Genomic DNA, 42751 nt, shown 5'->3' with positions numbered 1-42751 from the left:
AAGCTTTTACTTGTGAGAAAAGCAATGGTATAATATGACTACTTCGTAGTCACTTAGAAGTTTCTTCGAAACTTCGGATGTGCTGAAAGGCTGCACGAAAATTATGGTATAATATGACTACTTCGTAGTCACTTAGAAGTTTCTTCGAAACTTCGGATGTGCTGAAAGGCTGCATGAAAATAAGGTATAATATGACTACTTTGTAGTCACTTAGAAGTTTCTTCGAAACTTCGGATGTGCTGAAAGGCTGCACGAAAATATGGTATAATATGACTACTTCGTAGTCACTTAGAAGTTTCTTCGAAACTTCGGATGCGTGGAAAAGCAACGCAGGACATATGGTATAATGAGCACAAAAGTGCTCATCTTAAAAGTTCCTTGCGGAACTTTGTATGTATTCATAAGGATTGCGTGAATTAGAAATGGAGATTAATATGAAGAATAAAGTACCAATGATTAACATTATCATTATTGCATTATTTAATTATGTATTCCTTGGTACAGAATATATGTATGATAATATGATGTTATATGTTATAAATTCAAATGGAGTAGTAAATGCACAGAATTATATTCTGGGTGTAAGTGTTGCCGGATTTCTTATGTATCCGTTGTTAAAGCGTGTATACAGAAAGAATAATAATATGCTGTTACTGCACATATTTAAAGTATGTGTAGTAATAACTGGCATAATATGTATAGCAGTTATGGGTACACACAGCTCTTATGTCTCAATATTCATAAGCGGTTGTGTATTCTTTGCGATAATGGGAATTGTAGGAAGTGCTGTGCACTATTCACTTGCAGTTAATATAAGCAACTATTCTATGCCGGTATCCTATGCGATAGGAATTGCATATGCACTTGGAGTGCTTATACAGTTTATTGCTAATAATATCGTTAATAATAACTTAGCTGAAAGTATAATGCTGTGCGTGGGGCTTATAGTGCTTGTGTATTACGGCTTTGGAACTGACAGCATGGCTGCTAATAGTGCCAGAGCGGCTGATGGAAGAGCTTCGTATATTGTCTATAAGAATGAGAAAACAGCAGGGATAACGCTTATTATTATAGTTGCACTTATGACTTGTATATTTTCAACACTTGATAATGCCGTAACACTTGTACACGCGGAAGGAAGTGTCGATATTGGACAAACACCAAGAGTTATCCTTGCTGTAAGCGGTCTTGTTGCAGGATATGTGTTTGGAATTAATAAAGGAGCGTTTATTAATATTATTATGTACTGTGTCACACTTCTTTCAGTTATGTGTGTGGCAGTAATAGAACTTGGTGGTCCGTTTATGATAGGACTTGTTGCATTTTATATGTCGGCTGGATTTTTCGTTGTATACTTTACAACAATGTTTATTCAGTTCTCATACAATACAGATATTCCAGAATTATGGGCTGGAATGGGCAGGGCAGTCAATAATGCAGGAGCAGTTATAACAAGCTTTACATCAGTACTGCTTTTATCAAGTGCAAACACAATGATAATAAGCGTTGTCGCACTTGTTTTATTTGCATTAATAAGCGTTGCTATTTATGCTTATTCTACACAGCTTGTAATTAGTGTTAAAGAGCCGGTTAGTACTGAACCTGCTGTAAATTATAAATTAGAAAGATTTGTTCAGGCATATTCACTTACAGAGCGGGAAAAAGAGGTTCTTCAGGTATTAACAGAGTCGGACGGAAATGTATCCGAACTTGCCAGCACGCTGTGTATGTCAAGGTCTGCATTGTACAGGCACATTTCAGCTATCAATGAAAAGACCGATACAAGTTCAAGAATAGGACTTATACAGTTCTACTATTCGTGGAGTGAGAATTAGATTATCAATTAAAGAAAATAAAAAGGCAGGAATATGAGAAACTTTAAGTTATTGCTTAAGAGGTTCTTACTTTCCTGCCTTTGTTATTATAATATTATTCTGTGTTGGTTATGATTTATTCTGTGTCAGTGGATGTCTTCTTGGAAGCAAAATAATCATCGAACTTGTCCATAACAGCACTGTATGTATTCTTGCTTATGTCTGGAAGTTCTTTGCCCCATGATTTGGTTGCAAGCTTAAAGCCTTTTTCTACAGCGGCTTTCATCTTTTGCATCTTTTCTTCATCATCACCAGCAAGAGCCATTGCAAAATCAAAGATTCTTGATGATGTCTGTTTAACTCCCCAATATCCGTCCTCTGAAATATCTTCTTTAGCCTTGGCAATTGTATCAGCATCTGCTGTGAAGTTGCCGCTGGCAAGTACTTTCCACATATCATCAGCAGTTCCGATTGTAATTCCCTGCTTTTCAAACATCTTGCTTACGAGTGACTGTAACTGCTGCATACGATTGTCAGAGTCAGCTTTTAACTGTGCTACTAAAGAAGGATTGGTTGATTTTGATGTAGCAGATGAAACAGTCTGGCCTTTAGAAGATTCATAAGTGGCAGCAGTATCTGAATAATTATTAGTAGAAGCTGTTCCTGATGTCTTGTTGTCTTTATTAGTCTGGCTGGCTGTTGAAGCATAGCCTGTGTAATAAGAATTAACTCCGTTTAATTCCATATTATTCCTCCGTTTCTGTGCATACGCACAATTTGTAATAATTAATAGTTAAATGCTTATAAAAGCAATCTGATAAAACCATCCGTGGCTTTATATATATAATCGGCTGTTTGTAAGGCTTTATTTACATATGTTCTTTATTTTTTCTGTATTTATTAGGTGAAATACCCTTGGTACGCCTGAAAGCATCGCCGAAATAATTACTGTCATTAAAACCACACTCAAATGCAATATCAGTTATTGATTTGTTAGTGTTAAGAAGAAGTTCGCAGGCGTGTTGTATGCGGACATTTATTATATATTCTTTAAAACCAAAGCCGGTAACGCTCTTGAATTTCTTTGAAAGATACGAACGGCTGAGATTGAATTTTTTCGCCACATCTTCAAGTATAAGCCTTTCGCTGTAATGGTTGTAAATGTAAGTTGCAACCTCCTGCATAATTCTGTTATTAACGTCAATCTCTTTTATTACATTTTCTTCATAATTCTTACAACGGGTTATAAAAAGCATAAGCTCGGCGAGTGCAACGCTTACAAAGCCGGGAGATAAAGGATCCTGTCCTTCATTTTCAAAGAGGAGCTTTTCAAGAAGGCTTTCTATATAATCTCTTCGTTTTTCTGGTATTGAGATAACACCTGCCTGCATAACATCAGACACGATATCCGTGCCGACAACATTGTTGAGCCATTCTGTGACGGTTGGCTTAAAGCTTATTACAATTCGCTCGTGCATACCTTTTCCTGTATAATCAGTCTTGTGGATTGTTCCGGCAGGGACGATTACAATATCTCCGTGGTGGAATTTGTATATATTGTGGCTGATAAATGCCGTACATTCACCGCGGGCAAGATAAAAAAGTTCGTGAAAAGGGTGTGAGTGAACCTTTTTAGCTTTAAATGCCGAGCGTTTAATTTTTTTGATTTCAAAATTCTTCTGCATATCCTGTATCATATTAAGCCTCCAGTGTAAAAAAAGTATTTATAAAAATACTTATGTAAGAAATTAGGATACATTTTCTGTAAAGTTAATTAAATAATAGTATTTATAAGTGGAAATCACTGTTTTTTATGCTAATATATTATATAAAAAAGAGAAAAAATGCAATAGATTATTGGGAAAGAAGGGATTAAATATGGCACGACCAATAAGTGCTGGCAAGAGAGATATGATTCTTAACGGGAATCTTATCAGGGCAATTCTTACATTGGCAATACCAGTTATGATTAACAGCTTTATACAGTCAATGTATAATCTTACAGATACGTTCTGGCTTGGAAAGATAGGAACAGCTAATCAGGCAGCTATAACGCTTGTGTCACCATTCCAGAATATTCTTATTAACTTTGGAGCAGGCATAACGACAGCGGGTGCTATTCTTATATCGCAGTACCTTGGTGCGAAAGAAGACAAACAGGCGAACTCTATGGCTAATCATATATGTATAACATCGCTTGGATTTTCGGTTGTATGTGCATTTATATGCTGGCTTGTGTCACCAGGACTTGTAAAATGGCTTGGTGCTGAGGGTGAAATATATAGATATGGACTTACATATATAAGAATTGTAGTGTTAGACCTTCCATTTCTTTTTATGATTAATCTGTTTACTTCGGTCAAGCAGGCACAGGGCGACACAGTAAGACCTCTGCTTCTTAATATACTTGGGGTATCTATCAATCTGATACTTGACCCATTATTCCTTGTTATATTCAACTGGGGAATAGGTGGTGCGGCACTTGCTACACTGCTTGCTAAGATACCGAGTGCGATTATTGGAGTTCTTGTACTTAGGGGAAATAACCAGCTTGTCAGAATTAACTTTAAGAACTTCAAATTTGATAAAAATAAAGTGCTTGCTATATTAAAAATTGGTCTGCCAACTGCAATAGGTGGAAGTACAATGCAGTTCGGATTTCTTCTTATGACTAAAAATGTTAATGCCTATGGTCCGACAGCTACAACAGCTTATGGTATCGGTAATAAGATTAACAGTATTATTACAATGCCGGCAAGTGGAATAGGCTCTGCAATATCTACAATAGTCGGTCAGAATATGGGTGCAGGCAATATTAAAAGAACTGATAAGTCATACCATATTGCACTGAGAATAGGAGCTGTATTCTTATTCATATGTGGAATGATACTTTCAAGAAGATTCATAGCAGAACCAATGGTAAGATTTTTCACATCAGATGAACAGGTAGTGCCTCTTGCGACACAGTTCCTGTCAATTATGGCAATATGCTGCTGGACGAATGCATTTTATAATGTAACGCAGGGGTTATTTCAGGGCTGTGGACATACCATGATAACAATGGCAGTTGATGCGACAAGAATATGGATATTCAGGTTCCTGACATTGTGGGTATGTGCTAATGTGCTTGGAATGGGCGTTGAGAGTGTGTGGTATGCGGTAGTTGTAAGTAATGCCACATCAGCATTGATACTCTACATACTCTATTGGACAGGAATATGGAAGAAATCAACTATTAAAATAGAAAAGACACAGGATGAAGGCAATAATTCAGACGAAAAGGTAAAGTCTCTTAATGAGGCTGATTCAGATATAAAAGTTTCTTCAAATATACAGACAGTTAATTAATCAGATTACAAGTAAATATTGTGCTCCCTATAAATGTTCCCGAAGCCAGCCGGATTGTTCTGGTTTCGGGAATTTTTTGTTAATAAAAATGGCATCATAGTTATATATAATTCATTCTGCAGGATATATTTTCTGGTGATTAGTAATAATCATATGAAATTGAAAGTATGTACTTGATTTTGTACAATCTGTTTTATATAATAGATGTATGTATACAATATTGGAGATATGAATATGGACTCAATTAGATTAAAGGCACGTGCCAAGATTAATCTTGGACTTGATGTGTTAGGAAAGAGAGATAATGGATATCACGATGTAAGAATGGTTATGCAGACAGTAGGTATATATGACCGTCTTATAATTAATAAGATACCAGAAGACGATATAAGGATTGATATTAATCTTAAGTTTCTTCCGGTTAATGAGAATAATCTCATATATAAAGCATACAAGCTTATGAAAGATGAGTATGGCTTTTCGGGGGGAATAGAGGTAGACCTTAATAAGTTCATACCGATAGCAGCAGGTATGGCTGGAGGAAGTACAGATGCAGCTTCTGCTATGTTTGCTATCAATAAGCTGTTCAATCTTGGACTTTCTAACAGGGAGCTTATGGAGCAGGGAGTTAAGATTGGAGCTGATGTTCCATACTGTATTATGAGAGGAACTGCACTTGCAGAAGGGATAGGAGAGAAGCTTACAAGACTTGCACCTATGCCATTTTGTCATATGGTTGTAGCAAAGCCACCTATTAATGTATCGACTAAGATGGTGTATGACAGTCTGGATTCAGGTGCAATCACAAAGCATCCTGATATAGATGGAATTATAGAGGCAATTAATGAGGGCAGTGTAATAAAGATTGCCGAGCGTATGGGCAATGTGTTAGAAGATGTGACTATTCCGTTGTATCCGGTTATAGATAAGATAAAGAAGGATATGATAAGTCAGGGTGCATACAATGCTATGATGAGTGGAAGTGGTCCTACAGTATTTGGAATATTTCCTGATGAGCAGACAGCACTTAATTGTAAAGAATATTTAAAGCGTCAGGGAGATGCAAGACAGGTATATATAACAGAGACATTTAATTAAATTACTACACGGAGGATTAGACAATGAAAGGCGAATTAAAAATGGATGTGAACGAATACCTTCCATTAAGAGATGTTGTATTCAATACATTAAGACAGGCTATTCTTACAGGAGAGATGGAACCTGGCGAAAGACTTATGGAGATACAGCTTGCTAACAAGCTTGGAGTAAGCCGTACACCTATACGAGAAGCAATCAGAAAGTTAGAGCTTGAAGGCCTTGTTATTATGATTCCAAGAAAAGGTGCTGAGGTTGCACATATAACTGTAAAGGATATGAGAGATGTCCTTGAGGTGCGTTCGGCGTTAGAAGAACTTGCTGCAACACTTGCCTGCAAGAATGTAACACCTGAACATATAGAGGAGTTAAAGACGGCTAACAGGGTATTTGAAGCCGCTATTGTATCTAAAGATGTAGTTGCTATAGTTAATGCAGATGTGGCATTCCACAATATTATATATTCAATGACAGACAACCAGAGACTTATCCAGCTTGTCAACAGTCTTAGTGAGCAGATGTACAGATATCGTCTTGAATATGTTAAAGATGCAAGAACACATTCTATACTTATAAGTGAGCATAACGATATAATCAGGCAGCTTGCCGATAAGGATGTCGAAAAAGCCAAGGTTATAGTAAGACAGCATATTACTAATCAGGAAAGGGGAATTATAAGACTTCTTAACATATAATTAAATAAAATTGTGATTTATTGAAAACTGAAAGCTGTATTCACCATACTATGAAAATGATAGGGGGTGGGTATAGCTTTTTATTTTTGGGGGATAATTTCCATATAAATTATCTGGTGCAGCTTAAAGGTTGTGGCGGGGATGTTAGAAAGCAGCAAAAGCAACGGCGACCCGCTTTCGTTTAAGTGTCGCACGCAGCGGTGAAAGCCTTTAGGTGAGTGGATAATTTAATGGAAAGTTATTTCTGGTGGTGGCAGGTTGTCGGAAGTGTGGCTTGAAAGATAGCCGTTAGGTGGAGGTGAGAGGCGGCGGTTGAAGGACAGTCGCCACACGACTGAGGAAAGTTGGCAATTCAGTCGCTGCCCAGTTGTGAGAACTTACTATATTGCAAGCTGGGTACTGTTGAAACCGTCGGCACTTAGCGGCTGTTCCTTAGCCGCTTACGTGTCCGCTACGGTTTCAAGTAGCGGGGGCGTGCCCAGCGGTAATATAGTAAGTCCTCACAACGTCCGTATGTAACAACGTCCGTCCGTCACACTAACACTATCCGTCCGTCACACCTTCCGTGCATAACCATTTCCGTTTCCCAGAACCATCCAGAAACTACCAGCAAACAAGGGGGTATATATGTTAAAATTAAATGAAAAAAGTGCAAAATCAACTTATATTATACTGGCATTAAGCATTATTATGCTTGTAATTGTAGGAATACGATTGTATAGTGATACTTATGCAGCATTTATGCAAAAAGATATAGCTTCGCAGATTATAAGATTTCACATAAGGGCGAATGACGACTCTGAGGAGGCACAGAATAATAAAATGCTTGTTAAGGCAGCGGTGCTTGATTATATAAGTCCGAAGCTTTCACAATCCGTATCATTAGAGGAGTCAAGACAGATTTTAAGTGATGAGAGTGATAATATAAAGAATGTTGCTGTTGATAAGCTTAGGAGCCTTGGAAGTAAGGAAGATGTAAGCGTTTATTTTGAAAATTGCTATTTTCCGATGAAAAGCTACGGGGATATGACATTTCCGCCAGGGGAATATGAGGCATTTAGAATAGATATAGGAGAGGCTTCAGGCAGGAACTGGTGGTGCGTATTATATCCACCATTATGTTTTGTGGATGCAGTATATGGTGTTGTGCCGGATGAGTCAAAGGATGAGCTTAAAAATGTACTGACAGAAGATGAGTACAGGGTAGTGTCTGGAGAAAAGGTACAGTACAGATTCAAGTATCTTAAATTTTTAAATAAGAAATAAGCTGTAAATGTAAAATAACCTGTAAAATAATGTAAAATTAATTATAAACATAAAATAATTGTAAGTATCAGAAGATTATGGATATAAGGCGATTGTTGACATTCAGTAATTATAAGCATAAAAAGATTGTAAGTATCAGGAAATTACTGATATAGGGTGATTATATTTATCAATAATCAGAGAATAAGAAAGGGAGTACACACGAGAATATGAATGATAAGGTATATGTTAAGATAAGAGGACTGTCGGCACAAGAGGCGGGCGATGCTTATAAAGAGGCAGAAGATATTGAGATAATAAGCGTTGGAAGATACACTAGGAGGGCAGGCAAGGAATATATACGCTATGAAGAAGTGTATGATGGAGAAAGTGCAAAATCTGACACGCTTATTAAAATATCAGAGGACAGAGTTGAGATAAGTAAAAAAGGTGCAATAACAACAATTATGGAGTTCATACAGGATAAAAAGACTGTAAGCTGTTATAACACACCTTATGGAGGCCTTGCGATGTCTATATATACAAGCATGCTGGATATAGAAAGGGATGAAGATAAGATTAATATAGCACTCGAATACACCATGGATGTTAATGGGCAGCAGATGAGTGAATGTAAGGTAAGAATTGAAATATGTAATCAGGGAAAGCTTGAATTGTAGAGATACATTTATAAAATTATATTTAAAGAGCTGTATTTTATAAATTATATTTTGTAAATTGTATTTTAATTCAGGTATTGCCTTAAATAAAGTGTCGTGGTACAATGACAGACAGATTGAATAAATAAAAGCAATGACGGAAAAAGTAGTATATGCGGAGCATACAGAGAGAGCTGTAGTGGTGAAATCAGCTTATGTGACTATTATATGAAGACCATTCCTGAGCTGTGCGTAGAAGAGATTATAATATATAATCTTGAAGCGTTACCGTGTGGCATACGTTACAGGCTGTAAGAGTGAAATAATAAGGTGGAACCGTGCAAATGCACCCTTAGGTATATGGCAGAGTGTACCTTGTGGGTGCTTTTTATATGTCAGGTAAAAAGCACATTTAACAGGTAACTAAGTCCGGACTAATACGCAAAGGAGATTAATAATAATGGTTAATTTTAAAGAAGATGAACAGTTAAGCACATTAAACCATTCTTGTGCACATTTAATGGCACAGGCAATTAAGCATCTTTATCCACAGGCTAAATTCTGGGTAGGACCAGTTGTAGCAGAAGGTTTTTATTATGATGTGGATCTTGGAGATGATGTTATCAGAGATGAAGATATTCCTAAGATTGAAAAGGAAATGAAGAAGGTAGCTAAGTCAGGAAAGAAGATTATCCGCAAGGAAATCTCTAAAGAAGAAGCTATGGAAATGTTCAAGGATGATGAATATAAGTTAGACCTTATCTCTAACCTTGAAGATGGAACAATAACTTGCTACGAGCAGGGAGATTTTACAGATCTCTGTCGTGGACCACACGTTGATAATGTTAAGTTATGCCGTAATTTTAAGTTGCTCAGACATTCAGGCGCTTACTGGAAGGGCGACAGCAATAATAAGGTTCTCCAGAGAATATATGGTGTATGTTTCCCAACACCAGAAGAACTTGAAGCACACCTTCAGGAACTTGAGGAAGCTAAGGAAAGAGATCACAGAAAGATAGGTAAGGATATGGAACTCTTTATGGTTGATGACCTTATCGGACGTGGTCTTCCAATGTTCTTACCAAAGGGTTATATAATATGGCAGGAACTTGAGAACTATATTAAGGACAAGGAAAGAAAGCTTGGATATCAGCACGTTATGACACCTTGTGTTGGTACAGTTAATCTTTATAAGACATCAGGCCATTGGGATCATTATAAGGAAAATATGTTCCCGGCAATGGAAGTTGATGATGAAGCATTTGTATTAAGACCAATGAACTGCCCTCATCATATGATGATATATGCTAACAGACTTCACTCATATAAGGATCTTCCTATAAGAATTGGTGAGATAGCACACGATTTCAGATATGAGTCAAGTGGAACATTAAAGGGTATTGAAAGAGGAAGACATTTCTGCCAGAATGATGCCCACCTTTTTGTAACACCGGAGCAGATTAAAGATGAAATATCTAAGGTAGTTGACCTTATATTCTCAACATACAAGGATTTTGGAATTACAGATTACCGTTGCGTTCTTTCACTTAGGGATCCAGAAAATAAGACTAAGTACCACGATGATGATGAAATGTGGAATAAGGCTGAAAATGCTTTAAGAGATGTTATGAACAGTCTTGGTATTGAATATACAGAAGAAATCGGTGAAGCTGCATTCTACGGTCCTAAGCTTGATGTTAATGTTAAGCCGGCTGTTGGTAATGAAATCACATTATCTACATGCCAGTTAGACTTCTGTCTTCCAGCTAAGTTCAACCTTTCATATGTTGACAAGGATGGCGAGAAGAAGACGCCGGTTGTACTTCACAGAGCTATACTTGGTTCTCTTGACAGATTTATGGCATATATACTTGAAGAAACAAAGGGTAACCTTCCAACATGGTTAGCACCAGTTCAGGTAAGAGTAATGCCAGTTAAGACAGATAATGATGAGATTATGAATTATGCACACGAAATCGTTGATGCTCTTGAAGCTAAAAATGTAAGAGTAGAACTTGATGACAGAGCAGAAAAGCTTGGTTACCGTATGCGTGAGGGACAGATCCAGAAAGTTCCATATCTTCTTGTTATTGGATTTAACGAGCAGGAGAACAAGACAGTATCATACAGACTTCACGGACAGCAGGATACAACAACACTTGGACTTGATGAGTTCGTAGAAAAGATTGATACAGAGATAAAGAATAAGGCAAGATAATGACAGAAATGCATGATGTGCATGCTAAGAGATTTACTAATGTGTAGATAGTGGCTGTATCTATAATACTTGGATCTTAGAAACATATAATAAATAATAGGTGAAAACCAGCAGTGGCTTTCGCTGGCATTGAAGGTTGGCTTATGAAGGGCTTGTTTTGGTGCTGGGGAGGTGCTGCTGGTTTTCTTATTTAATAGATATATAATATGTTGGTTATAGACTTTTGGGATTGTGCTTTATATAATTGTATTAAAATATTGATGTAACTTATATATTTGTACATAGGGATGAAGGAGAAACAAAACTATGATAAAAGTATTATTTATCTGCCACGGCAACATCTGGTGATTTTTCCAGGAACCTAGGTAAATCAATGGCTGTGGGACTTTGGGATTTGAAAATACACCTTTTGTACACCTTTCGATTTTTGTTAGTATGTTATGGATGATGAAAAAAGGGTGTGGCATGGCGATAATTAAACTGAATAAAAGTGAATGAAACACGCTTATCCTTAAGCGGTTGATTACTACACAACAAACCCAGGCGGGACTGTCAAGATGACCATGATGATGTGGGAGACTTGATAGGAACGGCTGGGTTTGTTATTACAAAAAATGTTCGCGACAAAGAATAAAAAACATTGAAACTATTCGCGATAAGGAATATACTAAAAGTAGTGTATTGTTGTTTTATATATGGAGGAAATGTATGAACTTTGTACCATCATCAGTCAAAGCGGAAGAATGGGGAATCTCGCAAAGAAGAGTGGCAATCTTTTGTAAAGAAGGACGTGTACCAGGAGCAGAGTTAATTGGTAACAGATGGTTTTTGCCAATTGATGCAGAAAAACCAGGAGATCCAAGAAAAGCAAGGAAAAGGGATTAAAGTATGTTTAAAATCATAGAAGGAAATTTTAAAGATAGTCAATATAGTAATGAAGAATATTTGGATAATTGGCCACTGCTTTACATTTTGGAAAATGGAAAACAGGCATACATTGGAGAATCGACTCATGCAAAAACTAGAATGACACAGCATGCAACGGTTGAAGAAAAACGGATTTTTGACAGAGTGCATTTCATATATTCTAAGTTATTTAATCAGTCGGTAACATTTGATTATGAATCGAAGCTGATTCAGTATATTGTTGCGGATGAACTATTTCAAGTTACAAATAAGAATTCTGGAATAGCTGACAAACAGTACTATCAAAAGAAGGAGTATGATGAAAAATTCGAAGTACTTTGGAAAAAACTGCAGAAAGAAAAATTAGTGAAACATTCTCTTGAAGAAATCGAGAATTCAGATTTGTTTAAGTACTCACCATATAAGGAATTAAATGATAGCCAACAAAAAGCTGTAGAAGAAATCCTTCTAAAAATAAAAGATGGTTCGGTTAATCGAGTGGTAGTAAATGGAATGCCAGGAAGTGGAAAAACTATTGTTGCTGTATACCTTATGAAATATCTTGCCGATAGTGAAGAATATGCGGGAAAGGAAATAGGATTTGTTGTTCCACAGACGTCACTTCGAAAAACTATGAAAATGATTTTCAAGAGTATTTATGGTCTTACACCATCACAAGTTATTTCACCATCGGATGTTACAAAAAAGAAATATGACATTTTGATTGTTGATGAAGCACATAGGCTGCATCAGTATAAGAATATTTCTTATATGGGAACGTTCAAACAAAATTGTGAAAAACTTGGCCTTACAACAGAAGCAGATGAGCTTGATTGGGTTCTAAAACAATCGAATTGTGCTGTTCTATTTTATGATAACATGCAAGTGGTGGGACCATCAGGAATTGATTTTGAGAGATTTGATAAGAAAATGGAAGAGTCTTTTCAAAAGAGAACGATAGCATATTTTACTTTATTGACGCAAATGAGAGTGCAAGGTGGAAATGATTATATAGACTTTGTCAAAAGTATACTTTCGGGAAAATGTTCTCACAAATATGTTTCAGATAAATATAGTTTTAGAATGTATTCTGATTTCGGTAAGTTTGAAAAGGATATGTATGAAAAGGAAGCTGAAACCGGGTTATCGCGAATGCTTGCAGGTTATGCATGGCCTTGGATAAGTAAGAAAGATCAGACGCTAAAGGATATAGAAATTCAAGGCGTAAAGCGGATGTGGAACCATTGTACGGAAGGCTGGGTCCACACGCCAGAAGCAATCAATGAAGTGGGGTGCATTCATTCAATTCAGGGATACGATTTAAACTATGCATTTGTAATTATAGGTAAAGATATCGGATATGACAAAGCAACAGGAAAAATTGTAGTACATCCAGAGAGTTATTTTGACAAAAACGGTAAGAGAACAGCTGGATATGAAGAGCTTTTGGAGTACATAACAAATGTCTATTATGTCTTAATGACACGTGGAATTAAAGGAACATATCTTTATGTGTGTGATTATGACTTAAGAGAATATTTGAGTCAGTATATAGAAATGGAGTAAACATGAAACAAGAAACAATAGATAGAATTAGGAAATTCACAGAGGATCGTGATTGGGATCAATTCCATTCACCAGCAAATTTGGCAAAATCAATTGTCATTGAAGCTGCAGAATTATTGGAGTGTTTTCAATGGTCGGATGAAGAGTATGACTTGCAGCATATTAAAGAAGAGTTAGCGGATGTCATGGTATATAGTCAAAATCTGTTGGATAAGCTAGGCCTTGATGCAGACGATATTGTGAACATGAAGATGGCACAGAATGAGGCAAAGTATCCTGTTGAAAAGGCAAAGGGGAAATCGGATAAATACGATCAGTTATAGGGGAAATGAAAATGGGAATTCAATTACCTGAATCAGAAAAACTTAATATAGAAGATCTACAGCGCATCTTTGATGACAAATCAGAGTGCTATAAACTCTTTTGGTTTAAAGCAATTCTGAAGAAGGTGAAGGACGGTAAGCAGAATATTACCTATAATGAGCTTATTTGTCATATGATGGCAGATGCCTATTTCATGGTTAATGAATATCATCTAAATTTAGGACCCAATGACAGTTTGGAACGGATTGTAAGGATTATTGCTGAACAGACTAAAATGAAACCTTCAGAGAAGATAGATAAGATATATGAAATGCTCTTGGATTATCGCCATAAGGACATTACTAAATTGCGAAGCAATCTGATTAATGATGTGCCATATTGCATTCAATCTTGTTTCTTGCATGATACGACTTTATCAAAGATTTCTTCAAGAAAAGAAGAACGGATTCATGAACTGAATCAACAACGTAGACTGTTATATTATTATAGTGCCTATATGCAATATGACACTGAGATTATGCTGGAAGATGATTGGTTCAAGTATCTTTCCGAAAACAGGGAGATTCTTGAAGGATGGGTACAGTATAATCTTATTGAATATTTACAACGTCGTAATCCGACTATACCAGGTATTCCTAACAAGATCATGCCTCCCCAAAAGCGTAATCTCAAGCAAGCAAAAGTTTTCTGGAAGGCGGTTACTTCTAGAACTGAAATAAAGGATTGCTATACCGGAAAAATTCTGAATCAAGAAGGCTTTGAGTCTTTTGGTAAATTGGAAATTGATCATTTTATTCTGTGGGCCTTTATTGCAAGTGATGAGATATGGAATCTTACTCCGACTTTTAAAAAAGTAAATTTGGATAAGAGCAATAATTTGCCAGACTTGAATGTGGATTTGAAATTGATGGCGCATCAGCATCATGTTGCGATTGGACTAGCAGAAGAGAATAAGCAGATTAAGAAATTATTAGATTCATTTTTAAACTATAATCTTAATGACACAACTACAAGGGTTGAATTGTATACAATGAATATTGGAGAAGATGAGTACAAAGAAGGTATTTTTAGAATATTAGAGCCTCTTTATATGTCTGCACAGAATGCAGGATATAAGAAATGGGTTAATAGATGGGGAGCGTAAAGATGGGAAAACTTGTTAGAGATAAGATTCCTGAAATTATAAAAGAGGATGGAAAGACACCTATTACAAGAATTTTGGATGACGAAGAATACTTAGACGAACTTGATATTAAACTAAGTGAGGAAGTTCAGGAGTATCAGGCAGATAAGTCAATTGAAGAAATGGCAGATGTATTAGAGGTGTTATTGGCAATTTGCGAAGCAAGGGGACATTCAATAGATGAATTAATACAAGTTCGAAATAGAAAGAGAGATAAACGGGGTGCTTTTAAGGAAAAGATTTACTGGGAAGGTAATCGTTAGATATGAGGAGGGGATGTCTTGAAAAATGAAACAATGAAAGAATTAAGACAAGGTTTTGAAACAGCCTATATTAATGGAGCACTTGCTTCAAATCTTGAGTATAAACCAAGTTTCGTGTCAAATAATCCAGAAGAGGGAAAAAAGGTTATATCTTCCATTGAAGAAGAATTACTAAGATGTGAGAAATTTCAGATCAGTGTGGCTTTCATAACAATGGGAGGAATCACACCTCTTTTGCAGACATTGAAGGAACTGGAACGAAAAGGAATTCCGGGTGAAATCCTAACAACCAATTATTTGGATTTCAGTGAACCCAGAGCATTAGCGAAGCTGAATGAGCTTAGTAATATCACTTTGAAAATGTATGATGTGGAAGCTGCAGATAATGGATTCCATACAAAAGGATACATTTTCAAGAAAGAAGAGGTCTATCGGATTATCCTTGGTAGTTCCAATATGACAAGTGCTGCGCTTACAAGCAATATTGAGTGGAATACGAAAATTGTATCTACTGAACAGGGAGAAGTCGCAAGTGAAATTGTAAAAGAATTCAATGACCTTTGGTGCTCAAGGTATGCCTTAGATTTCGAAATGTTCTTTGAAATTTACAAAGCACGATATGAAATAATCAAGCATCAGCGTGAAGAAGCAAAAAAGGATGCGATTCCTTCTTTTGAAAAATATACTTTAAAACCTAATTCAATGCAGGAAGAGTTTATAGTTAATCTTCGAAGCATAATTGAAAGAGGTGAAGAAAGAGCTTTATTGATTTCGGCTACAGGAACAGGAAAAACATATGCATCTGCATTTGCAATGCGGGAATTAGGATTTAAAAGAGTTTTATTTATTGTTCATAGAGCTCAATTGGCGAAGCAGGCGAAGAAATCATTCGAGAGAGTATTTAACAATTCTGTTTCAATGGGAATTGTAGGAGACGGAAAACACGAATATGATTGTGACTTTGTATTTGCAATGGTTGAGACACTAAATAGGGATGAGCATTTGTTCCAATATGAGAAGGATGCTTTTGACTGTATTATCTTGGATGAGGCACATCATAGTCCAGCGAATACATATCAGAAAGTCATGGAGTATTTCAAACCAAAGTTATTTTTGGGCATGACAGCGACTCCAGATAAGCGAGATGATCATATTGCAGGTCGAAATGTTTATGAACTTTTTCATCATCAAATAGCACATGAAATTCGTTTACAGAAAGCGATGGAAGATAACTTGTTATGTCCATTCCATTATTTTGGAATCAGCGACATTGCACTGGTGGATGATAAAGTTTTCAGAAGCAGGACTCTTACAGAGAAGGATTTTAATCAACTTACAAGTGAAGAACGCGTGGATCATGTGATTGAACAAGCACAGTATTATGGATACAGCGGAGATCGAGTTAAATGACTGATTTTCTGTAGTAGAAATAAAGAATGTGAGACATTATCCCAGATGTTTAATGAGCGAGGCTATAGAACACTTGCGCTTAGAAATGAGACACCGCAGCGGCTTAGAGAAACTGCGTTTGAACGCTTAGCAATGAAGAAAGAAGATGCAACTGATGAGTTACAACCTTTAGATTATATTTTTTCGGTAGACATTTTAAACGAAGGCATTGATATTGTTGAGGTTAATCAGGTTATTATGTTGCGTCCTACACAATCTCCGATTGTTTTTATACAACAATTAGGAAGAGGATTGCGTAAAGCTGATGGTAAGGAGTATGTTGTTATTCTGGATTTCATTGGTAATTACGACAATAACTTTATGATTCCTGTGGCACTGTCAGGAGATCGTACTTACAATGCTGATGTAATTAGAAAATACGTTATTAGTGGAAATATCAAAAGACAAGATTTTCCATGCAATTGATTGTATCAAGCCAAGCACATTTAAGGAACTGATAAAGGAAGGATATATTAATCTTAAAAACAGACTTGGAAGACGTCCAATGCTCATCGACTTTTATGAAAACGATGAAATAGATCCACTTGTAATAATTAGAGAGTACAAAACTTACTATTCATTTGTAGAGCAGATGGAAAAAACAGATAAATTGTTTCATCTAACAGACCAAGAAAAATTGACTCTCGAGTATTTATCAAAAACAATATTGAGTGGTGTAAGACCAGATGAATTAGAAATTTTGAGATTGTTTTTGGAGAAGAATCGTATTACTTATTCAGAAGTAATTAATAATTGCAAAGAACGTTATGGTTATGAGATAACAAATCAGAAGATTGATGCTGCTTGTGATGTCCTTAAAGGAGAATTTGTTACTAATAGTGCGGAACGAGAGAGGTTCTGTCATATCGATATATTAGAAGCAGATGGGGCTGGTTATCTAAAAAGAATTTTGAGCTATGCAGAACGCTTGGCGCATAAGGATTTTTATGATCAGGTTAGAGACATTGTTGCTGTTGGTTTGGCAAGATATAAGGATAAGTATTCAAAGCCATATAGACAGGAGTGCCCATTTGTTCTTTATGAGAAGTACTCAAGAAGAGATGTTAGTTTACTTATGGATGCAGGTAAGGATTTATCTTCAACCATATATGGAATGTCTCGATTAGGTGATGATGTATTTATTTTTGTTACATATCATAAAGAAGAAAATACAGATGAGAAAAAACAATATGTCGATGGTAAGCCAGATTATGCAGATGAGTTTGTAGACAACGTTATTTTTCGATGGGATTCTCAGATTGACAAGAAGCTTGATGGCGCGTATATGGATAAGGTTTTGAATACGTCTAGAAAGCATCTTTTAGTTCAGAAAACAGATGCAGAAAACAATTTCTTCTATATGGGAGAGTTTGATATTGTGGATGCTTATGAGGATCAAAAGAAAAATAACAGAGGTATACTAAAACCAATTTGTAAGCTGAAATTTAGAATGCACACCGCTGTACGAGAAGATATCCTGCGTTATCTTCAGAGTGGAAACACAATGGAGGAAAAAGTAATATGAAAATGATAAGAGTAGTTGCAGCGGTAATTAAGGCTGTTAACGAAAAAGGAGAACAAATTATTTTTGCAACTCAACGTGGCTATGGTGATTTCAAAGGTGGTTGGGAGTTCCCAGGTGGAAAAATAGAAGATGGTGAAACGACACAGAAAACATTGAAGCGTGAAATCATGGAAGAACTTGATACGGAAATATCAGTTGGAGAATTAATTGATACGATAGAGTATGATTATCCGGATTTTCATCTTTCGATGGATTGTTTTTGGTGTGAAATTGTGAAAGGTGATCTTGTGTTAAAGGCATGAGGATGCAAGATGGTTAACTAAGGAACAGTTGGGGGATGTGAAATGGTTGCCGGCTGATATTACGCTTATTGAGAGGATTAGAAAGGCAATGGAGTAACAGTTTGCCGATAGAAGGATTGAAGAGATGCAGTTACCATATTCAGAAGAAATAAATATTAGTTACTTAAGTAGATTAAATGTTTGATTCCTATGATAAGTCAGCGAGAATAATGCTTTCTTTAGATGTGTATTTAACCGGACAACGCATATTGTAAAAGACAATAAAACCAGAAAGGCATGATTGCTAACAGTAGAAGAAATAGAGCGTATTCATAGATTAAAATAAGTCATACAAAGTGTTGTTTAGTTGGGGGGGACAAGTAATAGAAATACCAACTAATAAAGAGGGTAATGTTTGTAGTATATTTGTTACACCAAGCTATATAAAAGTGAATCCAAAACACTGGAATTAAGTGTTTTATTAAAATGCGATAAAAAACCAGTGGAATTTATAATGTTCTATTGTTTTTTCCATGGGAGGAGATTTTAATATGCCGTTAGAAAATGGTGGAAGAGCGGATAAAATGGGTAATAGATATGAAATAAGATGTATTATCTATGAGATGCTTAAAGTTCTTAGAGAAGTTAATTATAGTATTGTTATAGAAGCACTTGGAGATGATGAGGTCGGAACTGATATTCTGATTACTGATTTTGAAGGGAGGAAAGAACATCAACAATGTAAAGTTCGAAATGCAAGTAAAGAATATTGGTCGATTGCTGATTTGAAATCACGTAATATATTGAAAAACTGGAAGAAGCAATTAGAACGAGGCGATGATAGAAACGTGGCGTTGGTAAGTGCAGTAGGATGCACTCATATCGTTGATTTGCATAATCGTGCAATAAATTCAACTAACAATCCGAATGATTTTTATGAGTATCAAATAAAATCAGGGGAGTTTCCCATAGTTAAAGATACCACACCAAATATGATGAACCCACGCTTATACACTACCAGCTATAATAAACCGCAAGGACAGCAATTTGATGATACTGCTGTCCTTTCTTTTATAAAATTGCAGTACACATAAAAAAGCTGTAAAATGATAAATATATTTGTCCTTGTAACAATTCTCGGACATTTGCCTGTTATACTATCTGCAAAAAGCAAAGGAAGTGAGAATATGGAGCAGATTTTAATTGTCGAGGACGACAGTTTTTTGAATAAGATGTTAGACTATAACCTGACCGCAGACGGCTACGGCGTGACTTCTGCCCTAAATGCCAGAACCGCAGCCGAAGCCATCCGCCAGCGGGAATTTGATTTAGTGCTGCTGGACATCAACCTGCCGGACGGGAACGGTTTTGAACTGTGCAAGCTGATAAAGCCCCAGCACCCGGACACCATCGTAATATTCCTGACCGCCAACGATCAGGAGAGCGACCAGATACGGGGCTATGAGGTGGGCGCGGTGGACTACATCACAAAGCCCTTTGTGATCGGGGCCTTGCAGCGAAAAATCAAAGCCATGTTCGCCATGCTGGAACACCACAAACCGGCCAAGGACATTTACGACGACGGGCGGTTGTTTCTGGACTTCTCGGAGCAGACGGCTTCCTTAAACGGCAAGCCCCTGACTCTATCCCCGATGGAGTACAAAATGCTGAACCTGTTTCGTAAAAATCCCCGGCAAGTGCTGACCCGTGGGCAGCTTTTGGAAAAGCTGTGGGATATAGACGAGCGGTTTGTGGACGAACACACCCTGACAACCTCCATCAGCCGTATTCGCAGCAAGATTGAAGCCGACGGCGGCGCACCCTACATCAAGACCGTTTACGGCATGGGGTATCAATGGACGGGAGGCGAGGTAAAATGAAGTTTCAAAACCTCTCGGTAAAGCGGCTGTTTGGCCGGGTGGCAATGGAGCTTGTCCTCTCCATGTCCGGGATCACCATAGCTCTTTTTCTTGTGACAAAACAGATTGCGGTGCTGCTGACAGGCGGGGCGCTGCTGCTGTGCGCCATTGTAGGGATTTTTGTACTGACGCAGGCGTTTGGAAAGCGACTGTCGCAGTTTACCACTGACCTGTGCCAGACCTTAGACCACATGATCGCCGGAAATGAAGCACCCCAGCGGCCAGAGGACAGCGAAACCCAGCTTGCCAGAATCGGACACCGGCTGGCAAGGCTTTACCAGATCATGCAGGAGAACCGCCGCCGGGTGGACGAGGAACGGCAGGAGTTACAGACCCTTGTATCGGATATTTCCCATCAAGTGAAAACGCCGGTAAGCAATCTGAAAATGGCGACGGACACCCTGCTGGAAAAGCCTATGACCGAGGCGGAGCGCACCGACTTTATCCGGGGAATCCGCAGCCAGACGGATAAACTGGACTTTCTCTTTCAGGCCCTTGTGAAAACCTCCCGGCTGGAAACAGGCGTGATCCAGTTGGATAAGAAATCGGGCCGCCTCTTTGATACTGTGGCGCAGGCCATGAGTGGGATCGTGTATGCAGCGGAGAAAAAGGAAATCGCCGTGTCTGTGGACTGCCCGGAGGATTTGACCGTTTCCCATGACAGCAAGTGGACATCCGAAGCCCTCTTTAACCTGCTGGACAATGCGGTGAAGTACACCCCGGCAGGCGGGAAAATCGCTGTGTCGGTGGTGCTGTGGGAAATGTATGTGGAGATCAAAGTGACCGACACTGGCAAAGGAATTTCTGAAAGCAATCAGGCCGCTATCTTCCGGCGCTTCTATCGTGAGGAAGAAGTACACGAACAGCAGGGCGTGGGCATTGGCCTGTATCTGGCCCGCGAGATCGTAACGCGACAGGGCGGCTATATCAAAGTGGTTTCGGAGCCGGGCAAGGGTTCGGAATTTTCCATTATGCTGCCGACTAAATAAAGCACACTTATAACAGGAGAAAACACCATGAAAAAAATCAATTTTTGCAAAGCAACAACAATCATCTTAATAATCAATGTTATTTTATCTATTGTTTTATTTTTCGTTGTTCCTGATAATATAGCAATTCAATGGGTAGGTACAACCCCCAGCAATGCAGTAGATTCTTACTATATATTTTTGGTGCCGATATTGTCAGTACTCTTTGCTTTTGCTGGAAAACCTATTTTTACAATGTTCCTGTTTAGATTGTGGAATAGAACTAACGAGCATTTAGTGACATACTTAAATTTGTGTCTGCAAGTTGTATTTCTTACTTGTGAAATCTATATCGGATTATATAACCTATGTAATTTTAATTTTGCCATTAGTATAATTCTCATTGTGGAACTTATGATAGATGTGGTGATTGGATTGAAATTATTTCACAATCAATCTATCTAAAAGATCGTGTAGTATGTTTCGGCGGACGGCCATTTCCGGCTGCCCGCCGTAAATTTTTTTGAAATGTCCGAGCGTTGTAACATTTCACCCCGATTTTCAATGAAATTTTTTGGCCGCTGTAACATTTCACGGACATTTGGGTTTTACAATACCCTTATCAAATATGGAGGTGATACAACTATGACATGGCCTTTTGAGAATGACACCAGCGCCATTGTAAAGAAATTAGCAAAACGCAATGTATCTTCAAATCGTATTTTTTGCTTTTTTAATGTTTTGACCATTGCGCTGGCAATTAGTTTGATTGTGGGAATCTCCTTATTCCAACAAGGCAGCAAAATTAGTGAACAAAAGATTTTGAATCAAATGCAGCAAGCTACCATCGGGGGGCTTACAGCAGAACAGATAGAAGTTCTGAAAAAAGAACCTGATCTTGAAGATATTGTACCCTATAAGCATAGTGATAGTTTTCTGATGGATGGGATCAAATTTGAAGCGGTTTATATGCCGACTGGTTTTGGAATTATAAAATCCTATGAATTAGTCAGTGGAACCTGTCCAGAACAGTACAATGAAATTGTAATTGATAAAAATGTTCAATTAGAGCTGGGGTATCAGCTAAATATAGGAGATACCATCACTTTACCAACGGCGGGGAGTAAAACAGAGGATTTCATCATTACTGGTTTTACTGATAATGTGGAAACAGGAACATTTTACTTTTATGTCTCCCCAGCGTATGCAGAACAGGGTGTGTTATTATCGGATATTCCATATAGTGCCTTGATTCGTGTAAATGGTGCCACGGAAATGGGACTTATTGATTTTGAGAATACAGTATATCGTCTGGCTTTATCCCAAGACATAAGCAGGAACCAACTTTATTTTAATAGCAAATTCTGTTCCTCACTTATTAGTGGATCAGGAATGGGAGGTGTTCTTTTAGCTACTCTTTTTATTGCATTTTCAAGCGGAATTGTCATATACAGTGTGTTCTACCTTTCGGTATCAAATCAAGTATCGCAGATTGGACAGCTCAAAACTATTGGCATGACAGAAAAACAAATTAAGCGGATGATTCGTAAAGAAGGGTATCGTTTCTGCCTGTTCGGAATACCTGCCGGTATTACAGTAGGTATCATATTTGCATATTTGTTAGAGCCGAATGGAATAACGATTATCAATGCCATAGCCACAAGTATTTTAGCAATAATATTAGGCATTATCATCGTACAAATTTCCGTATACAAGCCCGCACAAATAGCTTCAAATATTTCCCCTATTGAAGCAACAAAATATGTTGGAAACGATCCAGAACTAAAAGAAAGTAGAGTGCAGAATAGGAAAAATCATATTCGGCTCTCACCGTATTCTTTAGCCGTATTGAGCGAAAAGCAGAATCGAAAAAAACACAATCTGACGATTGCCTCGCTTGCAATCGGCGGGATTTTATTTATGGTTGGAGCCACTTTTATATCATCATGGAATCCAGATTCCTTTGCAAGAATGGGGAATTTGGAAGATGGAGAATATTATATTACGATTAACCACAATACATTAGTCAACCCGAAACCGTATGGTATTTCGGAGTATCAAGTTAATACGCCTTTTTCACAAGAACTCATGGAAGAATTGCAACAAATCCCGGAAGTTAAAGAGATTTATGCTACGGAGAGAACCGCAGCCATTATTGAGTATCACGATGAACAATTAGAAATTCCCATTATTCCGATTACGCCTGATAATCAGGAGGAAATTTTGAAAACGCTTCCTGTTGATTGGACATACGAAACATTGGTGAAACAAGACGCTATGGTTATATTAGGAACAAGCGTACAGAAAGAAGTCTATCATGCTTGCCCGTCAATAGGAGAAAAAGTGACATTACGATGGTTTGATGGGGCTGAACACAGCATAGATATTTTGATTGCCGGTACTTCCGAAAAAAGTATGAATGAGGGCTTTTATCTCCCCAAAGAAACCATAGAAAAGTTGTGGGGCGATATGGATTTAACAGCTTCCTTAACTTTGTCCGTACCTGAATATGAAAAAGTGGGTAAATCAGTAGAAAGCAAATTAAATAATATACTGTCCCGACACCCTGATTTGGTAATGGAAACCTTACAAGAGGTAAAAGCATCTTCGGCAAATACGATTCATAATACCAGCGTACAAGTTTATGGGGTATCTGCCTTTGTCATTATGTTTAGCATTTTTAATCTGACAAACACCTTGATTAGTCGTATCAGTACAAGGAGAAAAGAATTTGGAATATTGGAATCTATCGGTATGACAAAAAAACAGATAAAGAAAATGCTGCTGCATGAAAGTGTCTTACTGATTATTCCATGCTTGATTATTACGGTTGTGGCAGGAACCTTGATGGGTTATTTGTTAGTACGGATATTGTCTGCGAATGGATTAACTTATTTTCAATATACTTTTCCTTTTATTCCATTACTGATTTACGGTGTCTGCTTAATAATAACACCTATTATAATTTCTGCTATCTGTCTAAAAATTCAATGCAGAAATTCGTTGGTGGAACGGATCAAAATGGCAGACTGATTTTGAAATGTCCGAGCGTTGTAACATTTCACCCCGATTTTCAATGAAATTTTTTGGCCGCTGTAACATTTCGCGGACATTTGGGTTTTACAATACCCTTATCAACAAAAGTGAGGAGGCGACGCAATGGAACTGACCCCGACATTGATTTTGAATCTGGTGCTGCTGATCGTCCCGCCTGCTGTCCTTGTGCTGGTGTTCCGGCAATGGCTGGCCCGGCACATCCGCTGGACGGTTGCCTTGACTGCTCTCTGTGATGTTCTCCTGTTTTGGGATGAACTGTTCTACTATGAGAGCTTCGGCCTGTTCGCTGTGCTGATTCTGGTACAGTTGGCGGCCACCGGCGCAGCAGCGTTCAACATTTACAACAAACAAAGAAAGGATTGAATTTTATGAGCATTTTACAGACGATCGACCTGAAAAAGTATTACGGTACAGAGCCGAATATCACCCGCGCCCTTGACGGCGTGAACTTCTCTGTGGAGGACGGCGAGTTTGTGGCCGTTGTGGGAACCTCCGGCAGCGGCAAGTCCACCCTGCTTCACATGATGGGCGGGCTGGACACCCCTACTTCCGGCAATGTGATTGTCCGGGACAAAGAGCTGTCGAAAATGAACGACGAACAGCTCACCATCTTCCGCCGCCGCAACATCGGCTTTATCTTCCAGAACTATAACCTTGTTCCCATCCTGAATGTGTATGAGAACATTGTCCTGCCGGTGGAGCTGGACGGGGACACGGTGGATCAGAAGTTTTTGGACGAGATCGTTCACCTGCTGGGGCTGGAAGATAAACTGAAAAATATGCCCAACAATCTTTCCGGCGGCCAGCAGCAGCGTGTGGCGATTGCCCGCGCCCTGATTACCAAACCGGCTATTGTACTGGCCGACGAGCCGACCGGCAACCTTGACAGCAAGACCAGCGCCGAGGTGCTGGGGCTTATCAAGCGCACCAGTGCGGAGTTCCGGCAAACCGTTGTGATGATTACCCACAATGACGACATAGCCCGTCTTGCAGATCGGATTGTCCGCATTGAGGACGGCAAGATCGTGGAGTAAGGAGGTGGCAGGCTATGACATGGCCTTTTGAAAATGATACCAGCGCCATTACAAAGAAGCTGGCAAAGAAAAGTTTGCAAAGCGAGAAGCGCCGGAATCTGATGGTGGTGATTGCCGTTGCGCTGGCGGCGTTTCTGATCTGCTTTACGGGAATTGTGTCTACCTCCCTGACACAAATGCAGCGCAATCAGGTTGTCGATACTTATGAGGCGGTCTGGCTGGGCGTAGAGGAAAACGACATTGAAACCCTGAAAGGACTGCCGGAGTTTGAGCGCGTAGGCGGCTACTATATGCTCGGCGAGGAACTTTCGGAACAGGGCTATCATGCCTCTTATGTATATAATGACGCAGAAATGATGGAGATTGGGCGCGACCAAATGAAGCTATTGGAGGGGAATCTACCCCAAAAAGCAAATGAAGTTGTCGTAAGCGAATACTTTCTCTCCACCTATGGAAACAATGCCAAGATCGGGGACACTGTGACCTTAGATACCGAGAGTTTTCATGGTGATTATGTCGTTACCGGCATTATGGACAGCGTAAATGAAAAAGAAGCGAATACCTGCGCTATCATTCTTTCCAAAGCTGCCCTGACAGAATGGAAAGGGTTTGATCCGGCTGGGTATCGCGCTTATGTCCATTTCAAAAACAGCGATCAGTTGGGCGAGGAACTGATAACCTCTTATTGCAGAGAGATTGCAGAGGAATATCAGCTTCCTAATCCCAGCATGAACAACAAGTATTTTGCTTATGCTTCTAAATCCTTTGATTTTTTACCGATTTTTGGTGTGATTGTTATTGTTCTGATCGGCGGCTATATTGTGATTCAGAGTATCTTCCGTATCTCCATCAATGACAAAATCAGGAGCTACGGACAGCTTCGGACGATTGGTGCAACGCCAAAGCAAATCAAGCGGATTGTAAAGCGGGAGGGACGCAAACTCGGCAGTATCGGAATTTTGATTGGTACAGTGCTGGGCGTATGCTGCGGTTTTCTTCTGTTTTCCAAGGGATTTAACGCTGTTTCCTATGCCGTTATGGTTTCCCTGACACTCATAAGCGGTTGGATCATGGTGTCTATTTCCATCCGTAAGCCGGTGAAAATCGCGGCAGGGATTTCCCCCATTGAAGCCGTCCGTTTTACCCCAGTGCAAAAGGACATCCGCAGCCGGAAAAAGAATATCAAGCTCAATCCTGTTTCAATGGGAATTGCGAATTTTAAGCGTGACCGAAAAAAGACAATCAGTATTGTAGCATCTTTGAGTATCGGCGGAATTTTGCTGATGGTGGTATCTTCCATTGTTTTAGTGCGCTCACCAGAACAAATTGCAAGATTATATTTTCCTGACAGCGATTACAAAATATATCTCCAAGATCTATCGGAAGAAATGTTAGTAAAAGGTAATCCGCTAAACGAGGAACTAAAGCAGGAAGTTTTATCTGTTGATGGTGTTACGGATATAATCGTAGCCAGACAATCGCTCCATACCAGCATTAAAACAGATGCTAACCAAAATTCAGGAATATGTGATACGCTGACTGACCAGAACTATGCTATGGTTGAGGCTGCATTGACAGAGGGAACGATGCCGACAGATTCTCATAGTATCGTAATTCACGACCAGATTGTAGCGTATTTTGAAGATATGGGCGTCGGTTCCACCGTTGAATTTTCTTCAATAGATGGTAAGCAGTCCATCCCTGTTACAATATCGGGAGTGTTTTCCACTTCAAAAATGCCTGTGATTTTCGGGCATGGACGCGCTCATACAGATGGCTCTGTTTTCTTTGCTCCAAAAGATTTATTCTACGAACTGTACCCGGAAATTACTACCTTTGATTACTCATGGAGCATTGTAAGCAATCCGAAAAAAGCTGAAACTGTAAAAGCTGAACTGAAAAATATTGTAGCCGAACACAGTAACCTTGCTTTAGATGAAATAGATACAGCGATTGCGGCTGAAAAATCACAAAATTCTGCGGCGTTTGGTAGTATGCAGGTTCTTTCATGGTTGGTGTTCCTCTTTGGTGTTATCAACCTCATCAATACGACCCTTTCTAATCAGATGTCCAGAAAACAGGAAAACAGTGTTTTGCGTTCCATTGGTCTGACACAAAAACAGTTATGCAAAATGAATATATGCGAGGGTCTGTGTTATGCGTTCTTTGCAACATTGGCAATCCTGATTGTCGGATTTCCTATTTCTATTGTTGCAAGTAGAGAAATAAGTATAGCTACTTTTGGTGGAAATGTAGTACCTTACAAATTCCCGGTTTTGGAAATGGGATTGTTCATTCTGGTATTATTCGGAATGGAACTGATCTTGTCTGTATGGACAATCCGCAGACAGAAAAAACAATCTCTGATTGAACAAATGCGGGCGATGGAATAACCGTATGGGATCGGCGGGGCGGCATGTGCTGCCCCGCTTTTTTCGCCATTTCTCAAAAAATTTTTGAAATGTCCGAGCTTTGTAACAATTCAGCCTGTTTTTTTGTCGAAATCAAAGGCACCTCGGACATTTATAGTTCTTCCAAAAGTTTGATGATAATATTACCATTCATGGAAGAAGCAATCTGTTATTGCAATAATGCGAAATTGACGATAGAAAGTTTTTCATATCTCGGTCAGCTCAACAATTACATTACTCTGCTGATACAGCCAGTCCGTAAATTCTTTCGGGCTGTCCGTTCCTGTTTTTACAGCCTTTTTTCTCTGTAAGGCTTCTTTCTTAAAGTCGGAAAAGGAAGCCTGTATTTTTTCCAGACGGTCAGCCGGAAAGCCTGCGGTATTTTTTACCCGGTTTATTTTGTTGCGCCAGTTCTGGCATTCATTTTTATAAAGCAGGTCATAGTTATTTTCTCTTGACCTCTCGTCAAATTCCCGCTTGTTTTGAAGCGCCTGTGCTTTTCGGCACTTGTCGCTGCACAGCTCATACCGCTGGCTCTTTGCCAGAAAATATTTTCCACAGACCTTGCACCGCCGGAAGCAAAGCCCCCAGTCATTCAGCCTGTTCAGATAATAGGTAATCAACGGGTAGAGGGACGCATAGGCAGACACACATTCTTCTGTGCGCCGGTTGTCCGGGAACCAGAGGTCAAGCCGGGTATCTTCTGACGGTGCGCCTTTGAAATAAAGGCTGCCAGCTTGAAATTGTTTCGGTTTTCCTGTCTCCCTGTCAAAGCTCATGGTTTCGTTTTGGAATACCCCGGTCAGTCTGCTCATTTTATCCATGAAGCGGTCACAGGCAGCGTTACGGTCACGGGGTTCTCTGGCAAGCAGATAGCTGTTCCAGATACGGAACGCCACATACATTTTCAGAGGGTCGTTGCTAAGATATTTCTCCCAAAGAAATTCGCTTGCCGCCTGCTCCAGCTCCGGCTGTTTCCATCGGTTGGAGTGGAGAGCTTGCCGCAGCGGAGAAAGCCCGTATAAGTTCCAGTCTCTGTCCGTGTCACGCTCAAAGTTTATCAAAAAAGTTCCCAGTGGGCGTGTCATATCACAAAGCACCTCTGCGTTTTGGCTCCCGTTCAGACGGAAGCGGATCTGCTGTTCTTCCCCAATCAAAATCCGCTCTTTCATTTTCTTCCTGTCCAGCGTCAGGACAAACAAAATCCTCTCAAAACATGGCTCATGCCGTATAAACTGATTCTCCATCCCTATCCCCTGCCTTTGTTTATGGTAATTATATAATTCAGTTATATCCGTTACACTCATGGTATCGCAGAATCATTGTTTTGTCAAGGATAGTACGCTATGATGATTGCGGTTGGTAATTTCGTACCGCACAGTACCTTGACAAGTGAATGACCGTCCAAAAGGGATATGACCGGCAGGAGAAGTGACGCATTCGGCGCACCAATGCAGGGAAACACCGCAGGAATGGGGCAGGAAAACGGCTTTTGGGGAGAACGGCAACAGGAAGCATTTTAACCTATTTGATTTATGGGAGGAACAGAATGAACGATAAAAAGAGATTGAACAGCTACGAGGATTTACCGCTGGTTCTGGATGTGGCGGACATTCAGCGGATTATGGGAATTTCAAGAGCGAGCGCCTATGAGCTGGTACACACACCCGGCTTTCCAGCGTTCCGCAGGGGCAGACTTATCAAGGTCAGCAAAATTGCTTTCTTTGAATGGATGGCAAAAGGCTCCGAAACCGTACCGGGAAGCGACAAATAAGCGTGAGGTATCATTCCCTGACTTGCAATACTGCCGCACTTTCCAAAGGGGCATACAGAGGGAAAAAAACTTAAAAATGATACCGAGACGCTACATCAAAACAGCCTATCTGCGTACATCAGATAGAAACGGAGAAAGGAGCCGGTTATGGCAAGAATGAGTAACAAGCGGCGGTTGGAATGGTCTTTCTTCTTAAATGACCGCAGCCGTATCACTTACAACGAACTGTGCCGGAAATGCCAGCACGAATGTAAACAGAGCTTCCGGGCGGTTGTGGTTGACTGCCCGAAGTATCTTTCCAAGCGTTCCAAGAAAAAGGACAAGACTGCCGGAAACGGCAAAATCCCTTAGGAACTAAGGGCGCACTTCTATACATAGTCTAAAGACCATGTATCGTGCGTCCTGCGGAGCTTACCTCTGCCGCTGATAAAATCAGCAATCCGAGGTCTGCGTTCGCTTCGCTCCGACAAGGTGGCTACACCCCCTTGCGCCGCTAAAGCGGCTATCCCCTGTGTACCCGCCGCAAAGAGAAATCCGCTCTGCGGTTTTCCCTTTTCATCGGGTTTTATAGAAGCACTGACACACGGACTGTCTGCGGATGGTCTTTCTTTATCTTATCAGCAAAGGATGTGAGAACATGGAAAAATCTTTGGAACAGTTGAAGCAGGAATATGAAAAAACCACTGTCCTGCTGGAACAGGAAAAACGGAAAATGCAGCGTTTGAAAAACCGGCAGGCGTATCTGGAAAGCGGTTCCCGGAAACAGAGGACGCACCGGCTGATTACCCGTGGGGCAGCTATTGAGAGCATTGCACCACAGACAAAGGAGCTATCCGAAGCGGAATTTTATTCCCTCATGGAAAGCATTTTGAATCTGCCGCAGGCGGAGCATTTCATCCGGTCTGCCACAGAGAACCACGCCCGTATTTCCGGGCAGGAGAAAGGCGGTGACTAAGGATAGCACTTTATCATTTTTCAATCGCACAGATCAAGCGCAGCGCCGGTCAGAGCGCCATTGCCAGCGCAGCCTATCGAGCCGGGGAGCGTCTTTACAGCAGCTACTATGGAGAAGTCAGCGACTACACCAAAAAGGGCGGCGTGATCGCTTCGGAAATCATGCTGCCGCCCCATGCGCCGGAAATATATCTTGACCGGGCGACCCTCTGGAATGCTGTGGAGAACTGCGAGAAACATCCAAAAGCACAGCTTGCCTATTCCTTTGATATTGCCATGCAGAATGAATTGACGCTGGAAGAAAACATGGAGCTGGCGAGGAAGTTCGTACAGGAGCAGTTTGTGACAAAAGGCATGATTGCCGACCTTGCTTTTCACAGCCCGGAGAAAGAGGACGGCGGCATCCCTAACCCGCATTTTCATGTGATGACAACCATGCGCCCTTTGAACCCGGATGGCACATGGGGACAAAAACAGCGTCGGGAATATCTTCTTGATGAAGATGGAAACCGAATCCGGGATAAAAACGGCGATTATATGTTTAACGCTGTCCATACAACAGACTGGCATGAGCCGGAAACGCTGGAACACTGGCGGGAGCAGTGGGCGGCTGCCGTTAATACAAAATTTGAGGAAAAAGGGCTGGATGTGCGTATCGACCACCGTTCCTATGTGCGGCAGGGGCTTGACCTGATACCTACTGTCCACGAGGGAGCTAATGTCCGGCAGATGGAAGCAAAGGGCATCCGCACCGAGAAAGGGGAACTGAACCGCTGGATTAAAGCCACCAACCGGCTCATGCAGGATGTGAGGAAGAAGATCAAAGCCCTGTTTGTCTGGATGGCAGAGGTAAAAGAAGAACTTTCCAAACCGCAGACACCGAGCCTTGCCGACCTGTTGATCGCTTATTACAACCAGCGCAACGCAGGGGCATGGAGCAATAAAGCCAGAACCGGAAACTTAAAGCAGTTTGCCGAAGCCGTCAATTATCTGACGGAAAACAAGCTGCTCACATTAGAGGATTTGCAGGAGCGTCTTTCCTCTGTCAACGAAGAATTTGAAGCGTTAAGCGACTCCATGAAAAAGAAATCTGCCCGGATAAAGGAATTGCAGGAATTGATACGGGAGGGCGAGAATTACCAGCGGCTAAAACCTGTTCATACGGAATTGAACAATATCAAGTTTAAGAAACAGAGGGAGAAATTTGAAACATCCCACGATGCGGAGTTACGGCTGTTTTATGCCGCCCGCCGTATTTTGAAAGAAAAACTGGACGGAAAACCCATTGCCCTGAAAGCATGGAAACAGGAATACGCACAGTTAAAAACAGAGTATGCCGAACTGTCTCCGCAGCACAAGCCACTCCGGGAGGAAGTCATACGGCTACGGCAGGTGCAGAACGCCGTAGATACCGCACTGCGCCGGAGGGAGCAGCCACAGGCAGTACAGAGAAAGAAACATGAGATGGAGCTATGATATAACCGGCAGCTTTACCGCTACCAGTATTTTTATGGAGGGAGCATTTGAATGTATTTGAAGCGGTGAAACAGTCTGTTACCACCCGGCAGGCTGCTTCATTCTATGGAATCCGGGTGGGGAGAAACGGCATGGTCTGCTGTCCATTCCACAATGACCGCACGCCCAGCATGAAAGTGGACAGCCGCTTTTACTGCTTCGGCTGCGGGGCTTCCGGGGATGTGATCGACTTTGCCGCTTTGCTGCATGGATTGGGGAAACGGGAAGCTGCGGTCAGGCTTGCGGAGGACTTCGGCGTTTCCTATGAGAAATCCGGCAATGCGCCGCCAGATAGGAAGCGTCACAACAGGTCACAGCCCCGACAAAAATCAGCGGAGCAGAGATTTCAGGAAACGGAACGGTATTGTTTCCGGGTGCTATGCGATTATCTGCGCCTGCTGGAGCATTGGAAAACAGCACACGCCCCACAGCCGCAGGATGCCATCTGGCATCCTCTTTTTGTGGAAGCGTTGCAGAGGATAAGCTACACAGAATACCTTTTGGATATTTTGTTATACGGAGAAATAGAAGAAAAAGCGGCATTGATCGCCGCACAGGGAAAGGAGGTGTTGCGGCTTGAACAGCGAATTTCAGAGCTTGCCGCCGGAAACGCAGGAAGCGGTCAAAAGGACGATGGACACAATGGAACCGGCGCAGACACCGGCAGAAATCCGGGAAACATTAGAGGGGACGCAGAAAGGCGGCGTGAAGAACAGCATCCGAAACTGCCTGACGGTGTTCCAGCGTGACCCTCTGTTTCGCGGGGCGCTGCGCCTGAACCTTTTGACGGAGCAGATTGACATTGTGAAGCCGCTGGGCTGGGAGCGCACCAGTACCACGCTGACCGACATGGACATGAACTACCTGCTTTTGTATCTGGAAGAAAATTACGGGCTTACCAGCGAGAAAAAGGTGCAGAGCGCCATCAAGATTGTTGCCAATGAAAACCGCTACCATCCAGTCAGGGATTACCTGAACAGCCTGCAATGGGACGGCACAGAGCGCATCCGTTACGCCCTGCATCACTTTCTGGGAGCCGATACGGACGAATACACCTATGAAGCCTTGAAACTGTTCCTGATGGGAGCCATCCGGCGGGTATTCAGACCGGGGAGCAAGTTTGAGGTCATGCTCTGTCTGGTTGGTGGTCAGGGAGCCGGGAAATCTACCTTTTTCCGGCTGCTGGCAGGCAGGGACGAATGGTTTTCAGACGATTTGAAAAAGCTGGACGATGAAAATGTGTACCGCAAGCTGCAAGGGCATTGGATTATCGAGATGTCGGAGATGATTGCCACAGCCAACGCCAAGAGTATTGAGGAAATCAAGTCATTCTTAAGCCGCCAGAAAGAAACCTACAAAGTGCCGTATGAGACACATCCGGCAGACCGGCTGCGGCAATGTGTATTTGGAGGGACGACCAACCGGCAGGACTTTTTGCCCCGTGACCGCACCGGCAACCGGCGCTTTCTCCCCGTGACGGTGTACCCGGAACGGGCGGAGGTTCACATACTGGACGATGAAGCGGCGGCGAGGGCGTATATCGAACAGATGTGGGCGGAAGCCATGACGGTTTATCGCAGTGGGAAGTATAAGCTGTCATTCAGCATGGAAATGAACCGATACCTGAACGCCCACCAGCAGGACTTTATGCAGGAAGACACACAGGCCGGCATGATCTACGCCTATTTGGAGGACTACACCGGCGACAGGGTATGTTCCAAGCAGCTTTATGAGGAAGCGCTGGGGAACTTAAATTCCCCGGCAGACTGGGAGACACGGGCAATCTGCGAGATTATGAATACCGGCATTGCGGGCGGCATCATACAGGGCTGGGTAGCCTACAAAAGCCCGAAGCGGTATAAGAAATACGGTTCTCAAAAAGGCTGGGAGCGTGTCAACCAAGCTCCGCCGGAGGGGGACGGTTTTCAGGAAATCACGGAAGAAGAAGCCCGGCAAATGGAACTTCCATTCTGAAAAGCCACCGGTTGACAGTTTGGTTGACGCTTTGGTTGACAGCCGGTTGACGGGGAAAAGCCTGATATTTGGGGCATTTCTCTCCTTTGTCAACCATGTCAACCAAGAAATCAAAGAAAAAGTAAAAAGTAATAATAGAGCGCCTATGGATTGTTTTCAAAGTCTTTTCTGCCGGTTGACACGGTTTGGTTGACACGGAGACAGTCTGCGGCTGTACACCTGTCTGACATTCCCTTGTCGGGCATATTTCATTTATGGAGGTAACTGCCTATGGCAAAAAGCAAAAACGAGAGCAATAACAAAAACAGCGGCACCCTGCTTACCGAAAAAGACGGCACCCAGTATTTTGTCATGGGGAAAGTCCGTATCAAGGTATCGGAGCATTTCGCACAGGATGGGAAGCCGCTTGACAGCCTGCTGGAAGATGTGATCCAGCACGCTGCCGCCGCTTCCTGAAAAAATACGGAATAACGACTGTCAATCAGCCCACGCTTATGATATACTTGTACCAGCGAGTATTGTATAAGCGTGGGTTGTTTCTTTTAGAAGGAGGATTTTTAACCGTGAAACAACCATACAATACAACGATTTATAACACTGCACTATATTTGAGATTGAGCCGTGACGATGAATTACAGGGGGAAAGCGGCAGTATCCAGACCCAGCGCATGATGCTTAGACAGTATGCCGCAGAGCATGGGCTGACCGTTGTAGACGAGTACATTGACGACGGATGGAGTGGGACAAATTTCGAGCGTCCAAGTTTCCAAAGGATGATTGATGACATCGAAGACGGGAAAATCAACTGCGTTGTCACAAAGGACTTATCCCGTCTGGGAAGAAACTATATCCTGACCGGTCAGTACACGGAAATCTATTTCCCCAGCAAGGGAGTACGCTACATTGCCATCAATGACAATGTGGACACCATCAACGGAGAAAGCGAGCTTGCACCGTTCTTAAACATCCTGAATGAAATGCACGCCCGACAGACCAGCAAAAAGGTCAAGGCTGCCATGCACACAAGATTTGCCAATGGCGCACACTATGGAGCCTATGCACCGCTGGGCTATGTAAAAGACCCGGACAAAAAAGGTCATCTTCTGATCGACCCGGAAACACGCTGGATTGTAGAGAAGATTTTTGACCTTGCTGTACACGGGCGTGGAGCCGCCAGCATTACACGGATTCTGGTGGAGGAAAAAGTACCTACCCCCGGCTGGCTGAACTATGAAAGATACGGGACTTTCGCCAATATCTACGCCGGTGCGCCCGCAGAAAAAGCCTATGCGTGGACGATAGCACAGGTCAAGAGCATTTTGAAAGAGGAAACCTACATCGGTCACAGCATTCACAACAAGCAGAGCAACATTTCATTCAAGAACAAGAAAAAGGTGCGGAAGCCGCAGGAAGAATGGTATCGTGTGGAAAATACCCACGAAGCCATCATTTCTGAAGAAGTGTTCCAAAAAGTTCAGGAGCTGATTGCAAGCAGACGCAGGAAACGCAGAAACGGTACGACACAGATTTTCGCAGGATTGATAAAATGTGCAGACTGCGGATGGTCTTTAGCCTATGGGGAAAACAAGCAGAATAAGAACCCATACGGGTACTACCATTGCAGCAAGAACGGGCAGGGATTACGCCAGTGTTCCATGCACTATATCCGCTATGATGTACTGTATGCCTATGTGCTTGCAAGACTGCAATACTGGTCTATGCTGGCACAGAAAGACGAGGACAAGCTGCTGAAACGCCTGCTCAATGCCAGCGACAGGGAAAGAAACTCTGCGAAGAAAAAGCAGGCTGCGGAGCTGAAAAAGGCAGAGAAGCGTAAAGCCGAGGTTGACGGGCTGTTTGCTAAAATGTATGAGGACTGGTCTGCCGGACGCATAACCGAGTATAACTTCAATATGCTGTCCGAGAAGTACCAGAACGAGCAAAAGGAGCTTGAAACAAAAATAAGACAGCTTCACGAAACGATGGAAGCCGCCGTACAGACCGCAGCGGATGCTGAAAAGTGGATTGCCCTGATGAAACAGTATGTCAACCCTGTGGAGCTGACCGCCGAACTTCTGAACACTCTAATTGAAAAAATAACCGTCCACGAAGCTGTCAAGGGCGAGGACGGAAGCCGTGAGCAGGAAGTAGAAATCTACTACCGCTTCATCGGCAAAATCGACTGACCTTTCTTTTTTACCCAACAATATCTTTAATTAAGGGAGACGGGGTAAGGAAATTCAGAATTCATACAAAGACTTTTGCAAAGGAATGGGGATAGAGGTTTCTGAATCTGCAGGTGTAGCGAAGAGTATCGACTTTTTGCGACGTACTAGTTTTAAACAAATGTCAGAATATACATTACAAGAAAGCATATCACAGGAAATAAGTTATTATTTTGCCACAGATAAAGAGAGTGTATACAATGCATTTGTCGCATTGGTTATTGATTCCGATATCTATGCGAAAGAAATAACCGCGTTAGAGTTAAGAGAATATTTTACAAAACAGGGCATACGTATGCGTATGTTGGATGGAGATAAACGTATTATTCCACAGGTTGAACTAATCAATAGGGAGTACAGAGGCAGTTTTAAACCATTGAAGGAAGGCTTAATTGACAGAAATGAATTTGGAGAATGTATTGAGGCAATAAATGATGAACAATCTTTTGTTATTTCTGGAAATGCAGGATATGGAAAGAGTGGATGTACAGAAGCTATTTTGAATTATTGTGAGGGAGAGGACATTCCATACATTGCGATAAAACTAGATAGAAGAATTCCTCATGGTAATAGCGAAATTTGGGGACAAGAGTTGGGTTTTTCAGGTTCAATAGTTTATGCACTTAATGCTATTTCTAAAGATAAAACTGCAGTGCTAGTTTTGGATCAATTAGATGCATTGAGATGGACACAAGCCAATTCAAGCCAAGCATTGGCAGTTTGTATGGAAATGATTAGGCAAGTTAGGTATCTGAACGATGAGAGAGCAAAGAAAATTGTGATAGTGTTTGTGTGCAGAGAGTATGATTTGCGCAATGACAACAATATTAAATCTTTGTTTGAAAGAGAAGGTGATGATACTCATCGAGTAGAATGGAAAAAAATAGTAATAAAAGATTTTGATGAAAATGTTGTGAAAAGGGTTGTAGGGAAAAAATATGAGGACTTAACGTTAAAAACAAGGCGTTTGTTACAAGTGCCAAGTAATCTCTATATATGGCAACATCTAGATGAAGAGGCAACATATGGTGATTGTACGACAACTAGTCATTTGATAGATATTTGGTTTCAGCAAATTTGCAAAAAAAGTAACAGCATTGGTGTAGATGAAAAAGTAGTTAGAGATACAGTGCATTATACAGTGGATGTATTAGATAAAATAGGACGTCTATACGCTCCAAAAAGAATCTTAAATGTAGATGAAAGAGGACTTGACTATTTGGTATATGCGGAATTGCTTATAAAAGATGGACAAAAAATTGGATTTGTTCATCAATCGATTCTAGATTATTTTATTTCAAATAGGATGACAGAGCAGTTTTTTGCTGGAGATAAAATTGAACAGATAGTAGGAGAAATAAATAAGCAAACGCCAGGTAAACGTTATCAGGTTCAAATGTTTTTGCAAAATTTGCTTGATTATGATAGTGGTGATTTTTTATCTGCCGGAATCCAATTATTAGAATCTTTACAGATAAGATTTTATGTAAAATATGTATTTTATGAGATTTTGAGACAAGTATCCGAACCAGATGAGAAGATTGTAGAATATGTAAAACGAGAATGTAAAGATGAAGGCAAACGTGATTATTTTGTAAATAATGTTGTGTGCGGAAGACATGCGTACATTACTATATTAAGAGAATCCGGAATCTTGGAACAGTGGTTTTCTGATGATAAAAAGAAAAGTACTGTCTTTGTTTTGCTTAAAAGTATTAGTCCGGACTTGGATATTGAAGACATTGCGTTTATCAAAAAACATTCATTTGTAAACGAAGAAGATGATAAAAAATTTATGGGATGCTTTTTGCATGATATCATGGAAGAAAGTGACGAGCTGTTTGAACTAAGAATGTTGTTTTATAATAAGTATCCAGTATGGTCACAGGAACTGTATATAGATGTTAAAGCAATGATGAAGCATTGCGAATCAAGAACGATTAGACTGATATCGTTTTGGTTAAAAAATAAAATTATATCTAAGGCAAAAAATGTGTATCGATATGAGGAAGAACTTCTTGCTATAACAGATTCATATTTGTTGCAAGAGGCTAAGTATGTATTGGATGAATTGACACAATATATTCCGTTACAAGATGCAGATGAATTATATTTTAGTGATTGGTCGGGAAGTTTTTTTCAGCGTAGGAGTTTGGAAAGAGCGGCTGTTGAGTTGTTGAAAAAGGCTAATGTTGCGATAATCGCGACAGACGCGGAATATTTTTGGAAATATTATGCTCCTTATATGGGGAGGAATTATGCTATTTTTAACGAATTAATTTTGCATGGTTTGCAGTTTCTGCCAGAATCATATAGTAACCAGGTTGTTGAATATTTAACGGGAGATTTTGATAAAAAGATATTCGATCGCACAAGTGGAGCAGAGGATCAATTAGAATTAGTCAAGAAAGCCCTTAAGGTTCATACTAAATATTGCACAGAAGAGTGTCTGAATACATTTCTTGGAGCAGTGGAAAAATATGTTTCGCCACAAAGTTCTGAATGGTATAAGCGGAGAATAGAGTATAATCAACAAAAAGAATATTCACGCGTATATTGGAGCTTTTGGGGAGATTTTCAGTATCATATATTACAGTGCGTTACGCATGAACGCCTCACATCCAAGTATAGGGATTTATTAAATGTGCTTGATAGAAAATTTCAAGGAAAAACAGACCGGTATATCAATGGAGATGGACATTCGGGTTGGGTAAAATCACCTGTTGCTGGTAAAAGGATAGGAAAAAAACAATGGCTACAAATTATTACAAACGATAAAATAGCCGATAGAAATCGCTCACACTGGAAAGAAGTGGACGGTGGATTTATAGAAAGTTCACTAAGCATGTATGTAGGAGATTTTCAGTCTGCGGTGAAAGATGAGCCTGTTGAAATGATAAAAATTGTCATTGAAAATAAAGAAAATGTTGTACCAGCTTATATCGATGCAATGTATTCGGGTGCTGAGTTTTCAGATGCTATTGAACTAGTTGAGAAAAATCTTTGGGAGCAAATGTTTAGTGAATTTCCTTGTGATATGAGAAGTCAGAGGGCGTTACATTTTTGCGGAATAATTGAAAAAGTAAAGATTTATTCTTGGTCTGATGAGGTGATAGAGAAATTAAAGGAAATTGCTGTTTACTATGAAGAAGGAGAAGAAGAGAAGGAAATAAAAGATAATAAGGAATTGAATTGTGAGGAGTTGATAAGCAGATCTTTAAATTGTATGAGAGGTCATGCAATAAGTGCAATAGGTCATCTTCTATGGGATAATCAAGCGTTGTTTGTAGAGTTTAAAGATGTTATAGATAAACTCACATTAGATGATGATGAGGCTGTTAGAATGGCTTGCTTTTATGCATTATGGCCTATATATAATATTGATAGAGAATGGGCAGAAGAAAGAATACTTCGTGTGTATGAGTCGGATGTTAGAATGGCAGGCTTTTATGATTCGAAGGGTATGTTTTTTAGATTATATTCCAAATATAAAGAGAGTGTTTTATTGATAATTCAAAGGTGTTTTGAGACAAATGATAAGCGACTTGTGCAAATGGGTGGATATTCGATTTGTGAATTTTACATTAGGTATAACGAGTTTAAAGATGTGATGTCTAATATGGAGCAACTGAATGAAGAACAAGTAAAGGCGATTTTACATATGGCGGTCATATATCTTAGATTCGATGAATATCGTGAAATAGGTAAAGCAATTATTTTGAAGTACAAGAATTCTGAGGTTGATGTTGAAATGCCATTAGGTAGTATGTTTTATGATAATCTTGTTGATGTAGGGTGTGATTCGGAATTCCTAAGGGAAATTATGAAATCAAAGGTAAGTAAAAGAATGGTTTATTCATTTGTGCATTTTTTGGAAGAGAATGCATGCTCAGTAAAAGACTATGCTGAAGTAATAATTGCTTTGTGTGAAAATGTACTTAGTACGCCTCTGGAAGAACTAGCAACTCAATGGGGAATAGAAAGCGATATTTCAAAACTCATAATTGCATTATATGATGAAACTGCTAATTCAGACAATGGATTAGATCAGGATGTAGCAGAAAAGTGCTTGGGATTGTGGGATGTGATGTTCGAAAAGCAAATTGGACAAGTAAGAGATTTGAGCAGAAAATTAATGGAGCGTTAATGTGTTTTGTGGTTAAGAGATAAGTACTTTTGGTCAACTTGACCAAAACTTGTCTCAATTTACAGTTAAGCACTTTTGGTCCATTGGACCAGAAGTGCTTTTGCCATATTTAGGGGAAGGGAATTCCCTTTGCGGACGACATAGGAGAACGTCTTTCTTGCGTAAATTGCCATACAACTTTATGCGTATCCTGTTATTAGTTTATGACCAAATCCACTTGTTGGAAGATCAGTTGTAAAGTTGCTGCAAGCCTTGATTTTACTAGGCTTTCACGGCAAGCGTTTAGATTGTTGGAAAATTCGCCTAAAACATTGAGTTCGCTATTTGGATCATCCGAACAGAACTTTAGGCGATTTTGCAGAGTCTCTGCAGAACGAGATATGAAGTGTTCCGACACAATTTGAGAAGAAAAATGAAATAAAGTATTCAGATTATCCGAAAGGGCGATGGAATGGCCATCGCTCTTTTTGCGTGCCCGGAGTTTCGAATTCAGATTTTCCGTAGGTGGCGGAAGCATGAATTCGGAATGTCCGAACATAAAGTACAGGAAATTTTAAAAAATTTGCAACTTTTTTGCGCCAGATTTAGTAATCAGCTTTTTTTCAACCCAAATGTATTGTGAAAGGAGCGGATGAGAAATTACAAAAAGTTTTGAGAATTTTTTGCAATCAGCTTTTTGAGGCTCCAAGTACCTTATGTAAGCAATAAATTACAACTAATTTCAGTTTGGGTGAAAGGAGATGATGAATTATGGAATTAGTGGAACAGTTGAAGCATGTATATAGCTACAACGAGATTTATGAACTGTTGTATGATGGTCCGGTATCGTTTGACGATATCAAAGCACATTTGATGCTGGATTGTCACAAACCAGAGTCAACGGCGTGTTCCTATATTACGGCAATCAGAGGAGGTAATCCTGGGATGATTATCGTAGATGAGGAAGCGGAAACTATGGAACTGAATAAGGAGGAAATCCTTGACTTCGAGGAGAATTTGCAATTGCTCTTTGATTGGAATTTGTATGACAAAAGATTTTATGAAATCAAAGGATTGGAAACAGACTTGAGTGATGCCAAGTATGAGATTAGAAATTTACAGTATGAACTCGATAAGCAGAAAAGAGAATCCGAGGAGAAGATGAAAGACTTGGAAGAGAGACTTTCTTATTATCGAGGTAAGCGCTTATCAGGGTTCTGCGAGAAGCGAATCATGAATCTGGATACCGTTAGCATTGGAACTGACTGTATGAAGGATTTAGCCAATGATATGGATTCGCCTATCAAACGTCTGAAACGTTGGTGGAATCCGTTCCAGAGAATCAGGAGAGAGTATCGAATTCGCAGAATGCTTGCGCAGGAAATGGTCTCTGGTCATTGGTTCATTACTACAGAGATTGAAGGTAAGAATCACAAGTGTATGTTAGTTCCAATTGATGAATTCAATGATTTGTATGAAAGACTTAAGAACTGTCTGGAAAACTACGAGTCAACCCATCATCTGAACAAGACGGGAGGATGGTGGAGCAACTATTGAGATTTGTAGATGTAAAAACGAAGCTTACCAATTACTCCGTTGTTCCTAATGACTTATATGGAATTGGAATAAGCAGCACTGCCTTAGTTCTATATGCAAAGCTTCTCAATCGAACTAATCTATCCATCAGTAATAATCGCGTGGATGAGTTTGGAAGAGTCTATGTGTTATACAAGCTTGAGGACTTGGCGCAGGAACTTGGCAGAAGCGTATCTGCTATCAAGAGTAACATGAATGAACTTGTATCAGCAGGGTTGATAGAAAAACGAAGAGCAGACAAAGGACGTGTTGTGGTCAAGCTTTTTTGTAACACTTTGTTCGATAAATACCTACCTGTAACGAGCCTCCATTGGTGTTAAATAATTATTGTATGAATGAGGGCGAACATAGTTATACCAATTTATGTATTTAATAGTTAGTTCATCTATCATCTCTACATTTGAAAATGAAGTTATGTTATAAAAGTTGCTTTTGAAAGTGTTATAAAATCTTTCCATGGGAGCATTATCATAAGGACAGCCAGCCTTACTCATACTTTGTGTTATATTATTCTCTTTGCAAAAATTTACAAATTCCCATGAAGTAAACTGTACCCCCTGGTCTGAATGCAAAATCACTTTAGGGTAGTTTTCCTTTTCAAGGGCTGTCTTCAGAGTGCTTATTGCC

Annotated in this window: 37 protein-coding genes and 3 pseudogenes; 35 read left to right on the top strand and 5 right to left on the bottom strand. The window is 40.3% G+C overall.

What is annotated here, in order from left to right; genetic code table 11:
• Positions 1–434 precede the first annotated feature (434 nt).
• The gene (locus BM157_RS11220; RefSeq protein ID WP_055176893.1) at positions 435–1835 is read left to right on the top strand and encodes a helix-turn-helix transcriptional regulator; all 1401 of its coding nucleotides are present in this window, start codon (positions 435–437) and stop codon (positions 1833–1835) included.
• Positions 1836–1950: 115 nt separating this feature from the next.
• Here the strand turns inward: BM157_RS11220 and BM157_RS11215 are convergent, their stop codons facing one another.
• Together BM157_RS11215 and BM157_RS11210 are read right to left on the bottom strand one after the other, a co-directional pair.
• A complete protein-coding gene (locus tag BM157_RS11215; RefSeq protein ID WP_090141192.1) occupies positions 1951–2559 on the bottom strand; it encodes a hypothetical protein in 609 nt (202 codons plus the stop codon).
• Between the two features lie 124 nt (positions 2560–2683).
• Positions 2684–3511 carry a helix-turn-helix domain-containing protein gene (locus tag BM157_RS11210; protein ID WP_055176898.1) on the bottom strand — a complete coding sequence of 276 codons (828 nt, stop codon included), beginning with the start codon at positions 3509–3511 and terminating at the stop codon, positions 2684–2686.
• A 181-nt stretch (positions 3512–3692) separates the two neighbouring features.
• On the opposite strand from BM157_RS11210, the gene BM157_RS11205 reads away from it, so the two are divergent.
• The 23 genes and pseudogenes from BM157_RS11205 to BM157_RS11105 all read left to right on the top strand — a co-directional run bounded on the left by BM157_RS11205 (position 3693) and on the right by BM157_RS11105 (position 27942).
• A complete protein-coding gene (locus tag BM157_RS11205; RefSeq protein ID WP_082421656.1) occupies positions 3693–5162 on the top strand; it encodes an MATE family efflux transporter in 1470 nt (489 codons plus the stop codon).
• Between the two features lie 234 nt (positions 5163–5396).
• A complete protein-coding gene (gene ispE, locus BM157_RS11200; protein WP_022502389.1) occupies positions 5397–6260 on the top strand; it encodes a 4-(cytidine 5'-diphospho)-2-C-methyl-D-erythritol kinase in 864 nt (287 codons plus the stop codon).
• 23 nt (positions 6261–6283) lie between these two features.
• Positions 6284–6952: a GntR family transcriptional regulator gene (locus BM157_RS11195; RefSeq protein ID WP_022502390.1), complete on the top strand. Its 669-nt coding sequence runs from the start codon at positions 6284–6286 to the stop codon at positions 6950–6952.
• Between the two features lie 627 nt (positions 6953–7579).
• Positions 7580–8218 (top strand): stage II sporulation protein R, encoded by a 639-nt coding sequence (gene spoIIR, locus BM157_RS11190; RefSeq protein WP_022502391.1) that lies wholly within the window; start codon positions 7580–7582, stop codon positions 8216–8218.
• Positions 8219–8427: 209 nt separating this feature from the next.
• On the top strand, positions 8428–8877 hold the full coding sequence (locus tag BM157_RS11185) for a DUF1934 domain-containing protein (protein WP_022502392.1): 450 nt from the start codon (positions 8428–8430) through the stop codon (positions 8875–8877).
• A gap of 439 nt (positions 8878–9316) precedes the next feature.
• A complete protein-coding gene (gene thrS, locus BM157_RS11180) occupies positions 9317–11074 on the top strand; it encodes a threonine--tRNA ligase (RefSeq protein WP_022502393.1) in 1758 nt (585 codons plus the stop codon).
• 708 nt (positions 11075–11782) lie between these two features.
• Complete coding sequence (locus BM157_RS11175; protein ID WP_090141190.1) at positions 11783–11959, top strand: helix-turn-helix domain-containing protein; 177 nt, start codon at positions 11783–11785, stop codon at positions 11957–11959.
• 3 nt (positions 11960–11962) lie between these two features.
• Positions 11963–13546 (top strand): DUF2075 domain-containing protein, encoded by a 1584-nt coding sequence (locus tag BM157_RS11170; RefSeq protein WP_090141188.1) that lies wholly within the window; start codon positions 11963–11965, stop codon positions 13544–13546.
• 2 nt (positions 13547–13548) lie between these two features.
• Positions 13549–13869: a nucleotide pyrophosphohydrolase gene (locus tag BM157_RS11165; RefSeq protein ID WP_090141186.1), complete on the top strand. Its 321-nt coding sequence runs from the start codon at positions 13549–13551 to the stop codon at positions 13867–13869.
• A gap of 11 nt (positions 13870–13880) precedes the next feature.
• A complete protein-coding gene (locus BM157_RS11160) occupies positions 13881–15014 on the top strand; it encodes an HNH endonuclease domain-containing protein (RefSeq protein WP_318255957.1) in 1134 nt (377 codons plus the stop codon).
• A gap of 2 nt (positions 15015–15016) precedes the next feature.
• Positions 15017–15316: a nucleoside triphosphate pyrophosphohydrolase gene (locus BM157_RS11155; RefSeq protein ID WP_318255956.1), complete on the top strand. Its 300-nt coding sequence runs from the start codon at positions 15017–15019 to the stop codon at positions 15314–15316.
• An 18-nt stretch (positions 15317–15334) separates the two neighbouring features.
• Complete coding sequence (locus tag BM157_RS13095) at positions 15335–16726, top strand: DEAD/DEAH box helicase family protein (protein ID WP_318255955.1); 1392 nt, start codon at positions 15335–15337, stop codon at positions 16724–16726.
• 45 nt (positions 16727–16771) lie between these two features.
• Positions 16772–17191: a P-loop NTPase family protein gene (locus BM157_RS13090; protein WP_456361695.1), complete on the top strand. Its 420-nt coding sequence runs from the start codon at positions 16772–16774 to the stop codon at positions 17189–17191.
• Positions 17154–18290 (top strand): DUF3427 domain-containing protein, encoded by a 1137-nt coding sequence (locus tag BM157_RS13085; protein ID WP_318255954.1) that lies wholly within the window; start codon positions 17154–17156, stop codon positions 18288–18290. The genes BM157_RS13090 and BM157_RS13085 overlap by 38 nt, the downstream gene beginning before the upstream one ends.
• Positions 18287–18689, top strand: a pseudogene (locus BM157_RS11145) ((deoxy)nucleoside triphosphate pyrophosphohydrolase). The gene BM157_RS13085 and the pseudogene BM157_RS11145 overlap by 4 nt, the downstream one beginning before the upstream one ends.
• A 433-nt stretch (positions 18690–19122) precedes the next feature.
• The gene (locus BM157_RS11140) at positions 19123–19665 is read left to right on the top strand and encodes a hypothetical protein (RefSeq protein ID WP_090141180.1); all 543 of its coding nucleotides are present in this window, start codon (positions 19123–19125) and stop codon (positions 19663–19665) included.
• 93 nt (positions 19666–19758) lie between these two features.
• Positions 19759–20451, top strand: coding sequence for a response regulator transcription factor (locus tag BM157_RS11135; RefSeq protein WP_015533258.1), 693 nt, complete (start codon positions 19759–19761; stop codon positions 20449–20451).
• Positions 20448–21479, top strand: coding sequence for a sensor histidine kinase (locus BM157_RS11130; protein ID WP_090141178.1), 1032 nt, complete (start codon positions 20448–20450; stop codon positions 21477–21479). The genes BM157_RS11135 and BM157_RS11130 overlap by 4 nt, the downstream gene beginning before the upstream one ends.
• 27 nt (positions 21480–21506) lie before the next feature.
• On the top strand, positions 21507–21923 hold the full coding sequence (locus BM157_RS11125; protein ID WP_005362406.1) for a hypothetical protein: 417 nt from the start codon (positions 21507–21509) through the stop codon (positions 21921–21923).
• A 180-nt stretch (positions 21924–22103) separates the two neighbouring features.
• Positions 22104–24491 carry an ABC transporter permease gene (locus BM157_RS11120; RefSeq protein WP_090141176.1) on the top strand — a complete coding sequence of 796 codons (2388 nt, stop codon included), beginning with the start codon at positions 22104–22106 and terminating at the stop codon, positions 24489–24491.
• Positions 24492–24617: 126 nt separating this feature from the next.
• On the top strand, positions 24618–24878 hold the full coding sequence (locus BM157_RS11115) for a hypothetical protein (protein WP_005362410.1): 261 nt from the start codon (positions 24618–24620) through the stop codon (positions 24876–24878).
• Positions 24879–24883: 5 nt separating this feature from the next.
• Positions 24884–25549 carry an ABC transporter ATP-binding protein gene (locus BM157_RS11110; protein WP_005362411.1) on the top strand — a complete coding sequence of 222 codons (666 nt, stop codon included), beginning with the start codon at positions 24884–24886 and terminating at the stop codon, positions 25547–25549.
• 14 nt (positions 25550–25563) lie between these two features.
• Positions 25564–27942: an ABC transporter permease gene (locus BM157_RS11105; protein ID WP_005362413.1), complete on the top strand. Its 2379-nt coding sequence runs from the start codon at positions 25564–25566 to the stop codon at positions 27940–27942.
• A 224-nt stretch (positions 27943–28166) separates the two neighbouring features.
• Here the strand turns inward: BM157_RS11105 and BM157_RS11095 are convergent, their stop codons facing one another.
• Positions 28167–29207: a DUF6076 domain-containing protein gene (locus tag BM157_RS11095; protein WP_090141172.1), complete on the bottom strand. Its 1041-nt coding sequence runs from the start codon at positions 29205–29207 to the stop codon at positions 28167–28169.
• A gap of 302 nt (positions 29208–29509) precedes the next feature.
• On the opposite strand from BM157_RS11095, the gene BM157_RS11090 reads away from it, so the two are divergent.
• The 11 genes from BM157_RS11090 (at position 29510) to BM157_RS11040 (ending at position 42444) form a co-directional block, all read left to right on the top strand.
• Entirely contained in the window at positions 29510–29734 is a 225-nt protein-coding gene (locus BM157_RS11090) for a helix-turn-helix domain-containing protein (protein ID WP_005362423.1), read from the top strand.
• 147 nt (positions 29735–29881) lie between these two features.
• Entirely contained in the window at positions 29882–30085 is a 204-nt protein-coding gene (locus BM157_RS11085) for a hypothetical protein (RefSeq protein WP_004614949.1), read from the top strand.
• 286 nt (positions 30086–30371) lie between these two features.
• Complete coding sequence (locus BM157_RS11080) at positions 30372–30689, top strand: DUF3847 domain-containing protein (RefSeq protein WP_008816380.1); 318 nt, start codon at positions 30372–30374, stop codon at positions 30687–30689.
• A 2-nt stretch (positions 30690–30691) separates the two neighbouring features.
• Entirely contained in the window at positions 30692–32164 is a 1473-nt protein-coding gene (mobQ, locus tag BM157_RS11075) for a MobQ family relaxase (RefSeq protein ID WP_074104019.1), read from the top strand.
• Between the two features lie 47 nt (positions 32165–32211).
• A complete protein-coding gene (locus BM157_RS11070; RefSeq protein WP_014079457.1) occupies positions 32212–32952 on the top strand; it encodes a CHC2 zinc finger domain-containing protein in 741 nt (246 codons plus the stop codon).
• A complete protein-coding gene (locus BM157_RS11065) occupies positions 32837–34177 on the top strand; it encodes a virulence-associated E family protein (RefSeq protein ID WP_009321442.1) in 1341 nt (446 codons plus the stop codon). The genes BM157_RS11070 and BM157_RS11065 overlap by 116 nt, the downstream gene beginning before the upstream one ends.
• 270 nt (positions 34178–34447) lie before the next feature.
• A complete protein-coding gene (locus BM157_RS11060; protein ID WP_004849804.1) occupies positions 34448–34633 on the top strand; it encodes a hypothetical protein in 186 nt (61 codons plus the stop codon).
• A gap of 107 nt (positions 34634–34740) precedes the next feature.
• Complete coding sequence (locus tag BM157_RS11055; protein WP_008791695.1) at positions 34741–36363, top strand: recombinase family protein; 1623 nt, start codon at positions 34741–34743, stop codon at positions 36361–36363.
• Between the two features lie 85 nt (positions 36364–36448).
• Positions 36449–40549 carry a hypothetical protein gene (locus tag BM157_RS11050; protein WP_090141170.1) on the top strand — a complete coding sequence of 1367 codons (4101 nt, stop codon included), beginning with the start codon at positions 36449–36451 and terminating at the stop codon, positions 40547–40549.
• A 750-nt stretch (positions 40550–41299) separates the two neighbouring features.
• Positions 41300–42085 (top strand): hypothetical protein, encoded by a 786-nt coding sequence (locus BM157_RS11045; RefSeq protein ID WP_090141168.1) that lies wholly within the window; start codon positions 41300–41302, stop codon positions 42083–42085.
• A complete protein-coding gene (locus BM157_RS11040) occupies positions 42082–42444 on the top strand; it encodes a replication initiator protein A (protein WP_318255950.1) in 363 nt (120 codons plus the stop codon). Before BM157_RS11045 ends, BM157_RS11040 begins: the two co-directional genes overlap by 4 nt.
• Here BM157_RS11040 and BM157_RS13290 read toward each other — a convergent pair.
• A pseudogene (locus BM157_RS13290) lies at positions 42415–42573 on the bottom strand (integrase core domain-containing protein); the annotation flags it as partial. The gene BM157_RS11040 and the pseudogene BM157_RS13290 overlap by 30 nt on opposite strands.
• Positions 42555–42751: pseudogene (locus BM157_RS13285) on the bottom strand (DDE-type integrase/transposase/recombinase); the annotation flags it as partial. The pseudogenes BM157_RS13285 and BM157_RS13290, both read right to left, overlap by 19 nt.

It is taken from the genome of [Lactobacillus] rogosae, assembly GCA_900112995.1.
Classification (GTDB): Bacteria; Bacillota; Clostridia; order Lachnospirales; family Lachnospiraceae; genus Lachnospira; species Lachnospira rogosae.
This window is presented reverse-complemented; position numbering and strand designations above follow the sequence as displayed.

Bases quoted from the DNA above. Each gene is read 5' to 3' on its own strand.
- BM157_RS11220 (WP_055176893.1), top strand. From the start codon at position 435: ATGAAGAATAAAGTACCAATGATTAACATTATCATTATTGCATTATTT.
- BM157_RS11215 (WP_090141192.1), bottom strand. From the start codon at position 2,559: ATGGAATTAAACGGAGTTAATTCTTATTACACAGGCTATGCTTCAACA.
- BM157_RS11210 (WP_055176898.1), bottom strand. From the start codon at position 3,511: ATGATACAGGATATGCAGAAGAATTTTGAAATCAAAAAAATTAAACGC.
- BM157_RS11205 (WP_082421656.1), top strand. From the start codon at position 3,693: ATGGCACGACCAATAAGTGCTGGCAAGAGAGATATGATTCTTAACGGG.
- ispE (WP_022502389.1), top strand. From the start codon at position 5,397: ATGGACTCAATTAGATTAAAGGCACGTGCCAAGATTAATCTTGGACTT.
- BM157_RS11195 (WP_022502390.1), top strand. From the start codon at position 6,284: ATGAAAGGCGAATTAAAAATGGATGTGAACGAATACCTTCCATTAAGA.
- spoIIR (WP_022502391.1), top strand. From the start codon at position 7,580: ATGTTAAAATTAAATGAAAAAAGTGCAAAATCAACTTATATTATACTG.
- BM157_RS11185 (WP_022502392.1), top strand. From the start codon at position 8,428: ATGAATGATAAGGTATATGTTAAGATAAGAGGACTGTCGGCACAAGAG.
- thrS (WP_022502393.1), top strand. From the start codon at position 9,317: ATGGTTAATTTTAAAGAAGATGAACAGTTAAGCACATTAAACCATTCT.
- BM157_RS11175 (WP_090141190.1), top strand. From the start codon at position 11,783: ATGAACTTTGTACCATCATCAGTCAAAGCGGAAGAATGGGGAATCTCG.
- BM157_RS11170 (WP_090141188.1), top strand. From the start codon at position 11,963: ATGTTTAAAATCATAGAAGGAAATTTTAAAGATAGTCAATATAGTAAT.
- BM157_RS11165 (WP_090141186.1), top strand. From the start codon at position 13,549: ATGAAACAAGAAACAATAGATAGAATTAGGAAATTCACAGAGGATCGT.
- BM157_RS11160 (WP_318255957.1), top strand. From the start codon at position 13,881: ATGGGAATTCAATTACCTGAATCAGAAAAACTTAATATAGAAGATCTA.
- BM157_RS11155 (WP_318255956.1), top strand. From the start codon at position 15,017: ATGGGAAAACTTGTTAGAGATAAGATTCCTGAAATTATAAAAGAGGAT.
- BM157_RS13090 (WP_456361695.1), top strand. From the start codon at position 16,772: ATGTTTAATGAGCGAGGCTATAGAACACTTGCGCTTAGAAATGAGACA.
- BM157_RS11140 (WP_090141180.1), top strand. From the start codon at position 19,123: ATGCCGTTAGAAAATGGTGGAAGAGCGGATAAAATGGGTAATAGATAT.
- BM157_RS11135 (WP_015533258.1), top strand. From the start codon at position 19,759: ATGGAGCAGATTTTAATTGTCGAGGACGACAGTTTTTTGAATAAGATG.
- BM157_RS11130 (WP_090141178.1), top strand. From the start codon at position 20,448: ATGAAGTTTCAAAACCTCTCGGTAAAGCGGCTGTTTGGCCGGGTGGCA.
- BM157_RS11125 (WP_005362406.1), top strand. From the start codon at position 21,507: ATGAAAAAAATCAATTTTTGCAAAGCAACAACAATCATCTTAATAATC.
- BM157_RS11120 (WP_090141176.1), top strand. From the start codon at position 22,104: ATGACATGGCCTTTTGAGAATGACACCAGCGCCATTGTAAAGAAATTA.
- BM157_RS11115 (WP_005362410.1), top strand. From the start codon at position 24,618: ATGGAACTGACCCCGACATTGATTTTGAATCTGGTGCTGCTGATCGTC.
- BM157_RS11110 (WP_005362411.1), top strand. From the start codon at position 24,884: ATGAGCATTTTACAGACGATCGACCTGAAAAAGTATTACGGTACAGAG.
- BM157_RS11105 (WP_005362413.1), top strand. From the start codon at position 25,564: ATGACATGGCCTTTTGAAAATGATACCAGCGCCATTACAAAGAAGCTG.
- BM157_RS11095 (WP_090141172.1), bottom strand. From the start codon at position 29,207: ATGGAGAATCAGTTTATACGGCATGAGCCATGTTTTGAGAGGATTTTG.
- BM157_RS11090 (WP_005362423.1), top strand. From the start codon at position 29,510: ATGAACGATAAAAAGAGATTGAACAGCTACGAGGATTTACCGCTGGTT.
- BM157_RS11085 (WP_004614949.1), top strand. From the start codon at position 29,882: ATGGCAAGAATGAGTAACAAGCGGCGGTTGGAATGGTCTTTCTTCTTA.
- BM157_RS11080 (WP_008816380.1), top strand. From the start codon at position 30,372: ATGGAAAAATCTTTGGAACAGTTGAAGCAGGAATATGAAAAAACCACT.
- BM157_RS11065 (WP_009321442.1), top strand. From the start codon at position 32,837: ATGGACACAATGGAACCGGCGCAGACACCGGCAGAAATCCGGGAAACA.
- BM157_RS11060 (WP_004849804.1), top strand. From the start codon at position 34,448: ATGGCAAAAAGCAAAAACGAGAGCAATAACAAAAACAGCGGCACCCTG.
- BM157_RS11050 (WP_090141170.1), top strand. From the start codon at position 36,449: ATGGGGATAGAGGTTTCTGAATCTGCAGGTGTAGCGAAGAGTATCGAC.
- BM157_RS11045 (WP_090141168.1), top strand. From the start codon at position 41,300: ATGGAATTAGTGGAACAGTTGAAGCATGTATATAGCTACAACGAGATT.